This is a genomic window from Actinokineospora inagensis DSM 44258 (assembly GCF_000482865.1).
Lineage (GTDB): Bacteria > Actinomycetota > Actinomycetes > Mycobacteriales > Pseudonocardiaceae > Actinokineospora > Actinokineospora inagensis.
Genome location: NZ_AXWW01000028.1, coordinates 57,672 through 109,727, shown reverse-complemented (window position 1 = coordinate 109,727; position 52,056 = coordinate 57,672). Strand labels below are relative to the sequence as shown.

Genomic DNA, 52,056 nt, shown 5'->3' with positions numbered 1-52,056 from the left:
CGAGGCGCGCGGCGCGAGCGTGTTGTGGTGCTTTAGCCCAGCGGGCAGTTGGTGTAGGGGGTTTCGAGGCGCGCGGTGCGGGAGTGGGGCTTCGTTGATTTCGGGCGGGCTTTTGGGCGCGGTGCCGGTGTGGGCTGGGGCGTTGGCGCTGAACGGTCGTCACGGTCTAGGGGCTCTGGCCGTTGGGTCTTCGCGCGCGGGTGTTGGTCCTTCGGTCTGTCCCCCGTTGATCCACAGGCTGGGGATGGGCCTGTGCATAGATCCACTCCTGATGGCGGCTTGACAGCGGGGCCTCCACACCTCCAATAACCCCTCCCACCCCACCCGTGGTAAGGATAGGCTAAGCAAACATCGGGAGGATCCATGCGTGTCGTCATGTTCGGGTTTCAGACTTGGGGGCATCGGACGTTGGAGGCGTTGTTGGCGTCTCGGCACGAGGTTGTGGGTGTGGTCACTCATCCGCCGGGGGAGGGGGCCTACGAGAAGGTGTGGAGTGACTCGGTTGCCGAGTTGGCCGAGGGGCACGGGGTTGAGGTGATTGTGCGGGAGCGGGCGGATGACGGGTTGTTGGCGAGGTTGGAGGAGATCCAGCCGGATGTCATTGTGGCGACGAACTGGCGGACGTGGATCCCGCCGCGGATCTTCACCCTCCCGGCCAAGGGGACGCTGAACGTCCACGACGCCCTGCTGCCCGCGTACGCCGGGTTCTCGCCGCTCATCTGGGCGTTGATCAACGGTGAGGAGGAGGTCGGGGTCACGGCGCACATGATGGATGAGACGTTGGACGCGGGGCCGATCGTGGAGCAGCGGGCGGTGCCGGTGGGGCCTCGGGACACCTCGGCGGACCTGTTCGAGAAGACCCTTGCCCTGTTCGGGCCTATCACCATCGATGGGTTGGCGGCGATCGAGGCGGGTAAGGAGTTCACGGCGCAGGACCGGTCGAAGGCCAGTTTCTTCCACAAGCGCGCCGAGGAGGACCTTCGGATCGACTGGGCCTGGTCGGCGGAGGAACTGGACCGGCTGGTTCGCGCCCAGTCCGCTCCGTACCCGAGTGCGTTCTGCTTCCACCGGGGCAAGCGCCTGGAGATTGTCACCGCGCGGGTGTCCGAGGCGAAGTACGGCGGTACCCCGGGGCGCGTCTTCTACCGGGAGGGTGACGGGGTCGCCATCGTCGCCGGGCATGACGCTCGGCGCGGTCGTAACCACGCTTTGCTGGTCACCAGCGTCCGCACGGCCGACGGCACCGAGCTCCCGGCGCACGAGTACTTCAAGCACATGGGTGGCTACCTCACCTCCCGTCCGTAGGGGCCGTCTGCTGTGTGGGCACACGCGATGCCCACACAGCGGCGGCGGTCACAGCCCGGCCATGATGTCCGTCTCGGTGATCCCCGGGCCCTGCCCGTCCCGGATGAACCACTCCGTCCCGAACGCCAGCGCGAACGCCGGGTCCGGCAGGGCCAGGAAGAAGCTGTCCTCGGCGATCTGACTCGCGTGCGCCCGCATGGCGGCCCGCTTGGCGCCCGCGTACGCCGTCACGTCCACCCGGGCCGTCAGTTCGACGGCGGGCTTGCCGATCTTCATGTCCTCCGGTGGCCCGAAGTCCTCCCCCTGGGCGCGCGCGGCGGCCCGGCGCTCGTCGATCTCGTCGCGGTTGGCCGTCGCCTGGTACACGCGGGGTGTCCCGGCGAGCTCGGCCGCCCGCAGGCCGACCCGGTGGACCTGGATGTGGTCGGGGTGCCCGTAACCACCGTTGTCGTCGTACACCGTCAGGACGTCCGCGGACTCCTCGGTGAGGATCGCGGCGAGCCGGGTGGCGGCTTCCTCGACCGACGCGGTCCAGAAGTTGCCGGGGATCTCGTTGGTGGGTTCGCCCATCATGCCGGAGTCGGTGTACCCGAGGAACTCCACGCGGGAGACGCCGAGGATCTCGGCGGCGGCGTGCGTCTCGGCGACCCGGCGGGTGGTCAGGTCCTCGCCGGGCGCGAGGAAACCGTCCTCGACCTCGCCCAGCTCACCGCGGGTGGCGACGACGAGGACCACGCGGTGCCCCTCGTCGGCGGCTTTGCGCATGACCCCGCCGCACTGGATGCACTCGTCGTCGGGGTGGGCGTGGAAGGTCACCAGTGTTGCCATGCCTCCAAGGTACTGAAGGGCAGTGACATTCTTCAGTGGACAGCCACCCGTTCCGGTGCAACTGCCTGAACACCGAGGATCGATTCCAGGATCTCGCCGACCCGCACCGCCGTCGTCGACAGAAGAGTCGCGGTGAGACCGTGGCTGTGCTCGGCGCCCTGCAGGTACACGCCCGCGGTGACGTTGTCGACCGTGCGCACCCGGTAGTCCCGTCCGACGACAGGTAGCCCCGTCGAGTCGCGTTCGCAGACAGCGGCAGCGCGCCCGAGCAGGCCGAACAGGTCAAGCGGCCGGAAGCCCGTCGCGTACACCAACGCGTCGCACTCAAGCACCTCGACTTCACCCGTGGGCAGGAACTCCACGGTCGCGTACACCGCTTCGTCGGTCTCGCGCGTGTACGTCACCCGGGACGAGTTGCGGATGTCGAGGCGCTTGCGGCCGAGGACACGCTCCCGATACTCCCGTCGGTAGAGGTCTTCGATCAGATCCATGTCGACCACCGAGTAGTTCGTGTTCCGGTGGTAGTCCAGCAACATCCGCTTCACCTCGGCGGGCGCGCCGTGGAAGTGGTCGACCGCGCGCGGGTCGAAGATGCGGTTGGCGAACGGGCTGTCGTCGGCGGGGGCATAGCCGTAGCGGGCGAACACCGAGCAGATCTGGGTCCGCGGCAGCGCCGTGTGCAGCTCGGCGACGGCCTCGGCGCCGCTCTGCCCGGAGCCGACGACCAGCACGCGGTGCGGGTCGCTCGCGGCGAGCCCTGGCAGCCGGTGCATCAGGTCGATGTTGTGCCACACCCGGTCGGACGGGACGGCGTCCGCAGGCAGCTTCGGCCGCAGCCCGGTCGCGACGACGATGTCCCGCGCGCGGACCGTGCCGATCGCACCGGCCGCGTCCTTGGCGATCACGTCGAAGTGGGTGACCACGCCGTCGGTCTCCACCGGCCGCACCGACACGACCTCGGCGCCGTAGCGGACCTGGTCGGTGACCCTGGCCGCGGCCCAGCTCAGGTAGTCGTGGAACTCGGTGCGCAGCGGGAACATCGTCTTGTGGTTGATGAACTCGGCCAGCCGGTCCCGGTCGCGCAGGTAGCACAGGAAGCTGAAGTCGCTGGCCGGGTCGCGCATGGTGACCAGGTCCTTGAGGAACGACACCTGCATGGTGGCGTCGTCGATCAGCATCCCGGTGTGCCAGCCGAAGTCCGCCTGCCGCTCCAGGAACAGCGCGTCGACCGGCCGGTCCGGGTGCCGCCGGTTGTGCTCGTGCACGGCGATGGCCAGGGCGAGGTTGGACGGCCCGAAGCCGATCCCGACCACATCGCGTACCTCGGGCTGAGCGTCGCTGGTCACCGCGGTCCCTTCATCGACTAGGCAGCTAGGCAGGTAAGGCTAACCTAATTAGCCATCGTGGGGGAGTCCACGGTCCGCCGCCAGACGTGGCCTGGATCTCCCCGCATAGCTCCCTGGCGAGCCCGACCAGGTCGCCGACGAGCAACGGGTTCGCCGCGATCGTCAGCCGCGCGCGGGCCGAGTTGGTGCGCGTCAGGTCCACCTTGACCAATGCCGCGTCCGCGTCCGGTACCGCGAACGCGACGTCGCCGACGTGCCGCCGGGTGGCGAGGTAGGGGTAACGGCTCAACAGTGCGGTTACCGCTATCCGCACCCGGTCAGGACTAACGGTCGCCGGTAGATCTACCTGGACCTCGACGGGTTCTTGCTCCAAGACGCTCGGAATCGGAGTCGCCGAGCGGACTTCCTTGACAATCCCGGTCAGCGCCGCACTCCACAGTCGCGCCAGGCCAGCGACCGCGCGCTCAGTTGTCGCTTCCGCGCGCCACGACCACGTTGACGTCAACTGCCCGCCTAAAACCCGCACCGCGACGTCGATGTCGTGCTCCTCCGAGTCCGGCTCACTCTCTCTCGCGAACCGGAAACCCATAGACGGATGGCGGTTGTCGTAGGTGAACCGACGAACTATCCGGGACAGTCCACCCGGTGCGTCCACGGCGCCGCGCGACGCGACGACCAATGCGGATCGCAGCAGGTCGGCCGTATCGGCGGCGTAGAAGGCGGGCGCGTCGGTGAGCAGCACCTTGGTCTCGTCGGCGGGCAGCACCCGGCGCAGTCGCGGCCGGGCGACCAGGGCGCGGTGGCCCGGCAGCGCATCCAGGGTATCCACGGTGGACAGACCAATCTCCTCGCCGGACGTCACCCGATAGTAAATTAGGCTAGCCTTACCTATCAAGCGTCGGGCTCGGCAACCGGGTGACCGCGGTTGACCAAGATCACCGCCGCCCCTAGCTTCGGTGCGTGCGCACACTCGTGGCCAAGGGGATGCTGTTCGCCCTGCTCTACGAGTTGGTGCTGGGCAACCAACTGGTCCGCGACATCGGCCCAGGCTGGCCCTCGTACCTCGCGCCCGCGGCCTGGTGGGTCGATCCCGAGGTGTGGCTCAGCCCGCTGATCGCGTTCCTGGTGGTCACCGCGTTTGTGCTGATCGTGGCCGAGCAGTTGGTGGGCGGCGTGCCACGGCGCCAGGTGGTGGTGCTGGTCGTCTCGTTCGGCGTGGCCGGTCTGCTCGGCCGCGCGGCCTGGCTGGTCTACGAGTCCGAGGTGGCCAAGGACATCTACATCGGCGACGGCGGCGAATTGTCCGATGCCCTGCTGAACGCCGCCTCCGCTGGTGTCGTGATGGGCATGGTTGCGGCGGGGGTGATGTGGGTGGTCGATCACATGGGGTCCCGGGGGACCTACACGTCGAGGTCCCGAGGGGGTTACTCGTCCGGGTCCGGTCCCGCCGGGGACGTCACCGGCTGGCCCGGCGACCCCAGGACATCGGCCGTCACCCGCGCCTTGTGCGGCGCGGTGTACCTGGAGGACTGGTTCGCCAACTCGGTGGTCAGCGGGGTGCTGGGCAGCCGGGTGCGCGCCATCGCGGCGTCCCCGGGGCTGTCCACCTCACTGGTGCTGCAGCACGGCATCACCGCGGTCCGCTTGCGCCGCGACCTGGAGGGGGCACTGGCCGGGATCTTGCTGGCCACGGTGCTGCTCGCGTTCGCCAGTCCGTGGCTGATCCTGCTCGGGCTGCTCGCGGGCGCGGCCCTGCTCACGTACCAGCACTTCGCGATGCGGCGGCGGGTGTTCCACCTGTTCAAACCGGACCGGTTCGCCGAGCACTTCGGTCGACCCGACGAGATACCGGTGTGGGCGGCCGACCGGTTGGAGGAGGTCGACCGGGCCGAGCGCGGCAACGTGACCGTGTTCAGCGGCTTCTACCCGTTCATCGGCCACGGGACCGCCGAGGCGGGCTGGTCGTGGGCGCTGCCGGTGCGACCGACCGGTGACCCGATCTCGCACAAGCCCACCGGCGACATCACCCCGTTCACCGCGACCGAGCTGACCGAGCACGTCCGCGCCCGCCTCGCCACGCTCACCGCGGACCCCGGCGTCGGTGAGCGGCTCGCCGCCGTGCTCATCGAGGACCGCGTGTTCGCCGAGGGCACCTCCCTCGACGACCGGCTGCTGGCGAGCCGTGAGGGGGCGCCCGCAGCCGAGGTCGACCAAGAGGTGCTCGCCGCGATCGCCGGGAACCCCGAGGACACGCTGCGCCACTACCTGGCGGTGCACGTGCCGTCGTGGGGCGGGAATATCGTGGCCAGCACGTTCCTCCGATTCTCCACCAACGGCCACATGCTCTACGCCGAGTGCGAGCGCTCCGCGACCCGCCCCATCGGCACCAACCTGCGCGTCGACGAGCGCGGCACCTTCGAACCGTCGTTCAGCGACATCGCGGACGCCTTCGGCAAGGCGGTGCGCGGCGTCATCGGCAGGCTCGTCGCCGCCCCGTTCATCCTGGTCTCCTACCTGCGCTACGGCCACCGGATGACCCGCTTCGCCGACGAGGAGACCGAGGACGCCCTCGACGACCTCGGCTTCGACTTCGGCACCGGGTACTCCGTGCGCGACACGGCCGCCGCGGGCGGCTGGCACAGCCAGTTCCAACTGCGCGACGCGGGCAAGCACCTGAAACTGGTGGAACGGCACATCCTGGAGGCCGTCATCGACTTCCTGGAGTCCCACAACGTCGACACCGACGAACTCCGCCGCCGCTCCACCACCATCCTCAACGAGGGCCTCATCCAAACCGGCGGCACCAACACCGTCGGCGCCCTCGCCGTCGGCAGCGGCGCCGAAGCCACCAGCGGCAACGTGGAGGCGACCCGCCCGTGAACGTGAACAAGGGCTTCCAAGTCTTCGGCGGCACCGTACACACCGGCCCCACCGCCATCGGCGACAACGCCCACGCCGTCCAAAACGGTGTTGACCCGCTAGCTCTGGTCAACACCATTCAGCGCCTCCTCGCCGCCCACCCCGAGACCCCCACCGAGGCCACGGCAGTGACGGACGAAGTCGCCACCGAACTCACCGCCGAAAAACCCGACAAGCGCAAACTCCAGCGCCTCCTCGACCACCTGGCCAAGGTCACCGCCCCCGTCGACCCCGTCGCCAAGGCCGTCAACGACCTCTCCGCCGCCGTGACCGCCACCAACCCCTGACCCCGCCGCATTCCTCTCGCCCGCATTCGCCCGGCCAGGGTTCCTCCACCCAGGTTCACCCGACCGCACCCCAGCCGCCCTTGACATTCGCCGCACCCCGCCCCACCCCAGGGGCCCGCCCACCCGGGGCGCCGGGGCCCATTCCTGAAACTAGCGCGGGTCGCGGCTTGTCAAGAGAGGGCCACCCAGGACTGTGGACAATCCGACCGCCTGTGGACAGTCACCGCGCCCGCCTTCAGCCGATCGTGGCCCGCCGCTGGCTTGACGGAACCGCCGTCGTGGTCCAGGCAGGGGCCCACCCACCCGGGGGCCGGGGGCCCATTCCTGAACGTACCGCGAACAACGAGTTGTCAAGAGCGCCCGACACCGGGCTGTGGACAACTTGACCGGTTGTGGACAACGTGCCCAAGCGCGACGCGCTCCTCATCTCGGTCGGTGAGACCGAGCCCGCGACGGTCGTCGGGTCCGCGCACAGCCGAGCGCAGGTCAGGCGCCGACCAGCCACCATCGGGTGAAGTGGCTGGAGTCCGGTGGTCCTCCCGGCCTACCTTCCCGGTCATGTCCGGGTTCGACGACATGGTTCGCCAGGCATCCGCAGGTCCCGGCGAGATCGCGTCCACGCTGCGCAGCCAGTTGATGGCGCAGCCCCGGGAGTGGCTGGTCGACCAACTGCTCGCCACCGTCGCCCCGCAGTCCACGCCTCACCGCCCCCGTCCAGTCGACCTGGACACCACCACCCTCGCCGAGCACACCGCTCACCTGGGCGCCTGGGACAGCGGCGAGTGCCTGGCGACACCCCCACCACCCGGCCTGATGATCAGCCCAGCGCAGCGGACGACCACCGGCGAGGACCTGCTCAGCCACGCCAAAGACCTCCTCTACGCGCTCCTGTTCAGCCCCACACTCACCCCGATCCGCCGCGACCGCCTCACGCTCACGCTCCCGGACCGCAAGGCCGCCGTGTTCGGCTTCCTGCGTGGCGCGGTCACCGAGACCCCGGCGGATCACGGCCACACCGCGTTGCTCATCGAGTACCCCGAGGTGTCGTCCAGCCTGGTGGGTGACGCCGTCGTCGCCGCGCTGCGGGTGGTCAACGGGCTCGAGCTCAACGAAGAGGTGCTGTACGCGCGCAGAACCGATGTGGACTCCTGAGCGAGAATGGGGTCGAACCGAAGGGAGTCCCATGTCGTATCGGGCCGAGGACAGTCGTTATGACCGCACCGCGTACCGCAGGGTCGGCCGCAGCGGGTTGAAGCTGCCGCCGGTGTCGTTGGGGTTGTGGCACAACTTCGGGGGTGACCGCCCGTTCGAGCCGGGCCGGGCCATCCTGCGCCGGGCGTTCGACCTGGGGGTGACGCACTTCGACCTCGCCAACAACTACGGACCGCCGTACGGCAGCGCGGAGGCCAACTTCGGTCGGGTGTTGGCCACCGACTTCAAGCCGTACCGCGACGAGTTGGTCGTGTCCACCAAGGCGGGCTACGACATGTGGCCTGGGCCGTACGGGGAGTGGGGCTCGCGCAAGTACCTGCTGTCCTCTTTGGACCAGTCGCTGGCCCGGCTCGGCCTCGACTACGTCGACATCTTCTACTCGCACCGCTTCGACCCGGACACCCCGCTCGAGGAAACCGTTGGCGCGCTGGTCACCGCCGTGCAGCAGGGCAAGGCGCTCTACGTCGGCGTGTCCTCGTACTCGCCCGCCGCGACTCGTGAAGCGGCGGAACTGCTCAAGGACGCCGGTGTGCCGCTGCTGATCCACCAGCCGTCGTACTCCCTGCTCAACCGCTGGATCGAGCCGGAACTGCTGGACACCCTGGACGACGTCGGCGCGGGCTGCATCGCGTTCTCCCCGCTCGGCCAGGGCCTGCTGACCGACCGCTACCTCGACGGCATCCCCGAGGGTTCGCGCGCCAGCCGCCACTCATCGCTCTCGCCCGACCTGATCTCCGAGGCGAACCTGGCCCGGGTGCGCGGCCTGAACGCCGTCGCGAAGCAGCGCGGCCAATCCTTGGCGCAGTTGGCCATCGCGTGGGTGCTGCGCGATCCGCGGGTCACCTCCGCCCTGGTGGGCGCCAGTTCCGTGGCCCAGTTGGAGGCGAACCTGGCCGCCGTCGACGCGCCGCCGCTGACCGACGGCGAACTGGCCGAGATCGACCGGCACGCGGTCGACTCCGGCATCGATATCTGGGCGCAGTCCCGGGAAGCGGGCTGACCCGTTAACACGACGCCGGTGAGGAGGACAACCGCACTGTTGCCCTCCTCACCGGTGATCCGCCGAATCCCCAGGTGAGCACCGGGTTCCGCGATCCGCTCGTTCGGACGCGGCCGTCCATCGCTGTTACGTTCCTGAGGTATGTCCGGGGAAACGCACGACATCGCGATCACCGAGCCGTCCACTGAGGATGGTTCCGAGCTGTGGCGGATCGCCCGCGACTCGCGCACGCTCGACCTGAACTCGTCCTACGCCTACCTGCTGTGGTGCCGCGACTTCGCCGCCACCTCGGCCGTCGCCAGGGTCGCCGGTCGACCGGTCGGGTTCGTCATCGGCTTCGTCCGGCCGGAAGCGCCGGACACCGTGGTGGTGTGGCAGATCGCGGTCGACGACAGCCAGCGCGGACGCGGCATCGCGGGCAGTCTGCTCGACCACCTCTTGGAGCGGCTCGCCCCGCGCGGTGTGCGGCACCTGGAGACCACCATCACCGCCGACAACGCCGCCTCGATCGCGTTGTTCCGCGCGCTGGCGCAGCGACACGGGGCACTGCTGCGCCGGGGAGACCTGTTCGCCGCCGACCACTTCCCCGACGACCACGCGGCCGAGGACCTTTACCGGATCGGCCCGCTGGTGCGGCGACCTGTCCTCGCTTGATGCCCGTCATGGCCCGAACCACTGCTGGGGAGGCATTTCCGATGACCGTGTTCGAGACGCTCGAATCCGAGGTTCGCAGCTACAGCCGGGGCTGGCCGGTCGTGTTCGACCGCGCGGTCGGCAGCCACCTCTACGACGAGTCCGGGAAGTCCTATGTGGACTTCTTCGCCGGTGCGGGCGCCCTCAACTACGGGCACAACAACCCGGTGCTCAAACAGGCCGTGGTCGACTACATCCTGCGCGACGGCGTCACGCACGCCCTCGACATGCAGACCGTGGCCAAGCGCGACTTCCTGGAGTCCTTTCGGGACTTGGTGCTCACCCCGCGCGAGCTGGACTACAAGGTCATGTTCCCCGGTCCGGCCGGGGCGAACGCGGTCGAGGCCGCGCTGAAGCTGGCCCGCAAGGTGACCGGCCGCGTGTCGGTCGTCAACTTCACCAACGCCTTCCACGGCATGACGCTGGGCGCGCTGTCGGTCACCGGCAACTCCATGAAGCGCGGCGGCGCGGGCGTCCCGCTGGTGCACGCCACCCCGATGCCCTACGACAACTACCTCGACGGCCGGGTCCCGGACTTCCTGTGGCTGGAGCGGTTGCTCGCCGACAGCGGCAGCGGCCTGAACGAGCCCGCCGCTGTCATCGTGGAAACCGTGCAGGGCGAGGGCGGCATCAACGCCGCGCGTGTGGAGTGGTTGCGCGGCTTGGCCGAACTGTGCGAGCGGCACGGCATCCTGCTGATCGTTGACGACGTGCAGATGGGCTGCGGCCGCACCGGCCCGTTCTTCAGCTTCGAGGTCGCGGGCATCACCCCGGACATCGTGTGCCTGTCCAAGTCCATCGGCGGTTTCGGCCTGCCGCTGGCGCTCACCCTGATCCGGCCGGACCTGGACGTGTGGGAGCCGGGCGAGCACAACGGCACCTTCCGCGGCATCAACCCGGCGTTCGTCGCGTCCACCGAGGCCCTGCGCGCGTACTGGACCGACGACACCCTGGAGAAAAGCACGCTGGCCAAGGGGGAACAGGTCGAACGGGTCCTGCTCGGCATCGCCGACGCCCACCCGGACGCCGACCTGCGCGCCAAGGGCCGTGGTCTGGCCCGTGGCCTGCGTTTCGCCGACGGCGCGACCGCCGGTGCCGTCTGCTCGGCCGCTTTCCAGCGTGGCCTGCTGATGGAGACCTCCGGCCCGGACGGCGAGGTCGCCAAGGTCATGCCGCCGCTGACCATCACCGACGACGAGTTGGACGACGGCTTGCGGATCCTCACCGAGTCCGTGGCCGCCACCCGGTAAAGCCCATCCTGGAGGAGGCAACCGATGATCGTCCGCACGCTGGACGAGATCACCGACACCGACCGCGACGTCCAGGCCGAGAACTGGCGCAGCAAGCGGATCATCCTGGCCAAGGACGCCGTCGGGTTCTCGGTGCACGAGACCGTGCTGTACCCGGGCAGGGTCAACGAGTTCTGGTACGCCAACCACGTCGAGGCCGTGTTCGTCGTCGAGGGGGAGGGTGAGCTGCTGGACAAGGAAACCGGCCAGATCCACCGGTTGGCGCCGGGTTCGCTGTACCTGCTCGACGGGCACGAACACCACCAGTTGACGGTGCGCAGCCGGATGCGCACGGTCTGCGTCTTCAACCCGCCGGTCACCGGCCGGGAGGTGCACGACGAGAACGGGGTCTACCCGCTGATCACCGAGGAGACCCGATGACGCTCACCGAAACCCGGGTCCAGGACCACTACCGCACCCGCACGCCCGAGCCCGCACCGACCGTCGAGCGACCGGAACCGACCGTGTGGGGCGGAATCGACGGCCCGATCGACGCCGCGACCGTCGCCGCGCACGACACCCGCGGCCACTCCCGGTACACCGATCTGCTCAGCTCCGGCGAGGTCCAGGCGTTCCGCGCCGAACTCGACCGCCTCGCGAGCGACGACGAGATCCGCGCCGACGAACGCACCATCGTCGAACGGGAGTCCAACGAGGTTCGCTCGATCTTCGAGGTACACCGGACCAGCGACCTCGTCGCGGAGTTGGTGCGCGACCCACGGGTGCTCGACCGCGCTCGCCAGGTGCTCGGTTCGGACGTCTACGTGCACCAGAGCCGGGTGAACTACATGCCCGGCTTCAAGGGCAAGGGTTTCTACTGGCACTCGGACTTCGAGACCTGGCACGCCGAGGACGGTATGCCGTTGCCCCGCGCGGTGAGCATGTCCATCGCGCTCACCGACAACCACCCGTTCAACGGCGGCCTGATGGTGCTGCCCGGCTCCCAGCGCACCTTCGTCCCCTGCGTCGGCGAGACCCCGTCCGACCACTACAAGGTGTCGCTGACCGAACAGGAGATCGGCGTCCCCAGCCGCGCCGCGATCACCGCGCTGGCCGCCGAACACGGCATCGACCAGTTCACCGGCCCGGCCGGTTCGGCGCTGCTGTTCGACTCGAACCTGATGCACGGTTCCGGCAACAACATCACCCCGTTCCCGAGGTCCAACATCTTCGTGGTCTTCAACTCGGTGGAGAACCCCCTGGTCACCCCGTACGCCGCGCCCGCACCCCGCCCGGACTTCATCGCCGCGAGAACGTTCGCAGCGCTAACCAGGTGACCCGTCCGTGATCACGTGTGACCCATCTGTTACCATTGCCCCGCGCTTCGCGCACGGTTGATCAAGAGCTGGTCGAGTTCCCACTCGGGGTGAGCCCGACGTGCTGTGGACCAACTCACGCGGAGTACGGCCCCGCGCCCACCGAGTCGGGATCGGTCGGGCCGCGGGGCCGATCCAGCTCACCCGACCTCGGCCGCTGGCCCCCGCGGCGACTTCGTCCAGCAGGTCAAGGCCTAGTTCGACAATTCGGTCGCCGCGCGGGGAACCCACGAGGCGGACGTGGCCGAGTTGTCCGCGACGGCCAGCCGTGCGAGGTCAAGGTCTTGCCGGGTACAGCCGCCATGGCGCGCTCCTCCCGGACGTCCAATGCAACCACGAGACCGGACCCGGTGGGCCACAAGTGCGGCGGAAGTGTCACACCCGGTCATTCCGCGCCGTACCCGAGCCCGCCGAACTCGGAGCCCGACTTCGCATTGACGCGGAATCTTCTCCGCCTGCCAAGAAGCATCACCATCTCGACAAGCAGACAGGCGGCCACCCACGCCGGTGCGGCCCAAGCCCCGCCAAGAGGGATGCGGGTGAACAACATGCCCGCTACGCGTGGACGCGGGCCAATAAGACGGCCACTGGGCGTGGGCGTGGGCCAACAACACGCCGCTATGCCCGGACGTGGGACTACGGGGTGCCCGCTGCGCGTGGACGCTGGTCAATAACCTGGCCGCCACGCGCGTAGCTCAGGCCACCCGACCCGACACCTTCCCGATCCCGCCTCATCTCTCGGTCGCCGACATCCCGACTGGCCGCGGACATCCCGCCCGCCGACATCCCCCGATCCAGCGCTTGACTTCAGCCCCGTCCGCCCCCAAGCCAGACCCCACCCACCCGGGGGCCGGTCGCCCATTCCTGACGATAGCGCGGAACGGGAACTGTCAAGAGGGGGTGGGCGCCGGCTGTGGACAACTCAACTGGTTGTGGACAACCACGGGCCAGCGGCGGTGGTGTTGGGCCGTTCATCCGGGGAATTCCGTTGGGCGGGGCATATCGCCGGTCCATAGTCATTAGGCCATCCGGTTGACTAGTGCCACAACGGCGCCCACGGGTTCCGATACGCCCTAGGTTTGTCGCGGGAGCGCGAAAGAACCGGCTTAGGGGAGTCGGTCCGATCGGGGGGTGGTACCGAGTGGCGCATGTCGCGCTCGCGGATCCGGAGCAGAGCGGACCGCGGTTTTGCGTGCTGGGCCCGGTGTGCGCGCTGGTGGGGGCGAACACGGTGGTCCCGGGTGGGCCGGGATTGCGTGGCATGCTGGCGCTGCTGTTGCTGGAGCCGAACCAGGTGGTCTCCGTCGAGCACGTGATGGATGTGCTGTGGGACCACGAACCGCCCGCGACGGCCCGCACCATCGTGCAGGGCTACGTGTCCAGGCTGCGCCGCTGGCTGTCCACAGTGGACTCATCGCGGGCGACCAGGATCCAGACCGCCGGTCCCGGTTACCGGCTGGTCGTCGACGAGGCACGCATTGATGTGGCGCTGGCCAGGGCGTTGCTCGCCGAGTCGCGCGACCGGCCCGCCGCGGCGCGGGCCGAGTTGCTCGGTCGGGCGCAGGCGTTGTGGCGCGGTCCGGAGCTTTCCGGCATCGGCGGTCGGGTCCGCGCGCCGGAACTGGCCGAGTTGCGGCTGACCGTGCTGGAGGCGCGCATCGACGCCGACCTCGAACTCGGCCGCCACGACGAGGTCATCGGTGAGCTGGCCGCCCTCGTCGACACGCACCCGTTCCGGGAACACCTGGTTGGTCAACTCGTGTTGGCCCTCTACCGCTCGGGCAGGCGCGCGGCCGCGTTGGAGATCTACCAGCGGTTCGCGCACCGCGCCGCCGGTGAGCTCGGCCTCGACCCCGGTCCCGGCCTGCGCGAACTGCACAGCCGCATCCTGCGCGACGACTCGACGCTGCTCGAATCCCGCCCCGCGCCGGTGATCGCGCCACGGGTCGGCGTGCTCACCCCGGCCCAGTTGCCCGCCGCGCCACCGGGGTTCGCGGGCCGCGCCGAGGAACTCAAGTGGCTCGACCAGATCCGCGACAACGCGGACGGCACCGCGCCCGCCATCGGGGTGCTGGTCGGTCCCGCCGGGGTCGGCAAGAGCGCGCTCACCCTGGTGTGGGGTGCCCGCGCGGCGGCGGACTTCCCGGACGGGCGGCTCTACGCCGGTCTGCGCGGCTTCGACCCCCGGCACGACCCGGCCAAACCCGCCGAGGTCCTGGCCCGGTTCCTGCTCGCGCTCGGGGTGGCCGCCGAGCACATCCCGGACGACCAGGCCGAGCGCGCCGCGTTCTACCGGTCCCTGCTGGCCGCGCGGCGGGTGCTGGTGGTCCTCGACGACGCCCGCGACTCCGACCAGGTCCGGCCGCTGCTGCCCAGCTCACCGGGGTCGATGGTGGTGGTCACCAGCAGGCGCAGGCTCGACGGCCTGGTCACCCACGGCGCCGCGCCGCGGGTGCTGGGCACCCTGCCGCCGGACGAGGCCGAGGCGGTCATCACGCACGCCGCTGGCCCGCCCGCGCCGGACGAGCTCGGCCTGCGGGCCCGCCTCGCCCGGCTCTGCGACCACCTGCCGCTGGCGCTGCGGATCGCGGGCGCCCGGCTGGTCGTCAGTCCACAGTGGTCACTGCGCGAGCTGGTCGCCGAGCTCGCCGACGAGCGGACCCGGCTGGGCGCGCTGCGCGTGCAGGACGTCGACACGGGGGTGCGGGCGGCCCTCGACCTCACCGTCCGGGGGCTGGACCGGGGCCACACCGACGTGCTCCGGTTGGTCGGCGCCGTGCCCGGTCCGACTTTCGGCCCGCACCTGCTGGCCACCATGGGGGACCTGCCGGTGGCCGCGGCCAGGGAGCGGTTGCGCGGACTGGCCGCGCTGTTCCTGGTCACCGAGACCGACCCGGACGTGTTCGGCGCGCACGACCTGGTCCGGCTCTACGCCCGCGAACTCGGCACCGGCACCGACCCGCTGCCCGCCGTCCTCCGGCACTACCTGGTCGCCGCCGACCAGAGCCGCCGCCACCTGCGCGACGCCGCCGACGACCTCGACCACGCCACGACCGACGTCGACGTGCCGCGCCCCGAGTTGGACAGCCGGGAAGACGCCCTCGCCTGGTTCGAACGCGAGTGGCCCAACGTGGTCGCCGCCGTCGAGGCGGGCGCGAAGGCCGGGCTGCACACCCAGGTGTGGCAGTTGGCCAGGATGGCCAGCGAGTACCGCCGGGTCCGCTCCCGCCGCGACGACTGGGAACACGTGCTGCGCCTCGGTCTCGCCGCCGCCCAGGCCGCCGCCGACCGCCGCGGCGAGGTGCTGATGCGGTTGAGCCGCTGCGTCCTGCTCACCCGCTTCGACCGCGAACACGAGACCGTCGCCGACGCCGAACGCGCCGTCGCCATCGCCACCGAACTGCGCGACACGAAGCTGATGGCGATGGGCTTCAACACCGTGGCCAGCGCCCTCTACGGCCAAAAACGCTACGTCGAGGCCCTCGCCGGCTACCGCAAAGCCCTCGACCTGTCCAACCGCGCAGGCTACCGGCTCGGCGAGGCCAACCTGCTCAACAACATCGCGCAGGTCCACCGGAACCTGGGCGCCCCCGCCGAAGCCGTCGGCCCGCAGGCCCGCGCCGTGGCCCTCTACCGGCAGGTCGGCGACCTCGGTTTCGTCGGCATCGCCCTGGCCAACCTCGCCGAACTCGAACACGAGCTGACCATCTTCGAAGCCGCCGAAACCCACGCCCGCGAAGCCGTCGACCTCGCCGAAGCCAACGGCCTCGACCTCACCGAGGCGTTCGCCCGCGAAGTCCTCGCCCGCGTCCACCGCGACCGCGGCGACATCGCCGAGGCCCGGGTCGAACTCACCCTCGCCCTGGAGCTCTACCGCCTGGTCCAATCCCCGGCCGCCGACGCCGTCCAAGCCGGACTGGCCGCCCTCCCCACCGACGTTTAGTGAACGCTTAGCCGGACCCGGCCGTATGCCGGCATCCTCCCCCCGCAGGGTGACCGACTCACCGTCACCCTGGGCCGCGGCGGGAGAAATTGGGGGTGCGGCCCGACGCACCGGCCGGCGCTCTCGGGGGAGGGAGAGCCGGCCGGTGCGTCATATGCCCCCCGTTTGTCCACACCCCCACTCGCCCCGCCCCCACACTGCCGCGCCTGCCACTACACTCAACTGACCCCTGCCCTGCTCCCCGCCGACACCGGGATCCCCCGAGGCCCAACGTATGGCCGGACGGGTGTGGAGAGTGCAGGCTGCTTGGCCGCTGTGGACAGCCGTCTTGTTTGTGGACAACCGATTCACCGGTGGGCCGGTTGATCGCCGGTTGTGTTCGTGGATTGTCCACAGGGCGGTTGTTCGTCCACAACTGCCATCGCGACGTCCCACTTTGTCGCCCAGCCCGCCTAGGCTTGATTCGGGGGCTGCTCAGGTCGGCTGACCTACGGTGCCCTTCCGCACGGCGACAGTCTGATCGGCAGGTCGTCCACCACGCCCCCGTCGCTCCCCGATCCTGCTGATCACGCCGGAGGGTCCACTGGTCTGTTGGGGTCGACACCGGCGTAGCCACGACCGCGCTCCACACAGCCACTGGTTGTCCACAGGCCGCGTCCGAGAGCCCCAGTTCGTCGGTGGCCTCGACTAGGCTTGATTCGGGGGCTGCTCAGCCGGGTTCGACACTCACACCCCGGCCGTGTGGTCGTCCGCTCGCCACGGTGTCAGTTCGGGGCGTTTGGGTTGCAGGCCATCGCCGAGGGATTCGCCGCGGATTTGGCGGCGTACCCAGGGGATCAGGTGGGTGGTCGTCCAGGCGAGGTCGTCTTGGCGCAGTTGCAGCCAGGGTTTGCGGTCTTCGCTGGGGAGCGGCTCGCGCCAGTCCTCGGTGACCGGCACGTCCAGCACCTCGGCGGTGCGCAGGGCGATCCGCCGGTGGCCCTCCGTGGAGAAGTGCAGGCGGTCGTCGCACCAGGAGCGGCGGTCGTGCAGGGCGGGCATGGACCAGAGGTCGACCAGGCGGGCGCCGTGCCGGTCGGCGATGGCGTGCAGGTGGCCGTTGTAGATGGCGACCTTGCCGCGGAAGCGGCGGATCAGCGGTTGGACCTTGGGGTCGGGGCCGGTGAAGATGACCACCTCGGACCCGGCGGCGCGCAGGGCCCCGACGGCCGTGTCGAACAGGGCGGCCACGTCGTCGACGTCCGTGCCGGGGGTGATGATGTCGTTGCCGCCGCCGCACAGGGTGACCAGGGACGGGCGGGCGGCCAGGGCGACCGGGATCTGCTCCTCGACGATCTCCTGCAGCATCTTGCCGCGCAGGGCGAGGTTGGCGTAGCGGAAGTCGGGTTCCTGGGCGGCCATGATGTCGGCGAGCCGGTCGGCCCAACCGATGTAGCGGCCGTCCGGGTCGAGGTCGCTCATCCCCTCGGTGAAGCTGTCGCCGATCGCGATCCAACTCGCCCAGCCGTGCACAGTGACCTCCCCAGGGACCGTTGCTTTCACCGACCAAACGCGCACAGTATGCCTGCGCATTCCCGCCCGGTCACCGGATTACGGTAGTGCCGCCCCCCGACACTCCGGTGTGCGACCGGGATCGGGCAGGCTGGAGGGGTGACCGACTCGCTGTCCGACGTCCTGGGCGGTCGCCGTGGCGCGTTCGACGCCACGGTGCCGCCGGTGGCGTTCGCCCTGGTGTGGCTGCTCACGTCAACCGTCGGCTGGGCGACGGCGGCGGCCATCGGGTCGGCCGCCGTGGTGGCCGTCACCCGGCTCGCCCGCGGCGACAGGCCGACGGCGGTGATCGGCAGCATCGCGGCGGTCGTGGTCGCCGCGGTCGTGGTGCTGCACACCGGCCACGCCGAGGACTTCTTCCTGATCCAACTGCTGTCGAACGTCGCCAGCGCGCTCGCCTGGGCGGTCAGCATCTTGATCCGCTGGCCGCTGCTCGGCGTTGTTGTCGGCCTGCTCCTGGGTCAACGGTTCCGCTGGCGCAAGGACCCGTGGCTACTGCGCGCGTACAACCGTGCGAGCTGGGTGTGGGTCCTGCAGTACGTGCTGCGCACCGTCGTCTACGGGTTCCTGTGGTCGATCGGCCAGGTCACCGCGCTCGCCGTGGCCAGGGTCGCGTTGTCGTGGCCGTTGGTCGCGGTCGTTGTCGCGGTCAGCGCCGCCGTGCTCCGGAAGTCTCTCCCGGACGACCACCCCGGCATCCGCCACCCGCGGGTCCGCGAGCCGGTCAACTAGGCGGGATCGCGTCCTCGCCGAACGCGTCGACCGCCGCGAGCCAGGCCGCCCCGAGCACCCCGTCCCGGGTTTCCGCCACCTCCCGCCCGGCCAGCAGTTCCCGCACCCGCGTTCCCACGATCGTCCGCATCACCGCGCCCGCCAGCACCACGGGCCCGCCGTCGTGCACCGCGATCGCCTGACCGGACAACGATTGCGCGGCCCGTTCGACGATGCCCGCCGCCACCGGGTCGTCCACTTCGCACACCAGCGGCGCGAAGCGCGCCAACCGGATCGGCGCCTCCCGGTTCACCGCGCGGATCAGCTTCCCGAACAACGCCAACTGGTCGTCTTCCGCCGGTAGGAACGAGACCACGCTCCGCGCCAGCGGCCCCAGCACGTCGCCGCTCTGCAGCATCCGCAACGTGGCCCGGACGGCTTCCCGGCCGATCCAGTACGCCGACCCCTCGTCCCCCAACAACCACCCGAACCCGCCGGAGGTCGCGTCCCTGGCCCGGTGCACGATCCGCATCGCGATCGACCCGGTCCCCGAGATCAGCACCGTGCCGTGCGGCGCCGCCGTCCCCGAGGCGAACGCGACCTCCGCGTCCGACACGAGCCGCGGCCGCAGCAACTCGAACACCGGCTGGAACTCCGCCGCCACCGCCGGGTCCTTCATCGTGGACACCCCGGCCATCCCGATCACGCAGGCCGCCACCGGGCGCTCACCCAGCGCCGTGCAGGCGGCCGAGAGCACCTGCGCGGCCGCGTGCGCGGGACCGTTGGTGTTCGGGTTCGCCCCGCCCGCCGTCCCCCGACCGACCACCGCGCCCCCGGCGTCGACGGCCAGCGCGCGCGTGCTGCTCCCGCCGACGTCGATGCCGAGCGCGACCCCGGTCATCGACCCGCTACTCCGTTCGGCGTAACATGGGCTTGCCCGCTCCGCTCCACCCCCTCGGCGGAGCGGGCACCCCCCGGCATCGACCGGGCGCCCAGGTGCTCCGCCTCCACCTCCCGCACCGCCAGCGGGTCGCCGCAGGCCGAGCAGGTCACCACCGCCTCGGTCTCGTGCCCGCAGGTGCTGTGCCGCAGCCGCACCGGTCGGTCCTCGGTGAGCCACCGCTCGCCCCAGCGCATGATGGCCGCCAGCGCGGGCCAGAAGTCGCGGCCCATGTCGGTGAGCACGTACTCGTAGCGGGTCGGCCGGTCCTGGTAGCGCTCGCGGACCAGCAGCCCCGCGCCGACCAGCCGGTCCAGCCGCTCGGTGAGCGTGTTGCGGGCGATCCCCAACTCGGCCTGGATCCGGTCGAACCGGCGCTCACCGAGGTAGACCTCCCGCAGCACCAGCAGCGTCCACTGATCACCGAGCAGGTCCATCGCCCGCGCGATCGAGCACGGCCACTGCGCGAACGATGTCCTCCGCATCGACCCAGTCTAGGAAACCGCGATCACCGGATGCGGGTGATCTTCTTGAACCCCCCGCGGCACCCCCGGGTCGCCACCGCAGCACCTCCAGGATCGACACGACCTCCTCGGCCACCCGGGGCACCTCGATAGGCAGTTCGGCCGGACCCCCAGTCCCCCACTCACCCGATCCGCCGAACCCGCCCCCACCTGCTTGCCAAGCCACCCCCACCGCCCTACGGGCGGCCCCCACCCTCCCGGGGCAGCCCTCGATGCCAGTCTACCGGTGGGCACCGACAGTGGGTCTTGACGAGGCCGACGGAGGGGTTCTCCTGTGGATAACTTCTGTCGCTGAGATGGGTGACGTTTGGGGGCGAGCTTGAGCGCGGCGGTCGCCGAGAAAGTAGCCCTGGCCGGTGGTCACGACCTGGTCGGCGGACCGCGGCCCGGCGACCGCCTCGTCCGCGTTCTCGGCCGCCAAAGCCCCCGCGACCGCCGCGCACGGCGTCGACGAGCAGGTACAACGCGGTGTGGATCTTGGTGGCCGCGACCGCGCGCGACGGCCGACTCGGCGGCTCGACCAGCGGCGCCCCCGGCATGTTGGTGGCCGCCACGGCAAGTGCGTCGCAGATCTCCTCGACCAGATCTGAGAACCACCCGATTGGCTGACTCTCACAGCGAGCACATCGGACAAATCCGGCCGCGCACCACAACAAGTCGTGGACGACGACACGAGTCCGTCAGACAGCAAGACCTCGGTGAAGGCATCCGGCGAACCGGCGACCGCCGCGCCAGGCCACCATGCCACCGCAGCCGGTTGCGCGGAGATCTCGGCCCGCACGCGGTCACCGGATCGCCGCTGGTTCGCCATCCGCCGCTCCGCGAGCGGTAAGGTCTAGACCAATTGTACCGTGCGGGCGGGTCCCCGCCCGCCCCCCGCCGGTCACGGTCGGGCCAAACAGGCGGGGTGTGATCGCGTGAGGTACCCCCGACAAGGCATTCTGTACGGGTCGGGCGCAATACTCAGGAGGGACGCCATGCTGGAGATGTCCACGGCCGACGGGTCGGACACCGTGGCGCGCGTGCAACGGGAACCCAAGTACTGGGGTCTCAAGCGCCACTTGCTCGACCTGCTCGGGTCGCTGCCACCCGGCTCGCCCATCCCGACCGAACGCTCGCTCGCCACCGAGTTCGACGTCTCCCGCACCACGGTCCGCCAGGCCCTCGCCGAGCTGACCGTGGAGGGCAGGCTGCTGCGGGTGCAGGGCAAGGGCACCTTCGCCGCCGAGCCCAAGGTCGCGCAGCGGCTGCAGCTTTCCTCCTACACCGAGGACATGCGCGCCCAGGGCCGCGAGCCGTCCAGCAAGCTGCTGGAGGTGTCCGAGATCCCCGCCGAGGCCGACCTGGCCCGGCTGCTGGGTATCCGGGCGGGCGCCAAGGTGCTGCGGCTGCACCGGCTGCGGCTGGCCGACGGCGAGCCGATGGCGATGGAGACCACGCACCTGCCGCTGGGTCGCTTCCGCGGCCTGCGCCGCTACGTCAGCGGCGGCGGCTCGCTCTACCAGGTGCTGCGCGAGCGGTTCGACGTCGAGATGGGCCACGCCGAGGAGACGATCGAGACCGCGTTGGCCGGACCGCACGAGGCCGAGCTGCTCGGCGCGGACGTCGGCATGCCGATGCTGCTGCTGTCCCGGCACTCGTTCGACACCGAGGAGCGACCGGTCGAGTGGGTGCGCTCGGTGTACCGGGGCGATCGGTACAAGTTCGTCGCCACGCTGAACCGGCCGTCCTGACCGGATGACCGACGTCCGCTGGGGTACCGCCCGCGCCCGGGGCGTGCTGGCGACCACCATCCTCGGTTCCGGCATGGCCATGCTGGACAGCAGTGTCGTCAACGTCGCGCTGCCGCGGATCGGCCGCGAGCTCGACGCTTCCGTCGCCGGTCTGCAGTGGATGCTCGACGGCTACCTGTTGGCCCTCGCCGCCCTGATCCTCGTCGCGGGCTCGCTGGGCGACCGCTACGGCAGGCGGACCGTGTTCATCGTCGGCGTGGTCTGGTTCGGCGCCGCCTCGGTGCTGTGCGGGTTGGCCGCCAACACGCTGATGCTGGTCGTTTCCCGGGTTTTCCAGGGAATTGGCGGCGCGCTGCTCACCCCGGGCTCGCTGGCCATCCTGCAGTCGGTGTTCCACCGCGAGGACCGCGCCCGCGCCATCGGCGCCTGGTCCGGCCTGGGTGGCATCGCGGCCGCGATCGGTCCGTTCGTCGGTGGTCTGCTGGTGCAGGCGTGGTCGTGGCGGTTGGCGTTCCTGGTGAACATCCCGGTCGCCGCGGTCTGCGTGTGGCTGGCGCTGCGGTACGTGCCGCAGACGCGCGACGAGGAGAGCACCGGCCACGTCAACGTCCTCGACTCGGTGCTGGGCGCGCTCGGTCTCGCGGGCATCACCGCCGCCCTGGTCGAGCTGCCGGGGCGCGGGCTGGACTGGCTCGTGGTCGGCTCGGGTGTGCTCGGGGTCGGCACGTTCGCCGCGTTCGTCCTGCTGCAACGCCGCCAGAAGTCGCCGCTGGTGCCGCCCGCGTTGTTCGCCAACCACACCTTCGTCGTGTCGAACGCGCTGACGTTCGTCGTGTACGCCGCGCTCGGTGGTGTGCTGATGCTGATGGGCATGCAACTGCAGACCTCGCTCGGCTACACGCCGACCGAGGCCGGGGTGTCCAGCCTGCCGATCACCGTGATCATGCTCGTGCTGTCCTCCCGGTCCGGCCGGCTGGCGGCCCGCTGGGGGCCGCGCTGGTTCCTCGTCCTGGGTCCGCTCGTGGTCGCGGGCGCCATGCTGCTGCTGACCAGAGTGGCCCCGGGAGCGTCTTACCTCGGTTCGGTGCTGCCCGCCGTCGTGGTGTTCGGCCTCGGACTCTCCATCGTGGTCGCCCCGGTGACCGCCACCGTCCTCGCCGCGGCGCCCGACCGGTACGCGGGCCTGGCCTCCGGGGTGAACAACGCCGTCGCGCGAACCGGGAACCTGCTCGCCGTCGCCGTCTTGCCCGCGGCGGCGGGCCTCACCGGCGCGGCCTACACCGACCCCACCGCCCTGACCCACGGGTGGCGGGTCGCCCTGTTGATCTGCGCGGCCCTCGCCACCGCGGGCGGCCTCATGGCGTTGAGCATCCGCGACAACGTCCTCGCCGCGCCGATCCCACCCGCGTGTGGGATCGACGCCCCACCGGCCCAGGTCGCCGACCGGTCGTCGTGATCAGACCTTCAGCAGGTCCGCCAGCGCGCTCGGGTCGACGTTGCCGCCGCTGAGCACGGCCACCGTCTTCCCGGCCGGGAGTTGGTCGGCGTGGTGCAGCAGACCGGCCACGGTCACCGCCCCGCTTGGCTCGGCGACCAAGTGCGCCCGATGCGCCAAGACGGCCACGGCGTCGCGGATCTCGTCCTCGCTGACGGTGATGATCCCGTCGACGTGCGCCCGCTGGTGCCGGAAGGTCAGCTCGGACGGCTGGCTGCGCAGGCCGTCGGCGATGGTCCGGTTCCGGTCCTCGACCGGCCACGACACGAGTTCGCCCTTCGCCAGGCTCGCCGCGGTGTCCGCCGCCAGTTCCGGCTCCACCGCCCACACCTGCGCCGCGGGTCGCAGCGCCTTGACGGCCGCCGCGATCCCGGAGATCAACCCACCGCCGCTCACCGGGGCCAGCACCAGGTCGACGTCGGGCAGGTCCGTGACGATCTCCAGGCCGATCGTGCCCTGACCGGCGATCACCCCCGGGTCGTCGAACGGCGGCACCAGCGTCGCGTCCTCGCGTTCGACGATCTCGTTCGCCAGCACCTCGCGCTGCCCGATGGGCGAGAGCACGACCTCGGCACCGTGCGCGCGGGTGGCCTCGACCTTCACCCGCGGCGTGTCCTCGGGGACCACGATCCACGCGGGCACGCCGAACACCTTCGCCGCGTACGCGACCGCCTGGGCGTGGTTGCCGCTGGAGTAGGCCACGACGCCCCGGGCGCGGCGCTCCGGGTCGATCCGGCCGACGGCGTTGAACGCGCCGCGGATCTTGAACGAGCCGACCGGCTGCAGGTTCTCCGGTTTGATCCACAGTGGCCGGTCGGCCCACGGCGCGGGCACGAGCGGGGTGCGCACCGCCGTCCCGGCGATCCGGTCGGCGGCGGCGCGGATGTCCTCGATGGTGACCAGGTTCACGGACCCCAGTCTGCCCGAAGTCCCAGTCTGCCCGAAGTCTCAGTCCACTGTGCCGGACCGCAGGCCCGCGGCGAGCGCCTCCGCCGCCGCCTTGGGGTCGGCCGCCTCGGTGATCGCCCGGACCACCACCACCCGGCGCGCGCCCGCCGCCGTGACCCGTGGCAACCGGGCGGCGTCGATGCCCCCGATGGCGAACCACGGCCTGCTCGGCGCGGCCGCCGCGGTGGCCACGACCAGGTCGAGGCCGGGCGCGGTGCGACCGGGTTTGGTCGGGGTCGGCCAGCACGGGCCGGTGCAGAAGTAGTCCACCCCCGGCTCGTTCTCGGCGGCGATGGCCTGCGCGAAGTCGTGCGTCGACCGGCCGATCACCACGTGGTCGCCGAGGATGCCGCGCGCGACCGACACCGGCAGGTCGTCCTGACCGAGGTGCAGCACGTCGGCCCCGGCGGCCAGCGCCACATCGGCCCGGTCGTTGACCGCGAGCAGCGCGCCGTGCGCCGCGCACACCTCGCCGATCACCGCCAGCGCGCGCAGCTCCGGTCCCGCCTCCAGCGGCACGCCGTCGCGCTTGTCCCGCAACTGGACGATGTCGACCCCGCCCGCGAGCGCCGCGTCCACGAAGTCGGCGAGGTCGCCCCGCTCGGTGCGCGCGTCGGTGCACAGGTACAGCCGCGCGTCGGCCAGCCTGGCCCTGATCCGGTCCCCGTCGAGTCCTGGCATGGAGGTGACGCTAGTGGGTCGAACCGCGGGCGCCTGCGCTACGGTGGGCACCGGTCGCACGGGAGTCCGGGGTACGGGCTGAGAGGGAGCTGCCGCTCCGACCGTCGAACCTGATCCGGGTCATGCCGGCGCAGGGAGCGTGAGGGACATGGGAGTTGATCGGTCCGTCGCCGTGGTCGGCGGCGGCGTCATCGGGCTGTCGTGCGCGTGGGCGCTGGCCGACGCCGGTCGCCGGGTCACCCTGGTCGACCCGGACCCGGGTCGCGGCGCGTCCTGGGTGGCGGGCGGCATGCTCGCCCCGGTCACCGAGTCGTGGCCCGGCGAGGAGGACGCCCTGGAACTGGGCACCGCCGCCTTGGCCGCCTGGCCCGACTTCGCCGCCCGGCTCACCCCCGTTGGCGGCGATCCGGGGCTGCGGTTGGACGGCACCCTCGCCGTGGCGGTGGACTCCGCCGACGTCGGTACCCAAGACCTGCTCGCCGGCCACCTGGCCGCGCTGGGTCGCGAGGTGCGGCGGCTGACCGCCCGGGAGCTGCGCGCCATCGAACCCGGCCTCGGTCGTGGAGTCCGAAGTGGACTGCACGTGCCCGGTGACCTGGCCGTGGACAACCGGGCCCTGCTCGCCTCGCTGCACAACGCCTGCCGCCGATCGGGTGTGCGGTTCGTCACCACGGCCGCCCGGTCGGTGCGCGGCGGCGCGGTCGACCTCGCCGACGAGTCCACTGTGGAGTGTTCGGTGGTCGTCATCGCCGCCGGTGCCCGCAGCGGCCGCTTACACCCGCGGATGTCGTTGGTGCGCCCGGTGAAGGGCGAGATCCTGCGACTGCGGTCCCGCCCCGGCGCCCTCCCGGTACCCACCCGCACCATCCGCGCGCACGTCGAATCCCGCCCGGTGTACCTGGTCCCGCGGACAACCGGCGAACTCGTGCTCGGCGCCACCCAACTCGACGTCGGCTTCGACGAGACGGTGACCGCGGGCGGGGTCCGGGACCTGCTGCGCGACGCCGAGCAGGTGCTGCCCGGGATCGCCGAGTACGAACTGGTCGAGACCGCCGCGGGTCTGCGCGCGGGCAGTCCGGACAACCTCCCGCTCATCGGCTGGATCGAGCCCGGCGTGCTGGCCGCCAGTGGCCATCACCGCAACGGTCTGCTGCTGGCCCCGATCACCGCGGCCGCCGTCGTATCGCTCGTCACCGGCTCGGAAGTCGCGGACGTCGTCCGAGCCGCCGACCCCGCCCGCTTCCCGGAGGTGCCCAGGTGATCGTCGTGGTGAACGGAAACCGGCACGAGGTCCCCGACAACTCCACCGTCGCCGACGTCCTCGCCGCCCTTGCCATGCCCGTGGGAGGGATCGCCGTCGCCCTCGCCGGCGAGGTCGTCCCCCGTGCCGCACACGCCGCGACCCTGCTCGACCCGGGCGCGGAGCTGGAAGTCCTGACCGCCGTGCAGGGGGGCTGACCCGTGGACGACCCCCTCGTCATCGCCGACCGCGAGTACTCCTCCCGCCTGATCACCGGCACCGGCGGAGCCGCCAACCTGGCCGTCCTGGAACGCGCTCTCGTCGCCTCCGGCACCGAACTGACCACGGTCTCCCTCCGCCGGGTCGACCCGACCGGCGGCACCGGTGTCCTGGACATCCTGCGCAGGCTGGGGATCGACCCCCTGCCCAACACCGCGGGCTGCCGCACCGCCGCCGATGCCGTCCTCACCGCCCGCCTCGCCCGGGAGGCCCTGGGCACGAACTGGATCAAACTGGAGGTCGTCGCCGACGACCGCACGCTGCTGCCCGACCCGGTCGAACTCCTCGACGCGGCGCGAACCCTGGTCGACGACGGGTTCGTCGTGCTGCCCTACACCAACGACGACCCGGTCCTGGCCCTGCGCCTGGAAGAAGCGGGCTGCGCCGCCGTGATGCCGCTGGGATCGCCCATCGGAACCGGTCTCGGCATCCGCAACCCGCACAACATCGAGCTGATCGTCGCCCGCGCCCGGGTCCCGGTGGTCCTCGACGCGGGTATCGGCACCGCCTCCGACGCCGCCCTGGCCATGGAGCTCGGCTGCGCCGCGGTCCTGCTGGCCACCGCCGTCACCCGGGCCGCCGACCCGGCGAAGATGGCCACCGCCATGCGGTCCGCCGTCCACGCGGGCCGCCTCGCCCGGTCCGCGGGCCGCATCCCGCAACGCTTCTGGGCGCAGGCTTCCAGCCCGCCGCGCTGACGATCAGCCGGTGAGCAGTCAGTCGGTGAGCAGTGTCTCCAGCACCGGGATGGCGGCGACCAGCCGGTCGCGGTCGGCCGGGCTCAGCCGGTCCAGCCTGCGCCCCAACTCGTGCACGCGGGACGACCGGACCCCGGACACGATGCGCTCGCCGGACTCGGTGGCCCGGACCAGCCACGCCCGCCGGTCGGCCGGGTCCGGCTCCCGGGCGACGTGCCCCGCGTCGACCAGGCCGGCGACGATCCGGGACATGGTCGGCGCGGCGACCCCCTCCTTGGTGGCGAGGTCGCCGAGCCGCAGCTCGCCGCAGTTGACCAAAGTGGACAGCGCGGAGATGGAGCCGTGCCCGAGGCCCGGGGCGCCGGAGCGGCGCAGCGCGCGGGACAGCCGCCCGATCGCGAGGTAGAGCCGGGCAGGCACGTCACCAGCGGCTGGCTCGGCCGATGTCGTCATACCTCATTGTGCCGGGAGCGCGCCCCGTCGCGGTGACCAGGTCCCCCGGGTGGCGCAGGCGGGTCGGTGCGCACGAGCGGTCAGTCGAGCAGGAACGTGTCGAAGTCGGGCAGCCGCCACCGCGGCGACACCGGGCCGACGCCCTGCCCCAGCGGGTAGGCGTTGAGCACCGACCGCTGGATGACCTTCTTCCCCGCCGCCACCGCCGCCACCATGTCCAACCCCTTGGCCAGCCCCGCCGCGATCGTCGACGCCAGCGTGTCGCCGCTGCCGTGGGTGTGCTTGACGTCGTAGCGGGGCCCCACGAACTCGTGGAAGTCCGTCCCGTCGTAGAGCAGGTCGAGGCATTCCGGCGAGCCGTAGAGGTGACCGCCCTTCACCAACACCCACTGCGGCCCGAACTCGAACAACGCCTTGGCCGCCGTGCGCTGCTCCGCCTGCGACCGCACGGTGATCCCCGTCAGCAACCGCACCTCGTCCAGGTTCGGCGTCACCAGCGACGCCCGGGGGAACAGTTCCCCGCGCATCGCCCGCATGGCCGCGTCGCTGAGCAGCGGGTCGCCGTGCATCGACGCGGACACCGGGTCGACGATGAACGGGACGGTCCCGCTGCGGCCGATCCCGACCCGGTCGCAGGCGCCCGCCACCGCGTCGATGATCTCCGCGGTGGCGAGCATCCCGGTTTTCGCCGCCTGCACGCCGATGTCGCCCGCCACCGACTCGATCTGCGCGGCCACCACGTCCGCCGGGATCGTGTGGATCCCGGTGACACCCAGCGAGTTCTGCACGGTGACCGCCGTGATCGCGGTCATCCCGTGCACCCCGCAGGCGAAGAAGGTGCGCAGATCGGCCTGCAGGCCCGCACCGCCGCCGGAGTCGGACCCGGCGATGGTCAGCGCGCGAGGCGGCGTGGTCACGACCCGACCACCGGCAGGTACACCGTGCCGCCCTGGTCGGCGAACTCCGCCGACTTCGCGGTCATCCCGGCCGCGATCGCCTCCACAGAGGACAGTCCGTGCTCCTCGGCGTACCTGCGCACGTCCTGGGTGATCTTCATCGAGCAGAACTTGGGTCCGCACATGGAACAGAAGTGTGCCGTCTTGGCAGGCTCGGCGGGAAGGGTCTCGTCGTGGAACGACCTGGCCGTGTCCGGGTCGAGGGACAGGTTGAACTGGTCGGTCCAGCGGAACTCGAACCGGGCCCTGGACAGCGCGTCGTCGCGCTCCTGCGCCCGCGGGTGGCCCTTGGCCAGGTCAGCCGAGTGCGCGGCGATCTTGTAGGTGATCACGCCGGTCTTCACGTCGTCCCGGTTGGGCAGGCCGAGGTGCTCCTTCGGGGTGACGTAGCACAGCATCGCGGTGCCCAGCCAGCCGATCTGCGCGGCGCCGATGGCCGAGGTGATGTGGTCGTAGCCCGGGGCGATGTCGGTGGCCAGCGGCCCGAGCGTGTAGAACGGCGCCTCGCCGCACCACTGCTCCTCCAGCCGCACGTTCTCGGCGATCTTGTGCATCGGCACGTGGCCGGGGCCCTCGATCATGACCTGCACGTCGCGCTCGCGGGCGATGTGGGTCAGCTCGCCCAGTGTCCGCAGCTCCGCGAACTGGGCCTCGTCGTTGGCGTCGGCGATCGATCCCGGTCGCAGCCCGTCACCGAGGGAGAAGGTGACGTCGTAGGCGCGCAGGATGTCGCACAGTTCGGCGAAGTTGGTGTACAGGAAGCTCTCCTGGTGGTGCGCGAGGCACCACGCCGCCATGATCGACCCGCCGCGGGACACGATTCCGGTCACCCGCTTGGCGGTCAGCGGCACGTACCGCAGCAGCACGCCCGCGTGCACCGTCATGTAGTCGACGCCCTGCTCGCACTGCTCGATGACGGTGTCCCGGTACACCTCCCAGCTCAGCGCCGCCGGGTCGCCGTTCACCTTCTCCAGCGCCTGGTAGATCGGCACCGTGCCAATCGGCACCGGCGAGTTGCGCAGGATCCACTCGCGGGTCTCGTGGATGCGCTTGCCGGTGGACAGGTCCATCACCGTGTCGGCGCCCCACCGGGTCGCCCACACGAGCTTGTCCACCTCGTCCTCGATCGACGACGACACGGCCGAGTTGCCGATGTTCGCGTTGATCTTCACGTGGAACTTCTTGCCGATGATCGCGGGCTCGGACTCCGGGTGCCGCCGGTTCACCGGGATCACCGCCCGGCCGATCGCCACCTCGTCGCGCACGAACTCCGCCGACACGCCCTCGCGCTCGGCGCAGAACCGCATCTCCGCCGTGATGATCCCGGCCTTGGCGTACGCCAGTTGGGTCACCGCGCCGTTCACCGGTTCCCGGTCGGCCACCCAGGACTCGCGCAGCTTGGGCAGTCCACTGTGGACATCGATGGTGGCGTCCGCGTCGGTGTACGGGCCCGAGGTGTCGTACAGGTCGAGGTGTTCGCCGTTGGTCAGTTCCACCCGGCGGACCGGTACGCGCAACCCGTCCCCGGTCTCCCGGTACGCCTTGCGCGAACCCGAGATCGGTCCGGTGGTCACCGTGGGCCGCACGGAGCGGTCGTCAAGAGCGGTCACGAGATGTCTCCCTACGCCGGCATTACCCGGTCAGGTTCAGCGGTCGGCAGCACCGGGTCCTCGGATGGGACACCAGCCGCCCTCTCAGCCCGCCATGGCGCGAGCTCCCGCGGTGTTCAGTTGTGGTCCGGACCGACACTAGCCAGCGGCGCCGAGGCTGCCAAGTGAGCCACTAAGGTTCCCGGCATGCCGTTGCCGTACCCGCCCGGAGCCAGGCTCGCGGCCCGCCCCCAGCGGGTCGAGCCGTGCCCGACCTGCGGTGACCCGGTCGGCCGCGGCTACCCGGCGTGCCTGACCTGCGCCGAACGGGTCGACGAGCTGTGGTTGGCGGACTGGGTCGCCCTGCGCGGGGACACCGACGAGCGCGAACTGGCGGCCACCGTGCTCGCCGCCCCCGCGGGCACCCACCCGTGGACCTGCGCCGACTGGGCCATGCGGCTGATCGCCTGCCCGGTCTGCCGCGCCGAACTGGGCACCGGGGCCGGTTGCGTGCACTGCGCGAAGACCGACCAGTCCCGCTGGGCCTGGGACCACGGCGCCCCCGCGACGGCGATGACCGGCAACGAACACACCCTCCGGCTCGCCGTCGCCGCCCTGCGCGGGGCGGGCGAACAACGCGCCAACGTCACCGGCTTCTGGCGGCTCGCCCTGCCGTTCCTGCTGGTCGGCGCGGTGCCGACGCCGGTGCAGACCAGCCGCATCCGGGTGCACCTGATCGCGGGCCGGGTGGACGAACTCGGTGAGGCGGACGGGTTCGCCGCGATGGCGGCCCTGGCCGAACTGCCCTGGCGGTCCGAATAGGACTCGGGTTCGCGACTCGGATTCACGACTCGATGGCGAGCCGGATGCCCAGCCCGATCAGGACCACGCCGGACAGCCGCTCCAGCCGGACCCGCACCCGGTCCCGCCGCAGCCAACCCATGACCCGGGTGAGCAGCGCGATCACCAGCAGGTACCACAGGGTGTCCACCACCACCCACAACCCGGCCGGCAGCACCAGCGCCCAGCGGCCCGCCCCCGGCTCGACGAACTGCGGCAGGAACGAGATCGCGAACACCGCCAGCTTCGGGTTCGCCAGGTTCACCACCAACCCCGCCCGGAACCCGGACCCCTTCGCCGGTGCCGCCGGTTCGGCCGGCTCGTGCTTGCCGAACAGCGCTTTCCCACCGAACCACAGCAGCAACCCGACCCCGGCGACCCGCAACACCTCGTACGCCACGGTCGACGCCACCAGCAGCACCGACAACCCCAGCGCCGCCGCGACCGCCCACACCGCGACACCGACCTCCATGCCCGCCACCGTCGCCAGCGCACCCCGGCGTCCACCCCGGATCGACTGCCGCAGCAGCATCGCCGTCCCCACACCGGGGACCATGGCGAGCACGACGGACGCCAACAGGAACGCGAGGAAACCGGACCAGGTCATGGCCGGAGATGATGCGCCCCGGCGGCTGCCCAGGGCGACCGAGTTACGCGAACGGGTCGTCCGACTCGGCCGGGTCCCACGACAGGCCGGGCACGCCCCACTTGTTCGACTTGAGCATCTTCTTCGACGCCCGCTGGTGCCTGCCGACGAGCCGGTGCAGGTACAGGTAGCCGTCGAGGTGGTCGGTCTCGTGTTGCAGGCACCGCGCGAAGTAGCCGGTGCCCTCCACCTCGATCGCCGACCCGTCCAGGTCCTGCCCGGTGACCTTCGCCCAGTTCGCCCGCCCGGTCGGGTAGGTCTCGCCGGGGACGGACAGGCAGCCCTCGTAGTCGTCGTCCGGATCGGGCATGCCCTCGGGGACCTCCGAGGTCTCCAGCACCGGGTTCACCACGACGCCGCGGTGCCGCGTGCCTTCGTCGTCCGGGCAGTCGTAGACGAACACCCGCAGGTCGACGCCGATCTGGTTCGCGGCGAGCCCGACCCCGTTCGCGGCGGCCATCGTCTCGTACATGTCCTCGACCAGGGTCTTGAGCTCGTCGTCGAACCGCTCCACCGGCCGCGTCGGGTTGTGCAGCACCGGGTCGCCGACGATGCGGATCGGGTGAACTGTCATGGCGGCAAGCGTAGAAGGGAGCCGGGCCGGACGCGCCGCCGACATGACGATCACTTCCGACGGTGACGTGGTGTAATGGCCCCGGGCGCCTGGTTTTCGCCCGCCAGGAGCCGACCCGTGAGGCGAGGAGCCCGATGGACGCCGCTGAGTTGCCGCCCGAGCAGCCGGTCCCGCGCGGCCGTGCCCGGCGGGCGGGCCTCAGCGACCGCGAGCGGGCCATGCTGGCCTTCGAGCGGCAGTGGTGGAAGTACGCGGGCGCCAAGGACCAGGCCATCCGGGAGCTGTTCGAGCTGTCCAGCACCCGCTACTACCAGGTGCTCAACGAGTTGATCGAGAAGACCGAGGCCATGGAGGCCGACCCGATGCTGGTCAAGCGGCTGCGCCGGATGCGCGCCACCCGCCACCGCGCCCGCGCTGCCCGACGCCTGGGGATGGACCCGCGATGACCACCGAGACCGGCGTCCGCCCCCGTACCGCCCGGGTCGCGGGCCTCACCCTGCTCGCCGTCGCCGCCGCCTCCGCGGTCATCGGCGTCATCACCCTCTTCGACGGCGGCGGTGGCCAGCCCACGGCCCAACCCCCCGCGGCCACCACGACCACCGCCCAGCTCCCACCTCCCGCCACCACGGCGGCGTCGCCCGCGCCCACCTCGGCCCAGGCGCCCACAACGCAGCAGTCCACGACGCAGCAGCCCACAACCACCACGGCCGCCGCCCCACCGCCCGCGACCACGGTCCCGCCGGGCACCCAACCCCAGTCAACCGGCCCGCTGCGCATCTACAACAACAGCACCATCCCCCGCCTCGCCGCCGACGCCGCCAAGGACATCCGCAACGCGGGCTGGACGGTCACCGAGGTCGGCAACTACGCCGAGCAGGCCAACGGCCAAGGCCGCATCGCCACCACCACGGTCTACTACGAACCGGGCACCACCGAGGAAGCCGACGCCCACACCCTCGCGGCCCGCTTCGGCTTCCGCGTGGAAGAACGCTTCGCAGGCATCAAGAGCGCCTCCCCAGGCCTGATCTTGATAGTCACCAACGACTACAAGAACAACAACAAGTAGCCCCACGCCCTACCCCGGTGCACGACCCGCGCACCGGCCACAACCCACTGTGTGGACCGGTCACCCACCCGCACCAACGATGCATTCCACGCCGCGCCCCAGCCCACGACCCGCGCGGCGACCGCAACCCCGCCGCTTTGACCAGGCGTTCGTCCGCACCGTTGGTGGACTCTGCGCCGTGTTCGGGTGCGCGATCTGCGCGCCCGGCCGCGCCCCGCTCGGTTTGGGCCAGGTGCTCACCTGGGCTGGCGGTGAGTTCCGCGTCGTGTCCCAGCCCTGATCCGTGCGGTGGCCGCAACCCCGCCGCTTTGACCAGGCGTTCACCCACACCGTTGGTGGACTCCGCGTGGCGTCCCCGGTCCGCGCGCCCGGCCGCGCCCCGCCCTGCTTGGAGCAGGCGTTCACCTGCGCCGTTGGTGCGTTCCGCGTCGTGTCCCGGCCCGCAGTCCGCGCAGCGTCTAGCACCCACCGCTTGGACCGAGCACCCGCCCGCACCAACGGTGCACTCCACTCTCCGCACCCGCGCGCCTGCGGTCGCAGTGACCCGCCTGCTTGTGGTGAGCACGGGTTGGCTGTGGGCGCTGGTGGTCGGCCCGAGCGTGTCCAGGACCCGCACTTCGACCGGTGGGGGGGTGCGCTTGGCGTGGCGGTTCTGTTCAGTTGTGCTGGGCGCTAGTGCGCTTGGCGGTTGTGCGCATAGGCCTCCAGGTCGGCGAGTTGGGCGGGGTCGAGGGACGGGCGGACGTTGGCGCGGGCGGTTTCCAGGTGCTGGGCGGTGACCTCGGTGGCGGCCAGTGACTCGCGCATGGCGGTGAGGGCGGCTTCGCGGATGAGGGCGGCGCAGTCGGCGGCCGAGTAGCCGGTGAGCGACTCGGCGTAGGTGTCGAGGTTGACGTCGGCGGCGAGGGGGGTGTTCTTGCCCGCGGCGCGGAGGACGGCGGCGCGGCCCTCGGCGTCCGGTGGGGGGACGTAGATGAGGCGTTCGAGGCGGCCGGGACGGAGCAGGGCCGGGTCGACCAGTTCGGGGCGGTTGGTGGCGCCGACGACGACCACGTCGCGCAGTGGTTCGACGCCGTCGAGTTCGGTGAGCAGGGCGGCGACCACGCGGTCGGCGACGCCGGAGTCGGCGGACTGGCCGCGGCGGGGGGCGAGCGCGTCGATCTCGTCGAGGAACACCAGCGCCGGGGACGCCTCACTGGCCTTGCGGAACAGTTCCCGCACCGCTCGCTCGGACTCGCCGACCCACTTGTCCATCAGTTCGGCGCCCTTGACGGCGAGCACGTTCAGTTGCCCGGTCCCGGCGAGCGCGCGCACCAGGAACGTCTTGCCGCCACCGGGTGGCCCGTACAGCAGCACCCCGCGCGGCGGGTCGACGCCGAGGCGGGCGAAGGAGTCCGGGTAGCGCAGCGGCCACAGCACGGCCTCGGTGAGCGCCTGCTTGGTCTCGACCATGTCGCCGACGTCGTCCAGCGCGACGTCGCCGGTGCGCAGCGACGTGGTGCTGACGGAGGTCGGCCGCACGGTCCCCAGCGCCCCGAACACGTCGTCCGAGCCGATGTTCGCGCTCTGCCGCAGCGCGGCCCGGATCGCCGCCTCCCGGCGCAGCGCGATCAGGTCGGCCGCGACGAACCCCGGGGTGCGCTCGGCGACCGCGGCGAAGTCCACTCCGGACTCGACCGGCAGGTCGCGGAACAGCACCCGCAGCAGGTCGGTGCGGGTCTTGGCGTCCGGTGGCGTCAACCGGAGCTCGCGGTCGACCAGTTCGACCCCGCGCAGCCGGGGATCGACGGCCTCCGGGTGCGCGGTCGTCGCGACCAGGGCGACCCGCGGGATGTGCATGGCGGCCCGCAGGGTGTCCAGCACCACGGTGGCCAGCGGCGGTGGCGATGTCGCAGGCAGCAACGCGTCCACGTCGTTGATCATCAACACCGCCGACCCGCCCTCGGCCGAGCGCGCCCGCGCTTCCCGCACGGCGGCGTCGAGCCGGGCGGCCGCGGCGTTGGCCTCCAGCACTGCCACCGTCGGCCCGGCCACCTCGACCACGGCCGCGTCCACCGAGCCCGCCACCGCGCGCACCACGCTCGCCTTGCCGACGCCCTCCGGCCCGGTCACCAGCACCCCGAGCCGGGCGGCGGCGCCGAGCCGCTCCAACAGGTCCGGCCGGACGAACGCCAACTCGAACCACTCGCCCAGCGTGCGGACCGCCTCCCGCGCGCCGACCAGGTCCGCCAGCGGCACGACCTCCGGCGGGGGAGTGGCCACAACGGACTCCACCGGCGGCTCGGTGCGCACCGCCACCTCGGTGCCGCCGACCGCGACCGCCGCGCGCTCCCCGGTGCGCACGCCGTCCCGCCAACCGACCACAGTGGACGGGTGCACGGTGACCGCGCCCGCAGGCTCGACCGCCGTGACCGTCAGCAGTTCGTTGGTCCAGGTCATCCCGATCGCGCGGGACAGCCTGCCGCGCACGGCGGGCACGTCCGCCCCCGGTGGCGGCGCCAGGTCCTGCGGCAGCAGCGACACGGCGTCGCCCAGCGTCAACACCTTCCCGATCAGCGCCAACCGGACCGTCTCCGGGGTGAGCGAGGTCGACGCCAGCCGCGACCCGGACACCGTGATCAACCGCGCCGCCGCCACCTCGACCGGCGAGACGACCACCTCGGCGCCCTCGGTGACGCCGAGGTTCGACATGGTGACGTCGTCGAGCAGCACCACGCCGCTTGACCCGCCGTGGTCGCCCTCGGCGGCGAGCGCGGCGCTGACCCGGGCGCCGGTGAGCCGCACAGCGTCCCACTGCCGCAGCCCGAGCGCGTCGATCACCTCGGGGTGCAGCCGGACGACGCCGCGGCGGGTGTCGAGCGCGGAGGGGGAGAGCCGCGCGGTCAGGGTGATCTGGGTGTCCACGGCGTCGAGAGTAGAGGTTCGCCCAAGATCGCGGCGAAAGTTGTCCACAGCCCCTATCTGGGCTTGGATTCCCCCGGGCGCTGGTTCTTCCGGATGCCGGTGCGCCGCCATGCCCGGCCCCGGGCACCCGGCGGACGTGGGTCGTTGGGCAGGGAGAACCGTGGCCAGTCGGCGTTGCGCATCGGCCGCAGCACCGCCCGCCGAGCCGCGCCCGCGACCCGGCGCAGCGGTGGCCGCACACCGAGTCGACCTTGCTGCGACCCGTGTGCCCGCCGGATCGCCCGGCGTTCGCGCGCGGGCACGTCCCAGGCTTCCGGGTGGTTGGCCAGCCAGTGCTTGCGCCGGACCGCGTAAGGGATGTGCAGCAGGTACGCGATCAACACCACGGCCAACGTCAGCAACGGATACGTGATGACGGCCGCGGCGAGCAGCCCGGTAAGAACCAGCAACGGCGCCACCGCACGCGGTGAAACCTTGACCGTCTTCACCGACAACGTCGGGATGCGGCTGATGGCCAGCGCGGCGATGGCGACCATCCACACCATCACCGCCGTCTTGGACTGCCACCAGTGCCCGTGGTCGCCGTACTCGTTGGTGAGGATCAGCGGCAGCAGCACCAAGAGCCCACCGGCGGGCGCGGGTACGCCGACGAAGAACTCCTTGGTGTACGGCGGTTGCTGGGTGTCCTCCAGCAGCGTGTTGAACCGGGCCAGCCGCAGGACCATGCACACGGCGAAGATCAGCGCGAACACCCAGCCGACCCGGTCGCCGCCGAACCGCCAGATGTAGAGCATCAGCGCGGGCGCGACGCCGAACGAGATCGCGTCGGCCAGCGAGTCCAGCTCGGCGCCCATCTTGCTGGTCGCGTCGAGCAGCCGGGCGATCCGGCCGTCGAGGCTGTCCAGCACGGCGGCGATGGCGATCGCGGCGATCGCGGCGTCGTACTGGCGGTTCAGCGTGAACTGGGCCGCGGACAGGCCCGCGCACATGGCCAGCACGGTCAGCGCGTTGGGCAGCAGGCGGACACCGGGGGTCGCCATGGTGGTCAGCCCGCCGTCGGCAGCTCGGCCAGGACGGTCTCCCCGCCGATGGTCCGCTGGCCGGGTTCGACCAGCACACGGCTGCCCGCGGGCACGTAGAGGTCGACCCGGGAGCCGAACCGGATGAGGCCGTACGTCGTCCCGGCGAGGACCTTGTCGCCGTCGGCCACCTGGCAGACGATCCGCCGGGCGATCAGGCCCGCGATCTGCACGACCGCCAGGTCGTGGCCGTCGTCGGTGCGCACGTGCAGGCTGTTGCGCTCGTTGACCTCGCTGGCCTCGTCGAGGTCGGCGGAGAGGAACTTGCCGGACTTGTGCACCGCGCGCACGACCTGGCCGGTCGCGGGGGAGCGCTGGACGTGCACGTCGAACACCGACAGGAAGACGCTGACCCGGGTCATCGGGTCCCCGCCCAGGCCGAGCTCGGCGGGCGGGACCGCGTCTACGACGTGCGAGACGGTGCCGTCCGCCGGGGCGACGGCGATGCCGGGCCTGCGCGGGGTGACCCGCTTGGGCTCGCGGAAGAACCAGGCCAGCCAGGCGGTCACCAGCGCGGCGGGCACACCGGCCCGGCGGGAGACCAGCCGGATGGCCAGGGTGGCGCCCAGGGCGCCGAAGATGAACGGGCGGCCGCCCGGGTGCACCGGCGGGATGATGCTCCGGGTCAACTCGACGGCGTGCTGGAGCGCGCCTGCCTTGTGGGGCTGCTGAGCGGTCATCTGGTCGGGTTCCTCGTGTCTCGGCCGGATTTCCGCACACGCTACGCCAGTCGGCGTCGGTGACCGGGAGGTAGTCGCCACCTTGGGAAACACGAGCGCCCGACGGCCCGGGTGTGCACCCCCCGACGGCACACACCCGGCCGTCGGGCGCCCATCGTGGAACTGGGTCAGTGTAGGTCGGGGCAGGAGTGTGGATCAATGGTTGAACGTGGGGAATTGACGACTTGTGATCTCTAGTTGGTTACTTGATGTCACCGATCGAGGATGATGATGTCGACCTCGTCACCCGCCGCCACCTCGGCCACCCCGGCCGGGATCTCGATGAGGCAGTTCGACGCCGCGAACGATGCCAACAGGTGGGAGCCCGGCCCACCCACTGGAACAACCTCGACCTCGCCCGTGTCGTGCCTGCCCCGTCGATATTGGACTCGGTTCGGCGGAGAGGTCATCGGAGCCGTAGCGCGCGCCCGGACCCGCTGACGTTCCGTGTTCGGGTGTCCCATGGCGCCAAGAAGAGTCGGACGGACGAACAGCTCAAACGACAAGGCGGCGCTAACCGGGTTGCCCGGCAATGTCACCACGGGAAGTCCTTCGAACACTCCGCGTCCCTGTGGTCCACCCGGCTGCATGGCCACCCGCACGAACTCCACCCCATGGCCGGACATGGCGTCTTTGACCACCTCGTAGGCCCCCGCGCTCACCCCGCCAGACGTGACGAGCAAATCGGCATCACCCGCGCGTTCCGCGATCGCGGCCCGGAAAGCCTCAACGTCATCCGGTACGAACCGGAGCACGATGGCCTCACCGCCGATCTCCTCGACCGCCGCGGCGAGGAGCACGCTGTTCGACTCGTAGATGTGCCCAGGCGGCAACGGCTCGCCCGCGGCCACCAACTCCGATCCCGTCGACAGCACAAGCACCCGTGGCCTGCGCACCGGTAGCTCCGCCACGCCCACGGCGGCGGCGAGTCCCAACTGTGGCGGGTTGAGCACAGTGCCCGCGCGCAACACGACCTCACCGCCGGTCACGTCCTCGCCAATGAACCGCACGTGCGTCCGCGTAGACACCGCCGCGTCGATCCGCACGGTGTCCGTACCGCCATTTGTCAGCTCCACCTGGACGACGGCATCTGCCCCGGGAGGCATCGGCGCCCCGGTCATGATGCGCTGCGCCGTGCCTGGCGTAAGAGGCTGTACGTCGGTACGCCCGGCCGGGATGTCATCGGCGACCGTCAGCCGTACCGGATCAGCGGCGGTTGCACCGACCACATCGGACGCCCGCACGGCGTACCCGTCCATGGCCGAGTTGTCGAACGGCGGCAGTGACACACCCGCCACCACGTCCTCCGCGAGCACCAACCCCCGGCAACGCGCCAAAGGAAGCCGCACTACCGGAAGCGTTGGCAGCAGCGCCCCCACCTCGGACCGGTACTCCTGCGGGGTCAGCCCGCTCCTGGCCGCGTTCACCCGGCCCATCTTGCCCGGCCGTTCCCAGAACCGGACGCGGCCGTCACAGCACGCGCGTTAGGCTCGGTTGCGTGTCGGAGGACCTCACCGGGCGTCGCCTAGGGCATTACCGCATCGACGGCGTGCTCGGTAAGGGCGGGATGAGCGTCATGTACCGGGCCACCGACATCCGGCTCGGCCGCAAGGTGGCGCTCAAGGTCATCGCCGAGCACCTCACCGAGGACCCCGAGTTCCGCGAGCGGTTCGTCGACGAGGCCCGCAACACCTCCGCGATCGACCACGCCAACGTCGTCCCGCTCTACGACTTCGGCGAGGTCGACGGCCTGCTCTACATCGCGATGCGGCTGGTCGACGGGTCGGACATGGCCAGCCTGGTCAAGGACGGCCCGCTCACCCCGCAGCGCACCCTCAGCCTGCTCGCCCAGGTCGCCGAGGCACTCGACAACCTGCACGAGCGCGGCTTGGTGCACTTGGACGTGAAACCGGCCAACGTGCTGGTCACCGCGCGCGAGTCGGCGACCGAGCACGTCTACCTGGCCGACTTCGGCCTCACCCGGCGTGGTGCCACCGGCCACCGCACCCGCGGCGGTGACTTCCTCGGTTCACCGACCTACGCCGCTCCCGAGCACCTGCGCGGAGAGCCGGTTGACGGCCGCACCGACGCGTACTCGCTGGCGTGCGTGCTGTTCGCCTGCCTCGCCGGTAGGCCCCCCTTCCACGGTCAGGTGTCCGAGGTCATCCAAGGGCACCTCAACCGCGAGCCCCCCGCGTTGACCGACTACGTCGCGCTGCCACCCGCGATCGATGAGGTCATCCGGCGCGGTATGGCCAAGAGCCCCACGCGCCGCTACGCGAGCTGCCGCGAGTTGATCGCCACGGCCCGGCACGCGTTGTCCGGTGCCCCGCCGCGCCCGATGGGCCCACCGCCGTCGCGGCCACTCCCGACGCAGTCCCTGCCCAACACGCCCCCTAACCCAACTCCCCTTAACCCCACACTGCTGGCACCCATCGAGCCGATGCGGCCGCAGTACCGATCGCCGCCGCCCATCCAGCCGGAACCGGTGCGGTTGCGCCCGCCCGCCCCGGTCAGGACAACCGCGTTCGACGAGCGCAAGAGCGGCAACCGCTGGATCGCGCCGGTCATCGTCGGCGTGGTCGCCATCGGCCTCATCGCGGGCGCGATCTTCCTGCTCACCGGCGGCTTCGACGGCGGTGGTGACCCGGGCGACACACCCGCCCCGACCGCCCCGCCCATCAAGGTCGGCCCCGGCGAGACCTCGGCACCCCGCTCCAGCACGCCGCCGCACAGCACGTCGCGCAAACCGCTTCCGTCGATCACCATCGTGCCCCCGCCCTGACCTGCCCTTCTTGCACTCGGCCGTGGTGAGTGCTAAACACGGGTTGGCACTCGGGGTCCCCGAGTGCCAATAGGTCGGGACGGTGAGGCCGGCGTCACGCCGGTCGTCCGTCGCGGGCACCGAGCCTGGCCGCGCTCCGTGTATCCATCCAATGGAGGACCACACCGCAATGGCCAAGTTGATCGCGTTTGACGAGGAAGCGCGCCGCGGCCTCGAGCGCGGGCTGAACACCCTCGCCGACGCCGTCAAGGTGACGCTGGGCCCTCGGGGTCGCAACGTCGTGCTCGAGAAGAAGTGGGGCGCGCCGACCATCACCAACGACGGCGTCTCCATCGCGAAGGAGATCGAGCTCGAGGACCCGTGGGAGAAGATCGGGGCCGAGCTGGTCAAGGAGGTCGCGAAGAAGACCGACGACGTCGCCGGTGACGGCACCACCACCGCGACCGTGCTCGCCCAGGCGCTGGTGCGCGAGGGTCTGCGCAACGTCGCCGCGGGTGCCGACCCGCTGTCGCTCAAGCGGGGTATCGAGCAGGCCGTCGAGGCCGTGATCGAGCAGCTCCACAAGAGCGCCAAGGAGGTCGAGACCAAGGAGCAGATCGCGGCGACCGCGTCCATCTCCGCGGGCGACACCACCATCGGTGAGCTGATCGCCGAGGCCCTCGACAAGGTGGGCAAGGAAGGCGTCATCACCGTCGAGGAGAGCAACGCGCTCGGCATGGAGCTCGAGCTCACCGAGGGCATGCGCTTCGACAAGGGCTACATCTCCGGTTACTTCGTGACCGACCCCGAGCGCCAGGAAGCGGTCCTCGAGGACCCGTACATCCTGCTGTTCGGCTCCAAGATCTCCTCGGTCAAGGACCTGCTCCCGCTGCTGGAGAAGGTCATGCAGTCCGGCAAGCCGCTGCTGATCATCTCCGAGGACGTCGAGGGCGAGGCGCTGGCCACCCTGGTCGTCAACAAGATCCGCGGCACCTTCAAGTCCGTCGCGGTCAAGGCGCCCGGTTTCGGCGACCGCCGCAAGGCGATCCTGCAGGACATCGCGATCCTGACCGGCGGCCAGGTGATCTCCGAGGACGTGGGCCTCAAGCTGGAGAACGCCGACATCGCGCTGCTGGGCAAGGCCCGCAAGGTCGTCGTCACCAAGGACGAGACCACCGTGGTCGAGGGCTCCGGTGACGCCGAGCAGATCCAGGGCCGGGTCAACCAGATCCGCGCCGAGATCGAGAAGTCGGACTCGGACTACGACCGCGAGAAGCTCCAGGAGCGCCTGGCCAAGCTCGCGGGCGGCGTCGCCGTCATCAAGGCGGGCGCGGCCACCGAGGTCGAGCTCAAGGAGCGCAAGCACCGCATCGAGGACGCGGTGCGCAACGCCAAGGCCGCCGTGGAGGAGGGCATCGTCGCCGGTGGCGGCGTGGCCCTGCTGCAGGCCGCCGAGGCCGCGTTCGCCGGTCTGAAGCTCGAGGGCGACGAGGCCACCGGTGCCAACATCGTCAAGGTCGCCGTGGAGGCCCCGCTCAAGCAGATCGCGATCAACGCCGGTCTCGAGGGTGGCGTCGTGGTGGAGAAGGTCAAGGGCCTGCCGCAGGGCCACGGCCTGAACGCCGCCACCGGCGTGTACGAGGACCTGCTCGCCGCTGGTGTGCCGGACCCGACCAAGGTGACCCGCTCGGCGCTGCAGAACGCCGCGTCGATCGCCGCGCTGTTCCTCACCACCGAGGCCGTCGTCGCCGACAAGCCGGAGAAGGCCGCCGCGGCCCCGGCCGGTGACCCGACGGGTGGCATGGACTTCTGAGTCCGACCCGGTAACCCCGAAAAGGCCCGGTCCCCGCGTGGGACCGGGCCTTTCCGCGTGTCCACGAGGTTTCCGCCGCGGCGTCGCCTGGGCAGCGCCGGAATGGATGCGCTACATTGGGAGATCGGTGGGAGGAATAGCCGAGACAATGCGGCTGTTGGGATTATAGGTCAATTGGAGGACGGTTGTCAACCGAGATCGACGTGGAGCAGGAATACGTGAGCATGCTCTACGCGCACCTCGACGGCCTCCGCGCCGACACCGACTCCCGGCTGGCCAGGACCCTGGGCGAGGTCAGCAGCAGCCCGACCGCGATGACCCACCGGGACGCGGCGACCTCGCACTACAGCGAGCAATTGGCGCAGTACGGCGCGGCCGAGAACGGCCTTTGTTTCGGCAGGCTCGATTTCACCGACGGCACCCGCGGCTACATCGGCCGCATCGGATTGTTCGACGCGGACGGCGATTACGAACCGCTGCTGATGGATTGGCGCGCGCCCGCCAGCCGACCGTTCTACCTGGCCACCGCCGCCTCTCCGGACGGGGTGCGCAGGCGCAGGCACATCCGCACCTCGCAGCGCCGGGTCACCGGCATCGACGACGAGGTCCTCGACCTGGCCGACGGAGCGGGCGTCACCTCCGGCGGTCTGGTCGGCGAGGCCGCGTTGCTGTCCGCGCTCAACGCGACCCGCACCGGTCGCATGTCCGACATCGTCGAGACCATCCAGGCCGAGCAGGACGAGATCATCCGCTCCGGTCTTAACGGCGTGCTGGTGGTGCAAGGCGGACCCGGCACGGGTAAGACCGCTGTTGCGCTGCACAGGGCCGCGTACTTGCTTTACACCTACCGTCAGCAGTTGTCCCGTCGCGGCGTGTTGATCGTTGGTCCTAACGCGACGTTCTTGAAGTACATCGGCCAAGTCCTACCGTCGCTCGGTGAGACCGGTGTGCTGCTGCAGACCGTCGGCGACCTCTACCCCGGTGTGCGCGGCCACCGCCCGGAGCCGGATCGAGCCGCGCGGATCAAGGGGCGGATCGACATGGTCGACGCCCTGCGCCGTGCGGTCCGCGACCGGCAGGAGTTGCCGGACGAGCCGATGGTCTTGGTCGTCGAACGCGAGGAACTGGTACTGGACAAGCGGATTGTGGCGGCCGCCCAGGACCGCGCCCGCCGCTCCCGTCGTCCGCACAACGAGGCCCGACCGCTGTTCGCCGAGACCGTCGTTGCCGCGCTCGCCCGGCAGGAGGCCGAGCGGTTGGGCGCGGAGTTCCTCGACGAGGGCGACATGGCCGACATCCGCCGCGAGATGGCCGCCGATGGCGTGGTCCAAGCCGCCATCAACGAGTTGTGGCCGGAGTTGACGCCGCAAGAGCTGCTGACAGACCTCTACGCGTCCGCCGACCGCCTCCGCACAGCCCTACCGGACCTCGACGACTCCGAGCGTGCGCTGCTGCTGCGATCCCCGAGACTCGGTTGGACCGCCGCGGACGCGCCCTTGCTCGACGAGGCCGCCGAACTGCTCGGTGTGGACGACCGCGCCGAGCGTGCCGCCGCCGAGCGCCGTAGACGCGACGAACACGACTACGCCCAAGGCGTCCTCGACATCCTGCAGATGGAGGACGACGCCGACCCCGACATCCTCACCGCCTACGACCTCATCGACGCGGGCCGCCTCGCCGAGCGCCACGACGACGAAGACCACCGCACAGCCGCGGAGCGCGCCGCCGCCGACCGCTCGTGGACGTTCGGACACGTCATCGTCGACGAAGCGCAGGAACTGTCCGCGATGGCCTGGCGCGTGTTGATGCGTCGCTGCCCGACCCGGTCGATGACCCTGGTCGGTGACGTTGCCCAGACAGGTGACCTCGCAGGCACCGACACGTGGGCGGACATCCTCGCCCCTTACGTCGAAGACCGCTGGCGCCAGACAGAGCTAACGGTCAACTACCGCACACCCGCCGAGGTCATGGCCGTCGCCGCGAAGGTCCTGGCCGAGCTGGGCACCGGATTGACCCCACCGAGCTCGGTGCGAGAAACCGGCGTCCAACCGTGGGCGAAGGTGGTGGCCGAGGTGGACCTGCCTGGCACGGTGGCGAAGTTGGCCGCCCGTGCCGAGCCGGGGACGCTGGCCGTGATCGTGCCCGCCGCCATGGTCGAGGAGATCGGCCGGGCCGTGCTGGCCGAGGTGCCCGACGCCGCGGTGGGGGAGCGGCCGGAGCTGGAGAGCCGGGTCGTCGTGCTGACCGTCCGGCAGTCCAAGGGCCTGGAGTTCGACGGGGTGCTCGTGGTGGCCCCCGCCGCCATCGTCGCCGAGTCGGAACGCGGTCCCAACGACCTCTACGTGGCGCTGACCAGGGCGACCCAGTGGGTCGGCGTGGTCACCGCGACCGACCTGCCCGCCGCGCTGACCGGGCTGGCCTGACTCGTCCGACGGCTACAGCTCGACGGTCGGCGTGACCACGGTCCGCGGCTTGCCGCCGTTCATCCGGACCAGGATCTGCGTGGTGCCCCGCGGCACCTCGGTCAGCACGAACCGGCCGCCCTCGTCGGCGGTGGTGTTCGTCGAGCCGTGGTCGGCGACCCGGACCTCGACGCCGTGCTCACCGGCGGGCACCAGCCAACCGTCGATGCGCTGCCGCTCCCCGGTCCTGGTCACGTTGACCATGACGGTGAGGTCGCCGACGAAGAAGGTGATGGTGCCCGGCGCCCCGCCGCGGACACCCGCCAGCGGCCGCTGGTCGGCCCACCTGGCCGCCTCCAGCTCCACCTCGGCGTCGATGCCCTCCAGGTCGATGGCGAACCGGGACCGCTCGACGAGACCGGGTGGGACCGGGTCGAGCTCGTCGACCAGGTGGGCCACCTGGGCCAGCCAGAAGTCCTGCTCGGCCGGGTCCATCTCGTAGTCGTCCATGGTCCTCATCTGCCACCATCCCCATTGTCGTACAGCGCCCGCAGGGCGTTGAGGCAACGACCCCGGGTCGGCCCGATGCTCCCGTGCGGCATCCGCAGCACCTCGGCGACGACCCGGTACTCGGCACGACCGGCCAGCACGGTCAGGCGCAGCAGCTCCTGGCAGCGCTGGTCCAGCTTGTGGAACGCCGACCACAGCGTGCGGTCGCGTTCGGTGCGCAGCGCCTCGGCCTCGGGCATCGGCTCCGTGCTCGGCACGTGCTCGACGACCTCGGGCGAGAGCTCGACCTGGGTGGCGGAGCGCTGCCGGGTGCGCTTCGCCTCGCGGCGGGTGGTGGTGATCAGCCAGCCGACCACGGCTCTCGGCTCGGTGATGGCGTCCACGTGGCGCAGCAGCGCCAGCCAGACCGTCTGCACGACGTCCTCGGCGGCCGAGCGGTCCAGCCCGGCGCCTCTGGCGATGTGCCACACGAGCGGGGTCAGCTCGGCGACCAGGGTGTCGAGCGCACCCGGGTGCCCGTCCCGCGCCGCGAGCACGCACGCCGCGTGGCGCTCGGTCCCCTCGAGGCCGTCCCACGGCGGGTTCGTCCTCGTGTGGAGCTGCTCGGTCACCGCTCCCACCCCATTCTCCGTCTGCCGGGGTTGTGCGTCCTGGTGGCACTGGCTACATCGTCCCGTGGCAGGTTGGTGCGTCCGCACCCATCCTTGCTCACTCTTTCGGGTGAAGCTGTACTCCATCAGTGTCGCTAACGCGCGTACAGGACGAACGTCAGGGCCTGCCGCGCCTGCCCTTCCCACGGTCTCGCCAGTTCGGCCCGGAGTTCGTGCTGACCGGTCGCGGTGACGTCGAAGGCCAGTCGCCGCTCGCCTGCCGAGCCCGGGGCACCCGCGCCGACCGTCGCCGGGACGTGCTCGTCGGCGATCAGGCGCAGCGCCTCCGGCAACCACCAACGCCACCGGTACCCGGTGGTCGCGGACTCCGGGAGCCGCAACTCGACGGTATCCCCCCGGCGCAACTCGGTTGGCCGCTCGGCGTCCTGCACTGACAGCCGCACCAACCCCACGTCGTGCTCCTTCTCCGCGCTCCGCGCCGCACACGCCCCGACGGCCGGACAGGTCCCCTGCACCCGTCCGGCCGTCGGTCGTCCGCGGGCTCACACCGACACCCGGTCGCCTGGACCAGGCAGGCCGAGCAGGCCGGTGCAGCCATGTCCTCGCCGGTCAACCCCACCGGTGACCGGCGGCGCCGCCGTCTGATCCGACCCCGTCGCCACCGGTCGCCGCGGGCACTCCCGCGTGGTCGACTGGTCGCTCATGGCTGGCTCCGGGGGCGAGTAGTTCTACTCAGACACCCTTACAAGAGCCGCGTCCCCCGGGTTGGATACCACCGGCTCTTGGCAGTTTTGAGACGTGGCACGATCCGGTCATCCTCACCCGGTGAGCAGCAACACCATCGCCCCGGCCGCCGCCAAGGTCCCCACCAGCAGCGTCCCGCACCCCCACAGCACCACCCGCCCGGTCGTCGCCGACCGGACCGCCACGGCCACCGCCACCCCCGCGGCGACCGCGCTCACCCCCGTGTAAGCGGCCGCCGCCGCGATCGGACTCCCGTGGCCCAGCACCGGGCCGAACAACAGGACGAGGAAGCAGACCACCCCACCGGCGAGGAACACCACCGCCGCCGCGATCAGCACGACGATCCGCGCTGCCCCGCTCCGCTGCTTAACCACGTGCTGCTCGGCCACCCGCCGACCCTACCGACCCCGGTTAGTCCTCCTCGGGCAGCAGGATCCAGCACGCGCCGTAGATGATCGCCCCAGTGCCGAACCCCAGCAGCGTCGCTGCGACCAGCCCGATGCGCACCAACGGCGGATCAATGTTCAGCGTCTTCGCGATGCCACCACACACACCGGCGACCATGCGGTCGGACCGACTGCGGCGGAACTTGCGGACCGTGGTCTGGGCCTCGGTGAACACGTTGTTCGTCATGCCTCAAGAGTGGACCGCGGCACGCGTCCTGCCATCGGGGAACGACCCGGGTTCTGGACTAGGGGTCGTTTCGGGGGTCGGGTTAGGGTGACCCGTATGCCTGTCCGGACCCCGGAGGAGATGGCCGCGGCTCTTGCGGCCGTCGGCTACCTCGCCGACGAGGGCCTCGCGACCGCCGCGTACCTCGCGGTCAACCTCCGCCGTCCCCTCTTCTGCGAGGGTGAACCCGGCACCGGTAAAACCGCCCTTGCCGCGGCCTTGGCGTCATCGTTGAACCTGGACCTGATCCGCCTCCAGTGCTACGAGGGCATCGACGCCACTCAAGCCCTCTACGAGTGGGACTTCCCCCGGCAGCTCTTGGAACTACGCGCGGGCTCAGCCGTCGAATCCCTCTATACGCGTCGGTTCCTCTTGGCCCGTCCCCTGCTTCGTGCTCTCGAAACCCCGTGCGTGCTGCTGGTCGACGAGATCGACCGCGCCGATGACGAGTTCGAGGCGTTCCTCTTGGAGATCCTCGGCGAGGCCGCCGTCACGATTCCCGAACTGGGCGAAATCCGCGCCGTGGAGCCACCCCTGGTCGTGTTGACCTCCAACCGCACCCGGGAAGTCCACGACGCCCTCAAGCGCCGCTGCCTGTACCACTGGCTGGACCACCCCACCCTCGCCCGCGAGTTGGCCATCCTGCGCTTGCGCCACCCCGGTCTGCCCGACCGCCTTGCCGCCCAGATCGTCAACGCCGTCCGTCGCCTCCGCGGCCAAGACCTCCTCAAGCCTCCGGGAGTCGCCGAGACGCTTGACTGGGCCGCCGCCCTCACCGCCCTCCACCGGGACGAACTCGACGCCGCCACCGCCGCCCGCACCCTCGGCGCTGTTCTCAAGTACCGCGAGGACATCGACCGCGTCGTGGCCGCAGGGCTGGACGCGCTCCTCGCGGGCTGACTACCGTCCACAGTCGACGGTCGGATCCATGATCCAGTAGTCGTGTTCGCGGTGGGCGAACGCCCGGTCGCCCGATCTCCGTTGGCACCGCTGGAAAATCGGTCGCGCTCGACCGGGCGTGGAGTGCACCATGGTGGTGGGAAACCGCGCCGGAGTCCATGGACGCGTGGGCGGTTCGCCGGATCGGGGCGCGTGGCGGCGCCGTGGTCCGGTCGTGCCGCGGCCTGGTCTCGGGCCACTCCGGTTCTCTCGCGGGTTCTCCCGCGAGGCGGCCTCGCGTGGTTTCCCGAACGCCGATTCCGGCGCCGCCGCGCCCAGGCCCCAGCAGGCCGCGCGCGCCGCGGGGGCGCACCTGGCGCGGACCCCTCCTACTCCCGGTCCGCGCCAGGCGTTCGGCGTGGGAACTCCGGCAGGACCGGCGAGTGCAGCCACCGGGCGAACAGATCGGTCAGCGGCCACGGCGTGTGCCGCTGCGCGAGCGTGGTGAAGTCGTCCGTGGTGACCACGCCGTGCCGGTGCGCCGAAGTCCAGACCTTGAGCAGGGCGAAGAAGGCGTCGTCACCGAGGCGCAGCCGCAGGGCGTGCAGCGTGACCGCGCCCCGCAGGTACACCCGGTCGTCGAACAGGTACCGCGTCCCGGGATCGGCCAGCCGCATGTCCTGCGGCCGCTCGGCGAGTTCCCGCCACGCCCGGTGCGCGTGCACCTCCGCGGCGGCACCCCCGGAGACCTCCGACCACAACCACTCGGCGTAGTTCGCGAACCCCTCGTTCAGCCAGATGTGCCGCCACTGCGCCACTGTCAGGCTGTTGCCGAACCACTGGTGCGCGAGCTCGTGCGCCACCAACCGCTCACTCCCGCGCCGCCCGTCCACGTGGTTGCTGCCGAACACGGACAACGACTGCGCCTCGATCGGCGCGTCCAGCTCGGCGTCCACCACCACCACGCCGTACTGCTCGAACGGGTACGGCCCGAACATCCGCGAGAACTCGTCGAGCATCCGCGGCTGCCGCCCGAAGTCGTGCTCGAACATCCCGGTGAGCCGCGCGGGCACCGCCGCGTGCATCATCGGCACCGTCCCGTAGGACAGCTCCGCGTACCGTCCGATTTGGACACTCACCAGGTAGGTCGGGGTCGGCTGCGAGAGCCGGAAGTCCCACGTCGTCGTGCTGGCCGACGACTGCTTCGACTCGAGCACGCCCGTCGCCACGACCTGGTAGGGCGAAGCCGTCGTCACCGCGATCCGGTAGGTCGCCTTGTCGCTGGGGTGGTCGTTGCACGGGAACCAGGACGGTGCGCCGATCGGCTGGCTGGCGACGATCACCCCGTCCTCCAGGTAGTCCCACCCGATCTCGCCCCAGTGACTGCTTACCGGCGCGGGTGAGCCCACGTAGCGGACGTCGACGACGAACATACCGCCGTCCGATAAGGCGCGCGGCGGCGTGATGTGCAGCTTCTTACCGCGCTGCACATGCCGGACGGCCTTACCGTTCACGGTTACCTTCGTCGGCCGCAGACCGGCGAAATCCAGCGTGAACCGCGACAACGCCTGGGTCGCCACTGCGGTGACGCGGGCGTGGCCCTCAAGCCTGCCCGGCCCGACGCGGTAGATCAGGTCGAGGTCGTAGTGCTGGACCCGGTAGCCGCCGTTGCCGTGGTTGGGCAGGTAAGCGTCCAGGGACGTACTCGCGCCGGGCTGCCCGGCGCGTGCCGGGTCAGCCTTGGCGCTCATACCGCTATTCAACATGACGACACCCGGGCGCGTCAGCGCTTGCTCGGCCACGCCGAGATCGGGTTGCCCAGCCAGCGGCTGCCGTCCGGGACGGACTCGCCACGCATGACCAGCGACGCCGGGCCGACGGTGGTGCGCTCGCCGATGGTCGCGCCGGGCAGCACGATGCCGTGCGGACCGAGCGTGCCGCCGTCGCCGACGGTCACCGGGGCCATGCTCATGATCCGGTCGTGGAACAGGTGGGTCTGCAGCACGCAGCCGCGGCTGACCGTGGCGCCGTGGCCGACGTGAACCAGGTCGGCCTCGGGCAGCCAGTAGGTCTCCACCCAGGCGCCCCGGCCGATCTTGGCGCCCAACCCGCGCAGCCACACCGACAGCAGCGGCGACCCGTGCGCCCAGGTCGCGAACCACGGCACCGCGAGCATCTCGACGAACGTGTCCGCCAGCTCGTTGCGCCACACGAACGAACTCCACAGCGGGTGGTCCACGGTGCCGAACCGCCCGACCAGGGTCCACTTGGCCAGGACGGCCACCGCGCACGCGGTCACACCGGCGCCGAACAGCAGTAGCCCGCTGATCGCCAAGCCCAGCCAGAACCCGGCGTAGGTCAGGCTCGCGGCGACCAGAACGGCCAACGCGGCGGACGCCATCACCGGGATGACACGGCACACCTCGACCACCGCGCGGGCGACCACAAGACGCCGCGGCGGGTCGAACGTGGTGCTCTCGTCGGCAGCCTCAACAGTGCGCGGAAGCTTCATCGGCGGCATGCCGAGGTACGAAGAACCGGCCTTGGCCTTCTTGGGCGTAGACGACAGAACGCCGACCAAGCCACGCTTCGGGACAGCCCTACCGGGCGCGGTCATACCGGAGTTGCCCAGGAATGCCCGCTTACCGATGCTGGCGGCACCGATGCGCATCCAACCGCCGCCGAGCTCGTAAGAGCCGATCATCGTGTCGTCGGCCAAGAACGCGCCGTCGCCAACGGTGGTCATGCTCGGTAGCGCCAACACCGTTGACGCCTCGACGCGCCTACCGACCTTCATCCCCAAGGCGCGCAGCCACACCGGGGTGAACAGGCTGGCGTACATCGGGAACAGACCGGACCGGGCAAGGCCCATCAGCCGCTCCGTCGCCCAGGCCTGCCACGCGACCCGGCTGTGCACCGCGTGCTTACCGGCACGCATACCGATCGACAGCGACCGCACCAGCACGAGGATCAACAGCGCGTAAGAGGCCATCCAGGTCAGCGTGACAACCGGAACCGCGACCAGGGCCTTGGTGGTGGCACCGCTCAAGGTGGTCGTGCCGTCCAGGAACGCCGTCAGCACAAACAGTGCCGGTACCGCTGCCGCGACGGGCAGCACACTCAGCACGAACGACGACAGCGCATAGATGCCCACCCAACGCCGACGGCGCTCCGGACGCACGCCCTTCGCGCTCGCCTTGCCGGTGCGCGCGGCCGGTGAGCCCGACCAGCGCTGACCGGCGGGAACCGCGCCCATCACCCCGGAACCCGGCGCGACCTCGGCGCGCTTGCCGACCCGGGCACCCGGGAACAGCGTGCTGCGCGCGCCGACCGTGGCGTTCGCGTCGACCCGGACCGACCCGATGTGCAGGACGTCGCCGTCGAGCCAGTGGCCGGACAGGTCGACCTCGGGCTCGATCGCCGCGCCGCGGCCCAGCCGGAGCATGCCGGTGACCGGGGGCAGCGAGTGCAGGTCGACACCGTCGCCGATCTTCGCGCCGAGCACCCGCGCGTAGTGCGTCATCCACGGCGCACCTTGCAGACCGGCCGCACCGGTCAGCTCGACCAGCCGCTCCGCGGCCCACAGCCGTAGGTGGACACTCCCGCCGCGCGGGTAAGAGCCTGGTTCGACCCCTCGCAGCAGCAGGCGCGCGGTCACGGCAGCCAGCGCCATACGCCCCCACGGGCTCATGAACACCAACCAGCCCGCGAACACGAGCCACCACGACACCTTCGGTGCCCACGGCAGGGCGACCAGGTTGTTCAACGCGGCAAGAGCCACGACCCACCGGGCACCCACGACCGTCAACATCGGCAGCGTCAAGAGGGCCTGGATGACCTGGGCGCGACGCGGCACCGGTAGCACTACCCGGTCGCTCTGCGTGCTGGACGCGGCCG

General features: G+C 71.1%; 48 protein-coding genes and 1 riboswitch (1 of these 49 cut by a window edge). Of the genes, 24 read left to right on the top strand and 24 right to left on the bottom strand.

The features are described from left to right. Nucleotides 1-363 precede the first annotated feature (363 nt). Nucleotides 364-1,305, top strand: coding sequence for a methionyl-tRNA formyltransferase (locus tag H504_RS0112410; protein ID WP_026423032.1), 942 nt, complete (start codon nucleotides 364-366; stop codon nucleotides 1,303-1,305). 48 nt (nucleotides 1,306-1,353) lie between these two features. Here H504_RS0112410 and H504_RS0112405 read toward each other — a convergent pair whose 3' ends face one another. The 3 genes from H504_RS0112405 to H504_RS0112395 are packed head-to-tail and all read right to left on the bottom strand — an operon-like array spanning nucleotide 1,354 to nucleotide 4,308. After that, nucleotides 1,354-2,133, bottom strand: a complete 780-nt coding sequence (locus H504_RS0112405) for a PIG-L family deacetylase (protein ID WP_026423031.1) — start codon at nucleotides 2,131-2,133, stop codon at nucleotides 1,354-1,356. A gap of 32 nt (nucleotides 2,134-2,165) precedes the next feature. After that, on the bottom strand, nucleotides 2,166-3,479 hold the full coding sequence (locus H504_RS34695) for a lysine N(6)-hydroxylase/L-ornithine N(5)-oxygenase family protein (protein WP_035304150.1): 1,314 nt from the start codon (nucleotides 3,477-3,479) through the stop codon (nucleotides 2,166-2,168). A gap of 25 nt (nucleotides 3,480-3,504) precedes the next feature. Continuing rightward, nucleotides 3,505-4,308: a hypothetical protein gene (locus tag H504_RS0112395; RefSeq protein ID WP_157440362.1), complete on the bottom strand. Its 804-nt coding sequence runs from the start codon at nucleotides 4,306-4,308 to the stop codon at nucleotides 3,505-3,507. 131 nt (nucleotides 4,309-4,439) lie between these two features. Here H504_RS0112395 and H504_RS0112390 point away from each other — a divergent pair, with 131 nt between their 5' ends. From H504_RS0112390 to H504_RS0112345, 9 genes are all read left to right on the top strand, one after another. Continuing rightward, the gene (locus H504_RS0112390; RefSeq protein ID WP_026423029.1) at nucleotides 4,440-6,359 is read left to right on the top strand and encodes a hypothetical protein; all 1,920 of its coding nucleotides are present in this window, start codon (nucleotides 4,440-4,442) and stop codon (nucleotides 6,357-6,359) included. Next, complete coding sequence (locus tag H504_RS0112385) at nucleotides 6,356-6,685, top strand: hypothetical protein (RefSeq protein WP_026423028.1); 330 nt, start codon at nucleotides 6,356-6,358, stop codon at nucleotides 6,683-6,685. Before H504_RS0112390 ends, H504_RS0112385 begins: the two co-directional genes overlap by 4 nt. Nucleotides 6,686-7,243: 558 nt before the next feature. Beyond that, the gene (locus H504_RS0112375) at nucleotides 7,244-7,837 is read left to right on the top strand and encodes a hypothetical protein (RefSeq protein ID WP_026423027.1); all 594 of its coding nucleotides are present in this window, start codon (nucleotides 7,244-7,246) and stop codon (nucleotides 7,835-7,837) included. A gap of 31 nt (nucleotides 7,838-7,868) precedes the next feature. Beyond that, nucleotides 7,869-8,897 (top strand): L-glyceraldehyde 3-phosphate reductase, encoded by a 1,029-nt coding sequence (gene mgrA, locus H504_RS0112370; protein ID WP_026423026.1) that lies wholly within the window; start codon nucleotides 7,869-7,871, stop codon nucleotides 8,895-8,897. Between the two features lie 141 nt (nucleotides 8,898-9,038). Then, nucleotides 9,039-9,551: a diaminobutyrate acetyltransferase gene (gene ectA / locus H504_RS0112365; protein ID WP_026423025.1), complete on the top strand. Its 513-nt coding sequence runs from the start codon at nucleotides 9,039-9,041 to the stop codon at nucleotides 9,549-9,551. Nucleotides 9,552-9,592: 41 nt separating this feature from the next. Further along, nucleotides 9,593-10,840, top strand: coding sequence for a diaminobutyrate--2-oxoglutarate transaminase (ectB, locus tag H504_RS0112360; RefSeq protein WP_026423024.1), 1,248 nt, complete (start codon nucleotides 9,593-9,595; stop codon nucleotides 10,838-10,840). Nucleotides 10,841-10,864: 24 nt separating this feature from the next. Continuing rightward, nucleotides 10,865-11,260, top strand: a complete 396-nt coding sequence (locus tag H504_RS0112355) for an ectoine synthase (RefSeq protein WP_026423023.1) — start codon at nucleotides 10,865-10,867, stop codon at nucleotides 11,258-11,260. Then, nucleotides 11,257-12,156: an ectoine hydroxylase gene (gene thpD, locus H504_RS0112350; protein ID WP_026423022.1), complete on the top strand. Its 900-nt coding sequence runs from the start codon at nucleotides 11,257-11,259 to the stop codon at nucleotides 12,154-12,156. Before H504_RS0112355 ends, thpD begins: the two co-directional genes overlap by 4 nt. 1,180 nt (nucleotides 12,157-13,336) lie before the next feature. Further along, the gene (locus H504_RS0112345) at nucleotides 13,337-16,138 is read left to right on the top strand and encodes an AfsR/SARP family transcriptional regulator (RefSeq protein ID WP_026423021.1); all 2,802 of its coding nucleotides are present in this window, start codon (nucleotides 13,337-13,339) and stop codon (nucleotides 16,136-16,138) included. 726 nt (nucleotides 16,139-16,864) lie between these two features. Here the strand turns inward: H504_RS0112345 and H504_RS0112340 are convergent. Further along, nucleotides 16,865-17,650 (bottom strand): SGNH/GDSL hydrolase family protein, encoded by a 786-nt coding sequence (locus tag H504_RS0112340; protein WP_026423020.1) that lies wholly within the window; start codon nucleotides 17,648-17,650, stop codon nucleotides 16,865-16,867. A 138-nt stretch (nucleotides 17,651-17,788) separates the two neighbouring features. On the opposite strand from H504_RS0112340, the gene H504_RS0112335 reads away from it, so the two are divergent. Continuing rightward, entirely contained in the window at nucleotides 17,789-18,421 is a 633-nt protein-coding gene (locus H504_RS0112335; protein ID WP_026423019.1) for a DUF3159 domain-containing protein, read from the top strand. Here H504_RS0112335 and H504_RS0112330 read toward each other — a convergent pair. Continuing rightward, nucleotides 18,414-19,301, bottom strand: a complete 888-nt coding sequence (locus H504_RS0112330) for an N-acetylglucosamine kinase (RefSeq protein ID WP_026423018.1) — start codon at nucleotides 19,299-19,301, stop codon at nucleotides 18,414-18,416. The two genes, H504_RS0112335 and H504_RS0112330, sit on opposite strands and share 8 nt — an antisense overlap. Beyond that, complete coding sequence (locus tag H504_RS34690) at nucleotides 19,298-19,825, bottom strand: winged helix-turn-helix transcriptional regulator (protein ID WP_084467598.1); 528 nt, start codon at nucleotides 19,823-19,825, stop codon at nucleotides 19,298-19,300. Before H504_RS34690 ends, H504_RS0112330 begins: the two co-directional genes overlap by 4 nt. A 395-nt stretch (nucleotides 19,826-20,220) precedes the next feature. On the opposite strand from H504_RS34690, the gene H504_RS0112320 reads away from it, so the two are divergent. From H504_RS0112320 to H504_RS0112305, 3 genes are all read left to right on the top strand, one after another. After that, complete coding sequence (locus H504_RS0112320) at nucleotides 20,221-20,454, top strand: hypothetical protein (protein ID WP_026423017.1); 234 nt, start codon at nucleotides 20,221-20,223, stop codon at nucleotides 20,452-20,454. A gap of 387 nt (nucleotides 20,455-20,841) precedes the next feature. Beyond that, nucleotides 20,842-21,597 (top strand): GntR family transcriptional regulator, encoded by a 756-nt coding sequence (locus H504_RS0112310; protein ID WP_026423015.1) that lies wholly within the window; start codon nucleotides 20,842-20,844, stop codon nucleotides 21,595-21,597. A 4-nt stretch (nucleotides 21,598-21,601) separates the two neighbouring features. Beyond that, the gene (locus tag H504_RS0112305; RefSeq protein WP_026423014.1) at nucleotides 21,602-23,053 is read left to right on the top strand and encodes an MFS transporter; all 1,452 of its coding nucleotides are present in this window, start codon (nucleotides 21,602-21,604) and stop codon (nucleotides 23,051-23,053) included. Here H504_RS0112305 and H504_RS0112300 read toward each other — a convergent pair whose 3' ends face one another. Both H504_RS0112300 and thiE read right to left on the bottom strand, forming a co-directional pair. After that, a complete protein-coding gene (locus H504_RS0112300; protein WP_026423013.1) occupies nucleotides 23,054-24,001 on the bottom strand; it encodes a threonine ammonia-lyase in 948 nt (315 codons plus the stop codon). Between the two features lie 39 nt (nucleotides 24,002-24,040). After that, nucleotides 24,041-24,721, bottom strand: coding sequence for a thiamine phosphate synthase (thiE, locus tag H504_RS0112295; protein ID WP_026423012.1), 681 nt, complete (start codon nucleotides 24,719-24,721; stop codon nucleotides 24,041-24,043). Between the two features lie 48 nt (nucleotides 24,722-24,769). Continuing rightward, nucleotides 24,770-24,875: riboswitch (TPP riboswitch) on the top strand. Between thiE and thiO the strand changes: the two genes are divergently transcribed. From thiO to thiG, 3 genes are all read left to right on the top strand, one after another. Further along, on the top strand, nucleotides 24,870-25,982 hold the full coding sequence (gene thiO / locus H504_RS0112290) for a glycine oxidase ThiO (protein ID WP_026423011.1): 1,113 nt from the start codon (nucleotides 24,870-24,872) through the stop codon (nucleotides 25,980-25,982). Its footprint overlaps the riboswitch before it by 6 nt. Next, entirely contained in the window at nucleotides 25,979-26,179 is a 201-nt protein-coding gene (gene thiS, locus H504_RS0112285) for a sulfur carrier protein ThiS (protein WP_026423010.1), read from the top strand. The genes thiO and thiS overlap by 4 nt, the downstream gene beginning before the upstream one ends. 3 nt (nucleotides 26,180-26,182) lie before the next feature. Next, on the top strand, nucleotides 26,183-26,938 hold the full coding sequence (gene thiG / locus H504_RS0112280; RefSeq protein WP_026423009.1) for a thiazole synthase: 756 nt from the start codon (nucleotides 26,183-26,185) through the stop codon (nucleotides 26,936-26,938). A gap of 18 nt (nucleotides 26,939-26,956) precedes the next feature. Here thiG and H504_RS0112275 read toward each other — a convergent pair whose 3' ends face one another. From H504_RS0112275 to thiC, 3 genes are all read right to left on the bottom strand, one after another. Then, the gene (locus H504_RS0112275; protein WP_026423008.1) at nucleotides 26,957-27,391 is read right to left on the bottom strand and encodes a MarR family winged helix-turn-helix transcriptional regulator; all 435 of its coding nucleotides are present in this window, start codon (nucleotides 27,389-27,391) and stop codon (nucleotides 26,957-26,959) included. Nucleotides 27,392-27,471: 80 nt separating this feature from the next. After that, nucleotides 27,472-28,308: a bifunctional hydroxymethylpyrimidine kinase/phosphomethylpyrimidine kinase gene (thiD, locus tag H504_RS0112270; RefSeq protein ID WP_026423007.1), complete on the bottom strand. Its 837-nt coding sequence runs from the start codon at nucleotides 28,306-28,308 to the stop codon at nucleotides 27,472-27,474. Then, on the bottom strand, nucleotides 28,305-29,957 hold the full coding sequence (thiC, locus tag H504_RS0112265) for a phosphomethylpyrimidine synthase ThiC (protein ID WP_026423006.1): 1,653 nt from the start codon (nucleotides 29,955-29,957) through the stop codon (nucleotides 28,305-28,307). The genes thiD and thiC overlap by 4 nt, the downstream gene beginning before the upstream one ends. Before the next feature lie 186 nt (nucleotides 29,958-30,143). Here thiC and H504_RS0112260 point away from each other — a divergent pair, with 186 nt between their 5' ends. Then, nucleotides 30,144-30,758 carry a hypothetical protein gene (locus tag H504_RS0112260; protein ID WP_026423005.1) on the top strand — a complete coding sequence of 205 codons (615 nt, stop codon included), beginning with the start codon at nucleotides 30,144-30,146 and terminating at the stop codon, nucleotides 30,756-30,758. Between the two features lie 22 nt (nucleotides 30,759-30,780). Here H504_RS0112260 and H504_RS0112255 read toward each other — a convergent pair whose 3' ends face one another. Together H504_RS0112255 and H504_RS0112250 are read right to left on the bottom strand one after the other, a co-directional pair. After that, complete coding sequence (locus H504_RS0112255; RefSeq protein WP_026423004.1) at nucleotides 30,781-31,383, bottom strand: LysE family translocator; 603 nt, start codon at nucleotides 31,381-31,383, stop codon at nucleotides 30,781-30,783. Between the two features lie 43 nt (nucleotides 31,384-31,426). Continuing rightward, nucleotides 31,427-31,996 (bottom strand): peptide deformylase, encoded by a 570-nt coding sequence (locus tag H504_RS0112250; protein WP_026423003.1) that lies wholly within the window; start codon nucleotides 31,994-31,996, stop codon nucleotides 31,427-31,429. Nucleotides 31,997-32,130: 134 nt separating this feature from the next. Between H504_RS0112250 and H504_RS0112245 the strand changes: the two genes are divergently transcribed. Together H504_RS0112245 and H504_RS0112240 are read left to right on the top strand one after the other, a co-directional pair. Then, complete coding sequence (locus tag H504_RS0112245; protein WP_026423002.1) at nucleotides 32,131-32,442, top strand: DUF3263 domain-containing protein; 312 nt, start codon at nucleotides 32,131-32,133, stop codon at nucleotides 32,440-32,442. Beyond that, entirely contained in the window at nucleotides 32,439-33,062 is a 624-nt protein-coding gene (locus tag H504_RS0112240; RefSeq protein WP_026423001.1) for a LytR C-terminal domain-containing protein, read from the top strand. The genes H504_RS0112245 and H504_RS0112240 overlap by 4 nt, the downstream gene beginning before the upstream one ends. A gap of 672 nt (nucleotides 33,063-33,734) precedes the next feature. Here the strand turns inward: H504_RS0112240 and H504_RS0112230 are convergent. The 4 genes from H504_RS0112230 to moeA form a co-directional block, all read right to left on the bottom strand. Then, nucleotides 33,735-35,966, bottom strand: a complete 2,232-nt coding sequence (locus H504_RS0112230) for an AAA family ATPase (RefSeq protein WP_026423000.1) — start codon at nucleotides 35,964-35,966, stop codon at nucleotides 33,735-33,737. Nucleotides 35,967-36,019: 53 nt separating this feature from the next. Then, entirely contained in the window at nucleotides 36,020-37,006 is a 987-nt protein-coding gene (gene pssA / locus H504_RS0112225; protein WP_035304144.1) for a CDP-diacylglycerol--serine O-phosphatidyltransferase, read from the bottom strand. Between the two features lie 5 nt (nucleotides 37,007-37,011). Continuing rightward, nucleotides 37,012-37,725 carry a phosphatidylserine decarboxylase gene (locus tag H504_RS0112220; protein ID WP_026422999.1) on the bottom strand — a complete coding sequence of 238 codons (714 nt, stop codon included), beginning with the start codon at nucleotides 37,723-37,725 and terminating at the stop codon, nucleotides 37,012-37,014. Nucleotides 37,726-37,976: 251 nt separating this feature from the next. Then, nucleotides 37,977-39,200: a molybdopterin molybdotransferase MoeA gene (gene moeA, locus H504_RS0112215; protein WP_026422998.1), complete on the bottom strand. Its 1,224-nt coding sequence runs from the start codon at nucleotides 39,198-39,200 to the stop codon at nucleotides 37,977-37,979. Nucleotides 39,201-39,262: 62 nt separating this feature from the next. Here moeA and H504_RS0112210 point away from each other — a divergent pair, with 62 nt between their 5' ends. From H504_RS0112210 to H504_RS0112200, 3 genes are all read left to right on the top strand, one after another. After that, nucleotides 39,263-40,549 carry a serine/threonine-protein kinase gene (locus tag H504_RS0112210; protein ID WP_026422997.1) on the top strand — a complete coding sequence of 429 codons (1,287 nt, stop codon included), beginning with the start codon at nucleotides 39,263-39,265 and terminating at the stop codon, nucleotides 40,547-40,549. 169 nt (nucleotides 40,550-40,718) lie between these two features. Beyond that, on the top strand, nucleotides 40,719-42,341 hold the full coding sequence (groL, locus tag H504_RS0112205) for a chaperonin GroEL (RefSeq protein ID WP_026422996.1): 1,623 nt from the start codon (nucleotides 40,719-40,721) through the stop codon (nucleotides 42,339-42,341). A gap of 224 nt (nucleotides 42,342-42,565) precedes the next feature. Further along, nucleotides 42,566-44,764, top strand: a complete 2,199-nt coding sequence (locus tag H504_RS0112200; protein ID WP_084467600.1) for a HelD family protein — start codon at nucleotides 42,566-42,568, stop codon at nucleotides 44,762-44,764. Between the two features lie 12 nt (nucleotides 44,765-44,776). On the opposite strand, the gene H504_RS0112195 is transcribed toward H504_RS0112200, so the two are convergent. The 5 genes from H504_RS0112195 to H504_RS0112175 form a co-directional block, all read right to left on the bottom strand. Further along, nucleotides 44,777-45,253, bottom strand: a complete 477-nt coding sequence (locus tag H504_RS0112195; protein ID WP_026422994.1) for a carboxypeptidase regulatory-like domain-containing protein — start codon at nucleotides 45,251-45,253, stop codon at nucleotides 44,777-44,779. Nucleotides 45,254-45,258: 5 nt separating this feature from the next. Further along, nucleotides 45,259-45,864, bottom strand: a complete 606-nt coding sequence (locus H504_RS0112190) for an RNA polymerase sigma factor (RefSeq protein WP_026422993.1) — start codon at nucleotides 45,862-45,864, stop codon at nucleotides 45,259-45,261. A gap of 134 nt (nucleotides 45,865-45,998) precedes the next feature. Then, the gene (locus tag H504_RS0112185) at nucleotides 45,999-46,316 is read right to left on the bottom strand and encodes a protease inhibitor I42 family protein (protein ID WP_026422992.1); all 318 of its coding nucleotides are present in this window, start codon (nucleotides 46,314-46,316) and stop codon (nucleotides 45,999-46,001) included. 366 nt (nucleotides 46,317-46,682) lie between these two features. Continuing rightward, entirely contained in the window at nucleotides 46,683-46,997 is a 315-nt protein-coding gene (locus H504_RS0112180) for a hypothetical protein (protein WP_026422991.1), read from the bottom strand. A 22-nt stretch (nucleotides 46,998-47,019) separates the two neighbouring features. Beyond that, nucleotides 47,020-47,241, bottom strand: coding sequence for a PspC domain-containing protein (locus H504_RS0112175; protein WP_026422990.1), 222 nt, complete (start codon nucleotides 47,239-47,241; stop codon nucleotides 47,020-47,022). 96 nt (nucleotides 47,242-47,337) lie between these two features. On the opposite strand from H504_RS0112175, the gene H504_RS0112170 reads away from it, so the two are divergent. Continuing rightward, nucleotides 47,338-48,180, top strand: a complete 843-nt coding sequence (locus H504_RS0112170) for an AAA family ATPase (protein ID WP_026422989.1) — start codon at nucleotides 47,338-47,340, stop codon at nucleotides 48,178-48,180. Between the two features lie 368 nt (nucleotides 48,181-48,548). Here the strand turns inward: H504_RS0112170 and H504_RS0112165 are convergent, their stop codons facing one another. Further along, the gene (locus H504_RS0112165; RefSeq protein WP_035304141.1) at nucleotides 48,549-49,910 is read right to left on the bottom strand and encodes a M1 family metallopeptidase; all 1,362 of its coding nucleotides are present in this window, start codon (nucleotides 49,908-49,910) and stop codon (nucleotides 48,549-48,551) included. A 32-nt stretch (nucleotides 49,911-49,942) separates the two neighbouring features. Beyond that, nucleotides 49,943-52,056, bottom strand: the 3' portion of a protein-coding gene (locus H504_RS0112160; protein WP_026422987.1) for a Pls/PosA family non-ribosomal peptide synthetase. The gene runs 1,759 nt beyond the window's last position; 2,114 of the gene's 3,873 nt are visible here — the last part of the coding sequence; its start codon lies off the right edge, out of view; the stop codon is at nucleotides 49,943-49,945.

What these genes read in the sequence shown, in the direction of transcription:
- H504_RS0112355 (WP_026423023.1), top strand. Translation starts at nt 10,865, where the DNA reads ATGATCGTCCGCACGCTGGACGAGATCACCGACACCGACCGCGACGTC.
- H504_RS0112375 (WP_026423027.1), top strand. Translation starts at nt 7,244, where the DNA reads ATGTCCGGGTTCGACGACATGGTTCGCCAGGCATCCGCAGGTCCCGGC.
- H504_RS0112250 (WP_026423003.1), bottom strand. Translation starts at nt 31,996, where the DNA reads ATGACAGTTCACCCGATCCGCATCGTCGGCGACCCGGTGCTGCACAAC.
- H504_RS0112195 (WP_026422994.1), bottom strand. Translation starts at nt 45,253, where the DNA reads ATGGACGACTACGAGATGGACCCGGCCGAGCAGGACTTCTGGCTGGCC.
- moeA (WP_026422998.1), bottom strand. Translation starts at nt 39,200, where the DNA reads ATGGGCCGGGTGAACGCGGCCAGGAGCGGGCTGACCCCGCAGGAGTAC.
- ectA (WP_026423025.1), top strand. Translation starts at nt 9,039, where the DNA reads ATGTCCGGGGAAACGCACGACATCGCGATCACCGAGCCGTCCACTGAG.
- H504_RS0112330 (WP_026423018.1), bottom strand. Translation starts at nt 19,301, where the DNA reads ATGACCGGGGTCGCGCTCGGCATCGACGTCGGCGGGAGCAGCACGCGC.
- H504_RS0112310 (WP_026423015.1), top strand. Translation starts at nt 20,842, where the DNA reads ATGCTGGAGATGTCCACGGCCGACGGGTCGGACACCGTGGCGCGCGTG.
- H504_RS0112255 (WP_026423004.1), bottom strand. Translation starts at nt 31,383, where the DNA reads ATGACCTGGTCCGGTTTCCTCGCGTTCCTGTTGGCGTCCGTCGTGCTC.
- H504_RS0112275 (WP_026423008.1), bottom strand. Translation starts at nt 27,391, where the DNA reads ATGACGACATCGGCCGAGCCAGCCGCTGGTGACGTGCCTGCCCGGCTC.
- H504_RS0112200 (WP_084467600.1), top strand. Translation starts at nt 42,566, where the DNA reads ATGCTCTACGCGCACCTCGACGGCCTCCGCGCCGACACCGACTCCCGG.
- thpD (WP_026423022.1), top strand. Translation starts at nt 11,257, where the DNA reads ATGACGCTCACCGAAACCCGGGTCCAGGACCACTACCGCACCCGCACG.
- ectB (WP_026423024.1), top strand. Translation starts at nt 9,593, where the DNA reads ATGACCGTGTTCGAGACGCTCGAATCCGAGGTTCGCAGCTACAGCCGG.
- H504_RS0112175 (WP_026422990.1), bottom strand. Translation starts at nt 47,241, where the DNA reads ATGACGAACAACGTGTTCACCGAGGCCCAGACCACGGTCCGCAAGTTC.
- H504_RS34690 (WP_084467598.1), bottom strand. Translation starts at nt 19,825, where the DNA reads ATGCGGAGGACATCGTTCGCGCAGTGGCCGTGCTCGATCGCGCGGGCG.
- H504_RS0112220 (WP_026422999.1), bottom strand. Translation starts at nt 37,725, where the DNA reads ATGACCGCTCAGCAGCCCCACAAGGCAGGCGCGCTCCAGCACGCCGTC.
- H504_RS0112260 (WP_026423005.1), top strand. Translation starts at nt 30,144, where the DNA reads ATGCCGTTGCCGTACCCGCCCGGAGCCAGGCTCGCGGCCCGCCCCCAG.
- groL (WP_026422996.1), top strand. Translation starts at nt 40,719, where the DNA reads ATGGCCAAGTTGATCGCGTTTGACGAGGAAGCGCGCCGCGGCCTCGAG.
- H504_RS0112410 (WP_026423032.1), top strand. Translation starts at nt 364, where the DNA reads ATGCGTGTCGTCATGTTCGGGTTTCAGACTTGGGGGCATCGGACGTTG.
- thiE (WP_026423012.1), bottom strand. Translation starts at nt 24,721, where the DNA reads ATGCCAGGACTCGACGGGGACCGGATCAGGGCCAGGCTGGCCGACGCG.
- H504_RS0112305 (WP_026423014.1), top strand. Translation starts at nt 21,602, where the DNA reads ATGACCGACGTCCGCTGGGGTACCGCCCGCGCCCGGGGCGTGCTGGCG.
- H504_RS0112405 (WP_026423031.1), bottom strand. Translation starts at nt 2,133, where the DNA reads ATGGCAACACTGGTGACCTTCCACGCCCACCCCGACGACGAGTGCATC.
- mgrA (WP_026423026.1), top strand. Translation starts at nt 7,869, where the DNA reads ATGTCGTATCGGGCCGAGGACAGTCGTTATGACCGCACCGCGTACCGC.
- H504_RS0112245 (WP_026423002.1), top strand. Translation starts at nt 32,131, where the DNA reads ATGGACGCCGCTGAGTTGCCGCCCGAGCAGCCGGTCCCGCGCGGCCGT.
- H504_RS0112240 (WP_026423001.1), top strand. Translation starts at nt 32,439, where the DNA reads ATGACCACCGAGACCGGCGTCCGCCCCCGTACCGCCCGGGTCGCGGGC.
- H504_RS0112165 (WP_035304141.1), bottom strand. Translation starts at nt 49,910, where the DNA reads ATGAGCGCCAAGGCTGACCCGGCACGCGCCGGGCAGCCCGGCGCGAGT.
- thiO (WP_026423011.1), top strand. Translation starts at nt 24,870, where the DNA reads ATGGGAGTTGATCGGTCCGTCGCCGTGGTCGGCGGCGGCGTCATCGGG.
- H504_RS0112170 (WP_026422989.1), top strand. Translation starts at nt 47,338, where the DNA reads ATGCCTGTCCGGACCCCGGAGGAGATGGCCGCGGCTCTTGCGGCCGTC.
- pssA (WP_035304144.1), bottom strand. Translation starts at nt 37,006, where the DNA reads ATGGCGACCCCCGGTGTCCGCCTGCTGCCCAACGCGCTGACCGTGCTG.